Genomic DNA, 57,671 nt, shown 5'->3' with positions numbered 1-57,671 from the left:
GTCATGCCAGGGCGAGCGCCGCAGACGTCTTTCAGTGCGACCGCCCGTGCGCGCTCGCAAAACGGTATACCAGAGGCATATGCCGACTGGGCGAAGCAGGTGTTTTCCAGAGCGTCCCAAGAGCCGGGTGAAGTTACCAGTGCAAATGACGTGGCCGAGGCAATTTGGCGAGCAGTGACCGATGGGTCTTCACCGTTCCGCATAGCGGCGGGTTCGGACGCTGTATCGCTCTTCGCGAAGACCGCTGCTCACCGCGGCTAAGGCATCGGACCAGGCTTGCTTCTCTTGTGACGGAGCAGGTCAAGCGCACGCTAGCATAGTGGGGCAACAAGCAGGCTGACGTCGCGATCGCAGGCGAAAGGCTCGCTTGCCCCATTTTTCCAAAGCCCACTGAGCTTGCGGATAACTGGGAATACCAAGCAGGCACAACTCGGTGCGTCGTGTCAACTGCTTGACAGTGCCGGGCGAGGACACGTTCAGTCGCACTGCAAATGATTGACCATGGCGGATGATCACGCGTGAGGCAGACATCGAAAACCAGTTTCTGTAAGGCTCACTTTTGGCTGGAGGTCGAGTTAACTGTTCTGGCGACGAACCGCCGCGGCGTCTTTCCTAAAGTCCGCTTAAACGCTGCTATGAAGGCACTCTCTGATGAGTATCCGACCTCCGCTGCAGCTTCAGCAACAGTGGCGCCATCCCGATCTAGGCGCTTGGCTGCCCACAGCATCCTCCAAAGTGTCATGTAACTCATCGGCGATTGCCCGACGAGCCGCGCGAACCGTACTGCAAAAGCGGTGCGCGACAATCCTGCGCGCTTTGCCAGCGTCGCCACAGTCCATGGGCTAGAGAGGTCGCGATGCATGGCGGCAAGTGCACGTCGAAGAAATGGATCCGAAAGTGCTGCGGTCCATCCAATCTCTCCCTCATGACCCTCGTCCAGATGACTGCGCATTAGCTCGATTAGAAGGACATGCGAGAGATGCTCGATGGAACTGGCACTACCAGGGCGCCGATGATGAAGCTCCGTGGCAATCCGAGTGATAGCCCACCGCACGACCTCACCGCTCGCAGAATGGTCATTGTTCCGACTGCGGATAACAATGACATCCGACAGCGTGGCAAGCAGCATTTCGGACGCGAGGCCTGAAAGCAGGAACCGCGCACCGATCATGAAGAAGTCACCACCACCGCCCAACACCGCCGTATCCCCATGCGCCGGAGCCGAATGGACAGTTTCGGCCGCGTCCCCAAGCCGGGCGCCGCGCGCGGACAGAACGAACGCCTTGCCATGCGGCAGCATGAAACAGTCCCCTTCGCCCAGCCAAATTGGCTCGCGCAGGCCATCAAGAACCAGCCAACAGCCACCTTTTAGAATGCCGATACATTTCATGCCGGCATGCGGGGCATATCGGATGGACCAGTTTCCACCGGCGTCAAGGCCTGCTGCCACGCAATCATGCGGCTGGAGCAAGTCCAGAACATCAGAGAGGAGATCGGGAGCGAGGTCAGCCATCGGACAATCCTGAACGAATGCGATATAAGCGCGTACTATCACACATAGAACGTTCTGCCGACAGACACTAGGTTCCGTGTGCAAACAAAAAAGGAATTGCCTCGTGACTAGATCTCGAACCTGCTTGCACCGAACCATATTCGCGTTCGCCATCCTCGCCGCATCTATCTTCGCCACAGCTCCACTGTATGCACTCGAATCCACCCCGGACTTACCCTTTAAGGTGATTGTGTCCGACGCCACAGAAGATCGTGCCGCTGCTTTGGAGGTCGCCGCCGCTCGCGCCGCGTGGCTTAAGGCGTTTGCATCTCAAGACCTGGAACAGATGATGTCGTTTTATGTCGATGACATTTACTCCTACGATCTAATGGCTGCGCCGACCGAGGCGGGGCTCGCCATGGCCTTCGACGGCGAGCAGATTTGGCGGCAGAACTGGGTCAGCTTTTTCGGCATGTTTGCCGAAGATCTGGTCATCACGATCGAGGACTTGACTGTTTACCAGCAGGGCGATCTGGCAACAGTATACGGCCTCACACGCCTCGAAGGCACAATCGTGGACGGGCCCTCCGTCGATATGTGGGTGCGCGAAACCAACTTGCTGCGCCGGATAAACGGTCGCTGGCTCGTGGTACACGATCATGTCTCGGTTCCATTCGATTTCGCGACAGGTAAGGCACTGACCGATCTCAAGCCCCTTCCCAACTGAAAGCTCCTTTCACCAACTGTATCAATATGGAAGCCGTCATGATCCTTGTTACAACCCCAACCGGCGACATCGGTCGCCGTGTCCTCTCAAACCTGCGCACTGCCGGCATGGCCGTGCGTGTAATCACACGTGATGCCTCGAAGTTGTCGCCTGATTTGCAACTTGACGTAATCGAGGGCTCAATGGCGGACGCCGAAACCATCGCGCGAGCGCTGCCAAACGTTACCAGCGTTTTCTGGCTGCCGCCGGGCGACCCAACACTCCCCTCAGCAGAGGCCGCCTATGTGGATGTCTCACGAGCATTTTGCGATGCCCTTCCGGCTTCTCAAGTCACGCACGTGGTTGGCATTTCGGCCTTGGGTCGTGGTTGGCCGAAGCCCGCTGGTCACGTAACTGCAACGCTGGCGGTGGATGACATGATCGCCCAGACGGGTGTCAACTATCGCGCCCTCGCCTGCGCCTCACTGATGGACAACATTGCGCGTCAGGCCGAACCGATCCGGACTATCGGTCGCTTCTTCCAGCCGACGCCAACGGACCTGAAATTACCGCATGTGGCCAAGGCGGATGTGGCGCGGGTCGCCGTTGAATTGCTGCTCCACCCAGGGTGGTCAGGCGTCGAGGCAATCCCGCTCTATGGGCCTGAAGACCTGTCTTTTGACCAGATGGCCGCAATTATGTCTGAGGTTTTCGGTCGCGAGATCATGGCAAGCGAAATGCCTATGGAGCACTTCGGCCAGATGATGCGCGATTTCGGTGCTAGCGACGGTATGGCGCAAGCCTATGTCGAAATGCTGACGGCCAAGAACGAAGGGATGGATCACCTCGTCACTACCGCCTCACGCCACAATGCACCGACCACCTTCCGCATGTGGTGCGAAGACGAGCTACGTCCCTTGGTTACAGGATGAACGTTTTCGATCATCCCGACGCAGGTAGACTGGCCCTGAAGCCATCGATTCCACTGTAGTAACAATGCAGGAGAGAAGCTATTGGGACAGTGCCGCGTCCGGCCTGTCCCAATAGGTATCACCATGGGATCTTAGGTTGAGTTAGTCACCAACGCCTGCGCTGACCCATCGAAGCGATCTGCTCACTCCGTCCCCCATCGAAGATCTCCTGCATCCATTGTGGATAGATCGCGGCGAGTTTGCTCACCGCGTCCAGTCGATCAAGATCAGACTGCTGCAGTTCGATTTTCGTTGCACCGAGATTGTCTTGCAGTTGCTCGACCCGTTTCGCGCCGAGAAGCACCGATGAAACGGTCTTCCGGTGGAGCAGCCAAGCCAATGCAATCTGCGCCGGCGATGCGCAGTACGCAGCCGCAATGCTGCGCAACTCGTCGATAAGGTCATAGGTGCGGTCAATATCGAGAGGCGGGAAAGGCGTCGTGGCTCGACGAGCCTGCTTGTCACCTTCGGAGTTACGATCGAACTTACCACTCAACATCCCCCCTGCCAATGGGCTCCAACAGACGAGTCCCAGTCCGGTGGCCGAAACGAGAGGGGAAATTTCATGCTCAATTTCTCTCCCCGCAAGCGAATAGTAGGCCTGCAAGCTTGAGAGTGGAGAGAGCCCGAGACGCTCAGTCACTCCCATAGCCTGTGCGATCTGCCACGCAGCCCAATTCGAAACGCCAATGTAGCGTACGGCACCCTGGCGCACGAGGTGATCGAGCGCACGCAAGCTTTCTTCCATCGGTGTCAGGGAATCGAAGCCATGCAACTGGTAGAGATCGACATAGTCGATCTGCATCCTTTTCAGGCTGGCGTGAAGGCTATCCAAGATATGCGCTCGTGACGCTCCACGTTCGTTCTGCCCTGCACCCGCTTGCCCAAAAATCTTGGTAGAGATCAGGACGTCGTGCCTTCGAACGCCGAGGTTGCGGAGTGCCGCACCGGTAATTTCCTCTGACTGGCCGCCCGAATAAATGTCCGCTGTGTCGAGCAGGTTTACACCTGCATCAAGGCTGCACTGAATAATCTGGTCAGCGCCATTCTGGTCAACCCCGCCGATCCCGCCCCATTGGCTCACCCCGAAAGTCATCGTGCCGAGGCTCAATTCAGACACGAGCAAGCCCGTTCGTCCCAACATGTTGTAGTGCATCTCATCGTTCCTTCTGGGCGGCAGGATTTGCGCGCCGTTCAGGAAACTATTCGGATGCGACATGGAAGCAGTAGCACGTTTCACTCTGATGATTGCACAATCCTCTCTCGTCGGCGAGGATCGCGTTGCCATAGAAGGGCGACTGGCCTAGCCAAGAACCTCCATCTGAAATAGCCCTGCGCCGCAACTTTGGAATTGTTTGGGATGATCGAGAATTTGCAGCAGACCCTGGCAAACGGTTTCGACCGCTGGGCACCGAATGAGGGCGCGACCTTGACGCAGGTGCCCGGGCTTACCTTCCACCGTCATACGTCACCGACAGCCCCTCATGTCGGAATGATGGAAGCCAGTCTGTCTCTGGTGATTTCAGGCAGGAAGCGTGTTGTGCTTGGCAGCAACACCTATGACTATGGCAGCACGCATTTTCTACTTACGTCCGTGGATCTTCCCGTAACAGCATGGGTCACGCATGCCAGTGTGGGCGACCCCTATCTCGGAATCTTGTTGAGGATAGATCTCAGCCTTGTTCGCACCTTGATATCCGAGATCCCGCACGAAACGTGTGGTGAGGCTCCGCTTCTAGGGATAGCCAGCTCAGCTGTACCCCCTGACCTCCTCGAAGCGCTGTCCCGCTTGTGCCGGTTGAAAGAGCGACCGAACGAAATCGGCCTCTTTGCTCAGCCGATACAACGAGAGATCATCTATCGTTTAATCATGAGCCCCGTCGGTCGACGGCTCGTTACCCTGGCTTCGATGGAGGGAGCCTCAAGCCGGATCGTCCGGGCGCTCGACTGGCTCAAGCAACATTTCCGCGAACGTCAATCCATCAATGACCTCGCCGATATCGCTCATATGGGAGTGTCCACGTTTCACCGGCATTTCAAGCAGGTGACCGGCGTGAGCCCCGTCCAATATCGCAAGCGTCTGCAACTCAATGAAGCGCGCCGCTTGATGATCGTATCCGGACTTGACGCTGCATCGTCAGCCTATGATGTCGGCTACGAAAGTCCTGCCCAATTCAGCCGCGAATACCGCCGGGAATTCGGACAGTCGCCGATCTCCAGCGTGATCGGCCTCAGACAATCGATGTAGCAACCTCTTTCCCCGCGGCCGAAAGCGGGACAGATCAGCGGGTTCGGTTTCGATGGCTCCTCGTTTTGCCAGGATCGATTTCGAGGATGAAGGCACCCACCCAACAAGACGCCCCTGGCCGACCCTCGCAAACGAATCGCCATGTACCACGACAATAAAGCCACCTACAAAGCCTTGACGGGTTTTACGCGAGAAAATCAGCCGGCGTTCCAAGATCTTCAACCACGACCTATCTCCAACAGGGATAGATGTAACGATCTCGCCCATCTGCCCGTGTGGCGTTTCTCGAAAAATGGCACTCTTGAAGATTAAGCCATGAGTCACGTCTGTTGATACATCAGCTTTCACGCTGACCTGCCGTCCTGGGTTGACGCGAAACCAAACCGAACTAGTTGGTTTACGGCGAAAGACAACCGAGAGGCGCGACAATGCGATGGGAATACTGTACGATTGAAGGAGCTTTGACGGCTGAGGAAATGAACGAGCTTGGATCCAAGGGATGGGAGCTCGTTGCAGTCGTCTCCCCGGGACATTTCGTCCTGCATTATTTCTTCAAACGGGCAATTGACGTTTAAGCTATCTGCGACCGTCGTGACGTCGTGAGTGAGACCCTTCTGATCTGTGGGTCAGGCCAGTGGTGCCGCGAAGACGAGGGAAAGGAACCCGCCAGCATGCGGCTCCGAGAGTATTGGAACGCAAGAGCGTGGAGCGAATGTCGAAGCGGCTCAAGCACTCTCTTGACGTCCCACCCCGGCAAGACAGATCTCGAAACTCTCTCCTAGTAGTCCTCGCCCCGTCCGCGGCAAAGATGTGGCGGCCGTACTTCGGCAATAGAACCTGGAAAAGCCCTGACGCCAGCCGGGATTGCTTGCCTGTGAGATGATGTGATCTTGCCAGAGCCTCGCCTGTCGATCGACGAGATGAGCACTACCTCGCATGTGTCAGTCAAAAGGTCGCCAATTGCTTCAGTCAGCAGGTGAGGCAGTCGCACATGAGTGACGTAAAACTGCCAATGATCCAGTTTTCTCGTCACCGATGATTCAAATTCCGTTCCCGTATTGATAATCACATTATCGAGCTTGCTGGCCCCAAATTTTGTTTCGAGCGCTTCAACGATTTCGAGAGCAAAGGGTTGCAAATGCGGCTGTCTCGCATCCAGTTTCAGCATCACTGCACGGCCACCAAGCCACTTAACCTCTCGCACAACCTCTTCGGGAAACTCCGCCTGCGACCTGTAGGTGCCGATGATGTGAACACCTGACTTCGCAAGACTCATCACGCTGGAGTAGCCCAATCCGCTGCAAGCACCAATTACAAGTGCGATCCTCGTGGCCATAACAACGTTACCTCCTTCTCAATTTCTGCGTTGCGCGAAGAGCCAAATCGCGACGCCTGAACGCAGATACGCAGACATAAGTATGCAAAGCGGCTTGAGCTGGATCTTCACGCGCCACGCATCACACCGAGAAAATCAATCAGCCGCCTCTCAAACCGCAGTCTGCGAAAGCTATGCGATGCATTCAGGGAGCACTAGAGGGCCAACTCTCTACTGGTTGGTTAGCGAACGTTGACAAACGCCGTCGGAGGCGAGCAGATGCCGGTGTGTCTGCTTTGGGGATTTCGACGACCTGTGAACCGCTCCGAGGTTGCCGTTGGGAGCGCTGACCGACCATGGGTCAGTGATGAGAAGAGCGACTGGTTCAGGAGCATATCCCGCAATCGCCCATCGATGGGTAAGACGGCCCCGCTCCGAACCGGTTGGTCGTAAAGTGACGAGCCAACTCAGACATGAGCCGTTGCGCTGATATGATTGCCAGCACAATTGGCGTCGATCTGGCCAAGCATAACATTCAAGTCCACGTGGTGGACGCCGGGGGCTCAGTGGTTAAAACCGCGGCGCTCTGGCGAACCGAGATGATCAAGTTCTTTCGGAATGCCAAACCATGTCTTGTTGGTATGGAAGCTTGCTCCACAGCCCATCATTGGGGTCGCGAGTTGCTGAAGCTCGGCCAACCCATCACCGATGACGGTTAGTTTCTCAAGAGTATCCGCTGGAATCCATCACAGCCTCCGCCTTGATAGGAATCGAACCGGCGACTGGTTGGTCAGATAGCTTAAGTGCCTGAATGGAAAAGCTAACCCAAGTGCATCACACCTGTTTTGTAGAATAGGAGATCACCTATCTTCGTTCAAATGCGCCATAAACACCTCGCTCGGCGCCCTGTATCCGAGGCATTTGCGCGGTTGATCGTTTATACCGCGCGTGAGGTGGAGAAGGTCACGTTGTGAAACAACTGCCAGATCTGTGGTGCCAGGCAGGTAGCGTCGAATGCGCTTGTTGGTGTTCTCGACTGTCCCTTTCTGCCAAGGCGCACTTGGGCCGCAAAACCAACTGCATGCACCGATCCCATCTTCCAGAGCCCTGAACCCGGCAAACTCGGTACCTCGGTCGAATGTGAAGCTTTGACGCGCGAACGCCGGTAAAGGAGAAAACGCTCTGATGATCTTGTCCATGATCGGGCGCGAGTGCCGGCTCGGATTCTTGATGAGAACGGTATAGCGGCTCTTGCGCTCCACGAGAGTGGTGACATTGGCATGGCCGAGTGGGCGATCGAAGATGAGAAGGTCGCCCTCCCAATGACCAAACCGTGATCTATCTCCAACAAAATCAGGCCGTTGGGATGCGGTGCGTGGCTGAAAACGCACCGTCGCGCGGCTTCCTGGAGCGCATTGGACGACGTTTTCGGCGTGCCTCTGGTAGATACTGATAGAGACCAAGCCCATAATCTTCCTTGCTGTAGATGAAACGACAGATTGTCTCCTTGCAAACGCGAATACGACTGAGGCCGTCCGACAGCAGGCGTCCGGCAATCTGTTCCGGCGACCAGCGAGCTTCCAACTGGTTGATGATCTCTGTGCGCAAAGTCGGGTGGCGCCGCAGCTTTCTCAGCCGGCGACGTCGGTCTTTGGCAGTATCGTTCGCAACGGTGCTGTAATTACCGTCATAGTCCGGGAGTTCGCGATCGCGAAACGTGTTGCGTCGGATCTCGCGATAGATCGTGGAACGATGACGGCCAAGCTGACGTGCCATCTCGTTTACCGGAACTTTGCCGCCACCATGTGATGCAGGCGTCGGCGATCGGCGAGGGTGATCTGCGTATAGCATCGAGACATGCCAAATCTCCAAAGTGAAGCCATTGAAATTACTGGCATGTCGCACTTGGAAAGAGAATGTATCGAAAAGAGATACTTCGTGGGATAACGCCTATTTATGGAACATTCTTGACTGGTTGCACCGGCAATTGTTTCACCTATCGGTGAATACCACGGACGCGATGATTAGGTGGGACGTCCCAAATCCTATTGCCAGCCAGCCCGGTGTTTCGGACTTAATCATCCCTACCGTCTCTTTACCGTGGCGCATAAGACGAATGAGCAGTTGCGTCATTGACGTGACTCCAGTGCCTACAGCGAAGTTCCTTGCGCGTTAAAATGAGATTTGGCGCACCGGATTGCGGACTGCGCGGCGATACTCGGAGGGGCTCATCCGCTGATGCTTGAGGAATACCCTCGCGAGCACCTGATTCGACGAATAACCAACCTCAAGGGCGATCTCTGTTACAGGAAGGTCTGTCTTTTCTAGGAGCTCGCAGGCTCTCTCCAGTCTCAGCCGGGTCAGGTGGACCCGCGGCGGCACGCCGAGGCTCTGCTTGAACATGCGGGCGAAATGAAAGGGCGAGAGCTGCGCCTCTGCCGCCAGGTCGTCGAGGCAGATGTCCTCGGAAAGTCGTACCCGCATTAGTTCCAGGCAGCGCCGCTCTGCCCAGGGGGCGAGGCCACCCTTGACCGGCGCGAACGGCGCTCCGCCCAATCGCCAGAGTTCGGCGAGAATCTCGCATCCCGCCGCTCTAGCCAGCAGCCGCGACGGCGCCCCCTCTTCCTCACATAGCGCCCACAGGTTCCGAAGCGCCGACCGGATCGCCGACGAATCAAACACTCGGCCGTAGATGCAGGAAGTGTCGAATGAGAACTGCCCATCGGCGGCCTCGTCGAGCACGCCCTGCCACTGCGCCAACGGAAACGCCAGGCTGCGAAGCTGATGGGTTTCGTCATTGATCACCCTGGTCGCGAAGTTAGGCGCGGCGAGAGCAAGTGTGCCTTTTCCGGTCGTCAGATCGAAACGACCGCCTCCCAGGTCTCCCCTGACGCGACTGCAGCCAAGCATGTCCTCCATCAGCACGATGTCCGGCAGGGCCGGGCGGGACATGTCCCCCGCCGGTCGCTGGACCTCAAGAAGGTCGAGGACTCCGCCTGGCGATTTCATTGTGCGCACGTGGGACGCATGGGGCCCCTTGCTGTACCACTGGGCAAATGACGTATGAGATTGGACGTTCATCGACGTCCCTCAAGAGACGAAAATGCGCGATGCGAGATCGATGGGCGCACCGGATCGCGGACGGCCCGACGATAGTCGGTAGGGTTCATGCGCCGGTGCTTGAGGAAGACCCGGGCGAGCACCTGATTCGACGAATAGCCAACTTCGGAGGCGATCTCGGTAACCGGAAGGTCCGTGTGTTTGAGAAGGTCGCAGGCTTTCTCTAGTCTCAGCAGAGTCAGGTAGAGCCTTGGTGGAACGCCGACGCTCTGCTTGAACATGCGGGCGAAATGAAATGGCGAGAGCTGCACCTCAGCCGCCAAGTCGTCAAGACTGATGTCTTCGGAAAGTCGCGCCCGCATCAGTTCCAGGCAGCGCCGCTCTGCCCATGGGGCGAGGCCGCCCTTTGCAGGCGCGAACGGCGCCCCGCCCAATCGGCTCAATTCAGCAAGAATCTCGCAGCCTGCGGCTCGCGCGAGTAGTCGCGACGGCCCTCCCTCGTCATCACACAAGGACCATAGCTTTCCAACGGCCGATCGGAGGACTGGAGAATCAAACATACGACCGTAGAGACAGGATGTATCGAACGAGAAAGTACCGTCAGAGGCTTCCTCAAGAACGGCGTGCCACTGAGCCCTAGGGAAAGCCAAGCTGCGCAGCTGATGGCTCTCTTCCATAACCGCCGATGTCGCGAAGTCCGGCGCAGCAAGACAGAACGTGCCTTTTTTCCCAATGACATCGAAGTGTCCCCCTCCGAGGTCGCCGCTGACACGACTGCCTCCGAGCATGTCCTGATACAGGACGATGTCCGGCAGAGCCGGGCGGGACATGTCCCCGGCGGGTCGCGCAACCTCAAGCAGATCAAGGACCCCACCCGGCGACTTCCTCGCGCGCACGAAGGACGCCTGTCGACCCTCATGATACCAACTGGAGAACGACGGATATGCTGACAGTTTCATCGTTGTCCCTCCTGTCGGATGGCGGCACTTGCGTGCCGCAAGTCCGCAGACTGATCCATCGAAGCCCTCATCCTAGCCAGCTACGCGGCAGGCGGCGCCCTTTGCGCACATGGCCTCTTCCTAAGGGAAGTGGCTCGATGGTGACTCTGTTAAAGAGCCCGTTCAAACTGCATCGAACATCAGGGCAAGTGCCGTAGATGGATGACGGTTCGATAGTTGTATCGTTTCAAATATTATTTGTATCGTTGCAATCTAGTTGCGTCAAGAGCATGATCGGCCGACTTGGATTACCTGAGGCAGTGCTTTTCGCCTAAACACGGGCATGACAGTCACGCTTCGAGCCCCGTGGAAACCTTATAAGGCTTTGGATTTGAAGGTGGACCCGATTGGAATAGGCAGTAAGGTGAGCCGGGGCAACAAAAAGAAACAGATCAAAACACGAGCGCAGTGATTGGAAACACGTAGTAAGAAACCGACTCTGAAGACCATCGCAATCGCCTTGGGCCTTGGCGTCACAACCGTCTCGCGTGCCCTTCACGACGATGAGAAAATAGCCGCCGCGACGCGCAAGTCCGTTCATGAGATGGCGCGCAAGCTTTGCTACTATCCCAGCCGGGCAGGTCTGCGACTGCGGACCGGAAAGACGAACGTCGTCAGCCTCGTACTCGATACTGACGAGCAGATCGGAAGCTTTGTATCGCAGATGATCTGCGGGATCACAGAAGGGATCGAAGGCACACCGTATCATCTGATGGTCACGCCCTATTCGAAACACGGCGATCCGGTCGCGCCAATTAAGCATCTGGTGGAATCAGAGGCCGTGGACGGGATAATCATTTCACGAATCGAGCCCGAGGACGTGCGGGTGAAGTACATGATCGAGCATGACATGCCCTTCGTAACCCATGGCCGGACGCAAATGGGGGTCGACCATCCCTACTTCGACTTCGACAACAACGCCTTTGCACGGATATCGGTCGAATGTCTCGCCGGCCTGGGGCGCAAGCGTCTATCGCTGCTCGCCCCGCCCGCAGGCCTAAGCTTTCACGACCACACTCGGCAGGGCTTCGATGCAGCGATGGCCGAGCTTGGGTTGATGGAGGTGCCGATCCACGGCATCTCGAACGACAGCTCGATCGAACAGATCAGGCTTGCCGTTAGAAGCCTGATGCATCAACGTCCCGCGCCGGACGGGTTGGTCAACAGTTCCGGCGGGGTCAGCGGCACAGGGGGCGCAATTCTTGCGATCCAGGCCGGCCTGAAGGATGTCGGCTCCATCATCGGTCGCGACGTCGATATCGTCACCAAGCAGCTCTTCGCAAACCTTCCCATATTCGGCGACGAGTTCTATGTGGTTCACGAGGACATACGGGAAACGGGCAAAGGCCTGGCCAAGGCGTTGCTTGGTTCGATCAGGGGAAGGCCCGTCTCAGAACTGCAGACACTGATTGTGCCAACGAAAGTGTCGCGACAGTCGACGGTCGACTGACTGACCGAAACGCAGGATCGTCTGATTGCTCGCTGTTGCCGTCGATATGGCTCTGTAGCAGGAATTTCCTCCGCGATCGACATCGCGTTTCCGCGATCTGGCCCGACAGCGGGCGAATGTCCCTATCGTTAGTACGGAGACCTGAGATCCGGAAGTTAACCTCCATGGGATTGCTTGGTTGCGAGCCTTGGGCGGCTTCAGAATAAGGAACTTTGCCGGATGTCCGGCAAAAGGTTGGGTTACCGCAACATCGGCACCATGCCAGCAAACTTGGCGTCGCACAGTCATCAGATAAGCCATAGTTACAGAGGCGCCGGACTACTCCCAGCTCAAGAAGGCTGAAAAATCTTGTGCCAACAGATGGGTAGGAAATGTCTGGCTCAGCAATTCGATAGCGGGAAGGCTCGTAAACGTGTTCAGCGAAAGGGCACCGTTACGGTAGCCTGCGTTCAACGCGATGCAACTAGGTCACGTCGTTCGCTAGTGTCCGAAAGCACACAGAAGCTCGGACCCCGTGTTCAGAAGTTTTGCAAACAACCCAAGAGGATTTGATAATGTCTAAGCTCGAAGTCCTAACGCCGGCAAACAGCCAGCTCATTTTTATCGACCAGCAGCCCCAGATGGCGTTCGGCGTGCAGTCGATTGACCGCCAGACGCTGAAAAACAACGTCGTCGGCCTCGCCAAAGCAGCCAAGATCTTCGATATCCCGACCACCATTACTACCGTCGAAACCGCCAGCTTTTCCGGAAACACGTTCCCAGAACTGCTCGCCGTCTTTCCTCAAAACGATATTCTCGAGCGCACGTCGATGAATTCTTGGGACGACCAGAATGTCCGTGACGCGCTGGCGAAGAACGCGGCTAAGGGCCACAAGAAGGTCGTCGTATCGGGTCTCTGGACCGAAGTATGCAACACGACCTTCGCCTTGTCAGCCATGCATGACATTCCGGACTACGAGATCTACATGGTTGCCGACGCGTCGGGCGGCACCAGCTCCGATGCGCACAAGTACGCAATGGACCGTATGGTACAGGCAGGCGTGATCCCGGTCACCTGGCAGCAGGTGCTGCTCGAATGGCAGCGCGACTGGGCACATCGCGAGACCTATGACGCTGTCACGTCGCTAGCCAAGGAACATTCCGGCGCCTACGGCATGGGTATCGATTATGCCTACACTCACGTCCACAGTGCACCAGAGCGCGTCGCCCACGGCAAGCGCATCGGTCCGAATCCCGCGAAATAAGGACACGATCAGATCACTCCGATAATGTCATCGGAGTGGTCCTCTTTAACCCGTGGAGGATATCCCGTGAAAATTCACCTTTTGTCTCTTGGTGCAGGCCTGCTCGTGGGCATCGTCTACAGTTTATTGAATGTGCGCTCTCCCGCTCCGCCTATCATCGCGCTGGTCGGCCTTTTCGGCATCCTTGTCGGCGAGCAGATCATACCGCTTGCAAAATCGCTCTGGAGCAAGGAGCCTGCGGCGATTTCATGGCTGCATCAGATCAAGCCGCACATGTTCGGCCACATGCCGAAGGGTGGTGAACACTTCGACGTCGCTTATCGCGCGGAAGGACAACGTGGAAAGCGAGCGTGACATGAGTGCACAGCAACACTTTTTCACCCGCCGAGGCTAGTCTAGGAGCTCGTCCGCGACGGCTGCCAGTCCATTTTCGCCGATGTCGGCTTTGCGACCAAGGCTCCTCCTCCACTAGTTCGATCGAAGGATCCAAGACAATGGCATATGTAACCACCAAGGACGGCACCGACATCTTCTACAAGGACTGGGGTCCGAAGGACGCGCAGCCGATCGTGTTCCATCACGGCTGGCCGCTTTCGTCCGACGACTGGGATGCCCAGATGCTGTTCTTCCTTGCGAACGGGTACCGCGTCGTTGCCCATGATCGCCGCGGCCACGGGCGCTCCGCGCAGGTTTCCGGCGGTCACGACATGGACCATTATGCTGCCGACGCCTTCGTCGTCGTTGAGCATCTCGACCTAAATAATGCCGTTCATATCGGTCACTCCACGGGTGGCGGCGAAGTTGCCCGCTATGTCGCAAAGCACGGTCAGCCGGCTGGGCGTGTTGCCAAGGCCGTGCTCGTTTCCGCAGTGCCGCCACTGATGCTGAAGACAGAAGCCAATCCCGAAGGCCTTTCAATCGAAGTGTTCGACGGCTTCCGTGCTGCGCTAGCTGCCAACCGGGCACAGTTCTTCCGCGACGTCCCGACAGGTCCGTTCTACGGTTTCAACCGCGTCGGCGCCAAGGTTCAAGAAGGCGTGATCCAGAATTGGTGGCGCCAAGGAATGATGGGCAGTGCAAAGGCCCATTACGATGGAATCGAAGCGTTTTCCGAAACCAACCAGACCGAGGACCTGAAGGCCATCACGGTTGCGACCCTCGTCCTCCATGGTGAAGACGATCAGATCGTGCCGATCGCCGATTCTGCATTTATGTCTGCGAGACTTCTAAAGAACGGCACGCTTAAGACCTATCCAGGTTTGTCACACGGCATGCTAACCGTCAACGCCGATGTCCTGAACACCGATCTCCTGGCCTTCGTTCAATCCTGACCACATTCTCAAGCCACGTTGCCACTATCGCGGCTCAGATCCTTTGACAACAGCAAGATAGTGGGGCCGTTACAGGGCTATGGCCGTCTCTGTCGTCCTTTCGCTTCATCTAGGCGAAATTGTCGAGAGCCGACTCACTCATCGCGCGCAAAGCTGATCACAGGAGCGTAATCAATGACAACACGTCGAACCTTCCTTGGAGGGGCATCGAGCCTCGCGTTTTCGAACCTTTTCTCAACGGCAATTGCCGCCGATCCAAAACAGACCGGAGTAGACACTATGCATCCAGACCTGATCCTGCATAACGGGCGCTTCACAACTCTTGACCGCACCAATCCGAACGCGACGGCGGTCGCCATACAGGATGGTCTGTTCCTTGAGGTCGGCGCAGATGCCGAAATCATGGCACTTGCTGGACCAGAAACGAAGATTATAGATCTTAAGGGCAAACGCGTCCTCCCCGGCCTGATCGACAACCACACCCACGTTGTCCGTGGGGGGTTGAACTACAACATGGAACTGCGCTGGGACGGTGTCCGCTCCCTTTTAGATGCGATGGACATGCTCAAGCGGCAGGTGGCGATTACACCAGCGCCGCAATGGGTGCGCGTTGTCGGCGGTTTCACCGAACACCAGTTCGCAGAAAAGCGCCTGCCGACGCTGGAGGAGATCAATGCTATTTCTCCCGATACCCCGGTATTTTTGTTGCACCTTTACGACCGCGCGCTTTTGAACGGTGCGGCACTTCGCGCTGTGGGCTACACGCGCGATACGCCGAACCCACCGGGTGGTGAAATCACCCGCGATGCCCAGGGCAACCCGATAGGCCTGCTGCTGGCCACGCCGAATGCCGGCATTCTTTACTCAACGCTTGGCAAGGGGCCGAAGCTGCCGCTTGATTACCAAGTCAACTCGACCCGCCACTTCATGCGCGAACTGAACCGTCTGGGTATCACCGGCGTCATCGATGCGGGCGGCGGCTCCCAGAATTATCCCGACGACTACGAGGTGATCCAAAAGCTTTCTGACGAGAACCAGATGACGGTCCGTCTTGCCTACAATCTGTTCACGCAGAAGCCGAAGGAAGAGAAAGAAGACTTCATCAACTGGACGGCGTCGGTCAAATACAAGCAAGGCAACGACTATTTTCGCCACAACGGTGCAGGTGAAATGCTCGTTTTCTCCGCCGCCGACTTTGAGGACTTTCGCCAGCCGCGCCCTGAGATGGCTCCGGAGATGGAAGGCGAGCTCGAGGAAGTGGTGCGTGTGCTGGCGGAGAACCGTTGGCCATGGCGGATGCATGCGACCTATGATGAGACGATCACGCGCGCGCTGGACGTCTTCGAGAAGGTCAACAAGGACATTCCGCTCGAAGGTCTGAACTGGTTCTTCGACCATGCCGAAACCATCTCGGATCGCTCTATAGATCGCATCGCGGCTCTCGGCGGTGGTATCGCTACCCAGCACCGCATGGCCTATCAGGGCGAATATTTTGTCGAGCGTTATGGCCACGGCGTCGCTGAGGCGACCCCGCCGATCCGGAAGATGCTGGACAAGGGCGTGAACGTGTCCGCCGGTACTGATGCAACACGAGTTGCTTCCTACAATCCCTGGGTCTCACTCTCGTGGATGGTGACCGGCAAGACTGTTGGCGGCATGCAGCTTTATCCGCGCGCCAACTGCCTCGATCGCGAAACAGCACTTCGGATGTGGACGGAAAAGGTTACCTGGTTTTCGAACGAGGAGGGCAAAAAAGGCCGTATCGAAAAAGGTCAGTTCGCTGATCTGGTGGTGCCCGACAAGGATTTCTTTGCCTGCGCCGAGGACGAGATCTCGTTCCTGACCTCGGAACTCACCATGGTCGGCGGCAAGATCGTCTATGGAGCGGGCGACTTCAAAATGCTCGACGAAAACGACGTGCCTCCGGCGATGCCCGACTGGTCTCCAGTGCGCAAGTTCGGCGGGTATGCTGCATGGGGTGAGCCCGAAGGTGCTGGCGCGCGTTCTCTACGGCGCGCGGCAATCGCAAACTGCGGTTGCGCCAGCGATTGCGGCGTGCATGGTCATGACCATACAGGAGCCTGGACTTCTAAGCTGCCCATCGCCGATCTCAAGGGTTTCTTCGGCGCTCTTGGCTGCTCTTGCTGGGCAGTCTGATCCGGACAGGTTTGGGCGGCACTGTTCGCCCAAGCGATGCCGTCAAAATACCTGCAAATTTAAGCACGGCGGTGAACAGCCCGTATCGCTTCATCACACACGGCCGTCCAGCGACAATTAAGGAGCAGATATGATTTGCCAATCCGACACGTACTTCCCTGCCCGCACCACACTGGCCCGTATCATCGGTTCGCCTATCACAAGGACAGTCACGCTGCTCGCTCTCTGCGCGGCCTACATACAGGGTGCAGTCACCAAAATGCTAGATTTCAATGGCGCGCTTGCCGAGATGGAACACTTCAGTTTCCACCCCGCCGCTTTCTTTGCCGTCGCGGTGATCGTGTTCGAGCTGTCGGCGTCCGCATTGGTGATCTTAGGCTTCTTGCGATGGGCAGGCGCCCTTGCTCTGGCTGGCTTCACACTTCTCGCCACGTTCATCGCGCTTCGTTTCTGGGAAATGGGGCCCGGGATGGATCGTATGATGGCGACCAACGCTTTCTTCGAGCACCTCGGTCTCGCTGGTGCATTCCTCTTCGTTGCGGCAGTTGACCTCACGAAGGGAACAAGGAAGTGAGCGCCATGAAATCCTCAGGTGGCACCTTTGCCCCACTCGCACAGCCCGTCTTTGCGGTCATCTGGATTGCAACCGTCGTCGGCAATACGGGAAGCTTCATGCGCGACGTTGCCAGCTCTTGGTTGATGACGGATCTGTCCGCATCGCCAGCAGCTGTCGCCATGGTTCAAGCGGCCGGCACGCTCCCGATCTTCCTTCTTGCGATCCCTGCAGGTGTGCTGACCGACATCCTGGATCGCCGAAGGTTCCTGATTGCGGTTCAACTCCTGCTTGCGTCGGTGAGCATCTCGCTGATGGTTCTGTCCCAGATGGGCATGCTTTCCGTCAGTGCGCTGATCGGCCTGACCTTCCTCGGCGGCATTGGTGCCGCGCTGATGGGGCCGACCTGGCAGGCGATCGTGCCGGAACTGGTAAAGCGCGAGGACGTCAAAAGCGCCGTCGCACTCAACTCGCTCGGCATCAATATCGCCCGCTCGATTGGGCCTGCTGCTGGTGGCCTGCTTCTCGCGGCCTTCGGAGCTGGGATCACCTACGGTGTCGACGTTGCAAGCTATGTTTTAGTCATCGCTGCGCTGGTTTGGTGGCCGCGGGCCAAGGATAACAACGATGCACTCCAAGAAAACTTCTTCGGTGCGTTCCGCGCCGGGCTTCGCTACACCCGTTCAAGCAGGCAGCTGCATGTCGTTCTTCTGCGAGCCGCGATCTTCTTCGCTTTTGCCAGTGCAGTCTGGGCTCTCCTTCCGCTCGTTGCACGTCAACTGCTGGGTGGCGATGCCAGCTTCTACGGTATTCTGCTTGGTGCCGTCGGCGCCGGCGCGATCGGCGGAGCCTTGCTCATGCCGAAGCTTCGGGAACGCCTGAGTTCAGATGGCCTGCTTCTTAGCGCGGCGCTGACTACGGCAGTGGTGATGGGGATCCTGTCACTCGCACCACCGAAGATCGTCGCCATCATCGCTCTGCTATTCCTCGGTGGTGCCTGGATCACTGCGCTCACCACGCTCAATGGCGCAGCCCAGTCAGTGCTGCCCAACTGGGTTCGCGGTCGTGGTCTCGCCGTCTATTTGACGGTCTTCAACGGTGCGATGACGGCAGGCAGCCTTGGATGGGGTGCCGTGGGCGAAGCTGTTGGCATCCAGTCTACCTTGCTTATCGGAGGTACCGGGATGTTCTTTGCAGGTGTGATCATGCACCGCGTCAAGCTTCCAGAGGGCGACGCCGACATGGTGCCATCTAACCATTGGCCCGAGCCGCTTGTTGCCAAACCCGTTGTCAATGATCGTGGTCCGGTGCTCATCCTCATCGAGTATAGGGTCGAGAAGCAGCACCGCAACGCATTCCTGCATGCAATTGACGACCTGTCTCACGAACGCCGTCGCGATGGTGCCTATGGCTGGGGCGTAACCGAAGACTCGGCTAACCCCGAAAAGATCATCGAATGGTTCATGGTCGAATCTTGGGCCGAACATATGCGGCAGCACAAGCGAGTTTCGAATGCTGACGCAGACCTTCAAGGCAAGGTGCTCGCCTATCATGTCGGACCGGACAGGCCCGTCGTACGTCACCTTCTGACGCTTGAGCGGCGGGGCGCCGCAGAGCTTGTTTGACAGCGCCCGCGCAGCTCAGATCCTGAAATGCGGAATGACTTCAGTTCCGATCTCATCGAGAACATCAGCGACCGGTCTCCGACTGAACTTGAGGTTCAGCGCAACGTGGTTAACCCCATTTGATCGCAGGTCGTCCAATAGGTCGGCTAGCCCCCGTCGGCCCACCCGATATCCGAGATGGATGGGTCTGGGCGGCGTATCCGGATCTGCGGCCAGATCGACGTAGAGCGATTGGGCGATCGGCTTGAACCCTGCTCTGAGGCGGTCGAGAGTTTCGCGCCAATGCGAGGCGACCTGGGCCTGTTGAAGTACGTCGCGCGGGTAAGTGAGCCAGCCATCGCTGCGCTGCGCGATCCAGTCCAGCGATTGCTGGCTTTGCCCGGTAACGAGGGTGGGCAGCCGGGGCAAAAGAGGTTTCGGCACGAGATCGCCGCCGCCCGCGAGCCGCCCATAGTGCGCCGACGCGTGGACAGGAAAACGCTTTTTAAACAACGCCTCCACGTAGTCGAACGCTTCGCGGAAGAGTTCGCCACGCATGTTCGCATCGCGGCCATAGGCCGGGTACTCGACCGGTCGGTCGCCCGAAGCAACGCCGAACACGAAACGTCCGCCGGATAATCGATCGAGCGACGCGGCCGCCTTTGCAACATCAATCGGATGATGAAGCGGCAGGATGACGGCGCCTGTGGCGAGGGCGATGTTGGACGTGTGCGCCGCTATCGTGGCGAGCCAAACGAAAGGGTCGTAGATCTGGCCCAGATCGCCGAAGCTCGGGTCGTTCAGCGGCACGTCCCGCGCCCAGAGCGCGGCAAATCCGAGACGCTCGGCTTGCTGGGCAAGCTCGATCTGGTTGTGCATAGCCGGCTCGGGTCCATCGAAAGACTCGATCGGAAAATAGACGCCGACCGTCAACTGCTCGGGCGCGAACATTGACGCGTAGCCGCGGCCGAAAAGGTTTGGACCGGCATTCTCGGCCGGGGATGGGGCGATAATCATCGTTCTTTCCTTTTGAGGCGGCCGGCCGGGGCGGGCCCCGACCGTCCGCAAGACGTTCCAGATGGCAGTTAGGCGCCCGCCTCGCCCGACACGTCGATCACGACCTTGCCGCGCAATCCGCGCGCGGAGCCGTTTTCCAAAAGCTCGTGGGCCTCACCCATGCGGGCAAGCGGCAGCGTGGCGCCGATGACAGGCTTGACCAGTCCGCGCTCAACCAAGTCCGTGAGCGCATCGAGCTTGCCGCGGTTCTGGCGGGTGAAAACGAAATGATAGGCTGCGTTCTTTCCCCAGGCCTCTATGAGGTTCTGCGGCTGCGCGATATCGACGAGGCTGACCACACGTCCGGCATCGGCCAGCGCAAGCGGGCTTCGCGTGAGCGTATCACTGTCAATCGGCTCGGAATGTTGACCCCTTATCGGCGTCCAATCTTCACCCCCCTGTAGCCGATCAGCGCTTGGCCTGCCCGGCGCTGGCCGGGGTTGCAGAGGGTAGGCCAAGGGCGGGTGACGGGTATCTTCGGCTTTAGCTTTGAGAGCGGTTCTTGAAGCGCCAGGATTCGTTTCCGGTCTCGACGATCTCGCAATGATGGGTCAGGCGGTCGAGAAGTGCCGTCGTCATCTTGGCATCGCCGAATACCGACGGCCATTCACCGAATGCTAGGTTCGTCGTGACGATGATCGAGGTGCGCTCGTAAAGCCTGCTGATCAGGTGGAATAGGAGCTGACCTCCGGCTTGGGCGAAGGGCAGATAGCCGAGTTCATCGAGGATGATGAAGTCAAGGCGATTGAGATAGTCCGCTGTTCGTCCCTGCTTTCCGCTGCGCGTTTCCGTTTCCAGGCGGTTGACCAGATCGACGACATTGAAGAAACGACCACGCGTTCCGTTGCGGATCAAGGCACGGGCAATCGCAATGGCCAGGTGGCTCTTTCCTGTTCCCGTGCCCCCGACGAGAACGATGTTACGTTGGTCGGCGACGAAGGTGCCGGCGGCCAGCTCCCGCACCAAGGGTTCATTCACAGGGGTATCGGCGAAGTCGAAGTCGTCGATATCTTTGGCAAGTGGCAGCTTGGCTATGCTGAGCTGGTAGCGAATGGAGCGTGCTTGCTTCTCGGCGATCTCCGACTGCAGCAGGTCACCGACAATGCGCGGCGGCTCATATTGCCGTTTGATGCCATTGCCCATGACCTCATCATAAGCGCTGCGCATTCCGTAGAGCTTCAACGTGCTCATCAGTTCGAGAACCTGTGTGCGTTCCATCAGCTTGCCCTCCTGAGCCTGTCATAGCGGGCGCAGTCGGCGACCGGCTCATGGGTCAATCGAAGCGCATCGGGGGTTTGAAGAGTTGCCGTTGGAGCCGGATCACGACTGCGGGCCAGAATGTTGATGATCACCGAAGCAGAGCAGACGCCATGATCCAGCGCCTCTTGGCAGGCAGCATCGACAGCCACCAGACCATCGGTCGGAACGCATGCAAGGATGGTGACCATTTGCCGATCACCGTCATGGACGCCCTTCAATCGCTTGCGGACTTTCTCCATCGCCGCTGGCAACGCCCAGTCCCTGAACGGTGCACCGTTACGCAAAGCTCCGGGTTTGCGCGCCAGAACAGGCACATAATGCCAAGGATTGTAGGTTGTCTCGCCCCGGCCAAAGCAACGCTGATGGTCTCCGACATTGACCCCGTCTTGCCGGATAACGATCCGGTCGGCATAGGCATGAACCTCGACAGGCCGGCCGACGGCAGTCGAGAGAACTGAGTATTTGTTGTTGTCGAAACGGACCGTGCAGGTCTTCGACACCGAGGCCGGGACGCTGTGGAAGCCGTCGAACGGCCCGACGTAATGCACGAGGCTGCCGCGTTCCTCCTCGAACACCTGCCAGATCATTCGTTCGGTCTGCTCGGGATGGCGGTGCGCCTTGGCATAGGCGATGCATTTGTCGAGCAGCCAGACATTCAGCTCCTCCAGGCTTTTGACCCGCAGGCGTGGTGTGAAGAAGCGCTCTCGAACCAGGCCGACCTGGTTCTCGACTTGTCCCTTCTCCCATCCGGATGCAGGCGTGCAGGCGACCGGCTGGACGAGATAGTGGCTGCACATCTGCAGGAAACGGCGGTTATATTGCCGCTCCTTGCCGACAAACACAGTCTCGACCGCGGTCTTCATGTTGTCGTAGATGCCGCGCGTGCAGGTGCCTCGGAAAAAATCGAAGGCCTTGTCGTGCGCATCGAACACCATCTCCTGGCTCTCACGCATATAGGCTCGTGCAAACATCATCCGGCTGTGGCAGAGCCGGACATGCGCGACCTTCACAGTTGTCGTCACCCCGTTGATCAGAATGATCTCGTGACTCCAGTCGAACTGGTAGGCCTCGCCTGGCGCGTAATAGAGCGGAACATAGGCCTCGGCTGTGACAGCTCCCCGGCTCCTCGACCAGCCTTTTGCATAGCGCCGGATCGCATCGTAGCTGCCGTCATAACCAAGACCCCGAAGCTCCTCGTAAATCCGGATCAGCGTCAGTTGCTCCCGAGAAGGCTTGCCCTCGTTGGCGGCCAGAAAGCGTTCGATCTCAGCCTTCCACATGCCGGTTTTTGGTAATGGTTGCCGTTCTCGCTCATAAGAGAAATCGGTCTCATTGGACCGCAATATCTTGCGGACCGTGTTGCGCGACACATGCAGTTCCCGGACGATCTTCTTCACCGACCAGCCCTGCACATGGAAGGCTCGACGAACACGCGCAATCGTATCCACTCGCTTCAACTCCCCCTCCATCCGTCGTCAAAAAACGGATGGTCAGACGAAACATGAAGGGGGTCAAAATTGGACGCCGATCACCCCGCCAGAGGGGTCAATATTCCACGCCGAAACACAGGCGCTGTTCATGAAGCGGATCGGCGGCGACTGGATTGATGCTCACGATAACCTTGCGATCTGCGGGCCGTCCGGCGTCGGCAAAAGCTGGCTGGCCTGTGCACTCGGGCCCAAGGCCTGCCGCGATGACCGCTCTGTCCTCTATCAGCGCGTCCCACGCCTGTTCGCCAATCTTGCTCTTGCTCACGGCGACGGCCGCTATTCCAGGCTTCATCGCACCCTCGGTCACGTCCAGCTCTTGATCCTGGATGATTGGGGCCTGGAGCCGCTCAACGAGCAGGCCCGCCATGATCTGCTGGAAATTCTCGAAGATAGTTACGGACGCCGCTCGACCATCATCACAAGTCAACTTCCGGTATCGGCCTGAGGTCATCGACAATCCAACCTACGCTGATGCCATCCTCGATCGCCTCGTTCACAACGTACACCGTATCGACCTGTCCGGGGAAAGCTTGCGGCGAAATCAAGCCCGGAAATCTTGACTCCTGACGATCAACAACTGACAACAATCAAGACCAGCAGGACCCCAGCCTCAAGGGGGCGAGATCATCCCGGAATCCAGGGGCGCAATCATCTCGGAACAAAGGGGCGGCTTCATCGGCATCGGCATCGGCATCATCCACCCCACGAAAGATCGTCATTTCGAGCGACGGAAGAGGTTTTCTCGGGCAATCTTGAGTTGGCATGAGGTCCAAGGACGACCTCTATCAACTGCGCGAATGTTTCGATCGCTTCAACCCTGCTACAGCGGCGGCGGACTAAGAGAGCCGAGAGCGCTTCGCCCGCTCCGACCAGACCGACGCAGCATCTCTCAAACTCGGCATGCGATGCCGAGGTATGGGGACCGAGCACGGACACGAACATCCTGACACAATTATCCAGCAATTCCTGAAAGACGGCGGCCTTGTCGCCGCTTCCCGTCAGGGCCGCGCCGACTGCCTGAAACTCGCCATCTGTTTCGGCGGCGCAGTCGATATAGGTGGTGGCGAGGACGCGGACGGTTTCATCCAGACTACGCTTGTCGCGCGCCATGGCGTCCCGAAACGTATCGACACGTTCGACATCGATATGCCGGTATAGTTCGATCAGCAATTCAGAACGCGTTTCAAAATGGTCATAGACGACCGGCTTAGAGATGCTGGCGCGATCGGCGAGATGCCCCAGCGTCAGCCGATCAACGCCCTCCTCGCGCACGACGAGACGGGCGGTCTCCAGCAGCTGGCGCCGACGAGCTTCTTTGCGAAGTCTTCGCTGCGGCGGCTTTGCGAGAATGGCTTTCGATGCACTCATCTAAAAACTTTCATGGAACCTAATTTTAGTAGGTTAGTTATCTCGCTGTCATATCCAACATCGTCCGGTCATTGAATTTCGTCGGAGGCCGTTACGGTCAAAAGAAGCAGAATACCGGCCATATGGGCCGGAGAGGTCATGCCCGTGGATTGCAACGGGATCCAGGAGTAAATTAATGCAACACGTAGACGATACAAGTTTTCCAGTCCGCAATGCGCAGATCAATGTTGATGGGCAGTCCTTTCACGTCATCGAGCAGGGGCAGGGCCCAGCGGTTTTGTTCTGCCACGGCTTTCCCGACACGGCGCAGACGTGGAAGAGCCAGATGCGCGCGGTGGCGAAAGCAGGCTATCGCGCCGTGGCGCTCGACATGCGCGGGTTCGGCGAAAGCTATTCGCCTGCAGAAGCGGAGCGTTACACCTCGCTGCATGTCGTCGGCGATTTCATCGGCATTCTCGATGCCCTCGACATTCCATCGGCCGTCATCGTCGGTCATGACTGGGGAGCCGACTATGCCCAGCGCGCCGCAGTCATGCGGCCCGATCGCTTTCATGCGCTGGTAAGCCTCAGCATTCCCTTTGCTCCGCGCGGCGATGAAAGCCTTTGGGACCAATTGCGTGACCGCGGCCTGGGGGAGAGATATTATTCCATGAGTTTTCTGGCTCCGGAGGCTGCAAAACGCTTCGAGCCTGCTGACGAAACCATCCCGAGCATCCTCTACTGGCTGTCGGCGAGCCCGCCTGACGGGACAGGCTGGGACCCGATCGATCCCGCCCGCGATATGCTTCGCCCTTCCCCCGTCGCCACACCCGATTGGGCCGATCCCGACTATGTCGAGCATACGATCCGTTCGTTCGAGAAGACCGGCTTCCAGACCGGATTGAACTACTACCGCGTGGTACAGACGACGTTCGATCTCACAGCCGCTTTCAGGAATGTCGTGGTCCGGCAACCGTCGCTTTACATTTGGGGAGCCGAGGACGGGTTGTGCAATTTCTTTCATCCGGAACCACCGACCCGTGAATCGCTTCTGGGCACACAGCCGGGACTGGTCGATGTCATCCGGATCAAAAACGCCGGACATTGGCTGCAGCACGAGGCAGCCGATCGCGTCAATGCCGAACTGATCAGGTTTCTGGCTGTGATCGCGTCGCGCTTTGGCGAAGACATGATCGCGCACAACCCCTGACGGCCTCCCTCTCGCTTCATGTCTCCACCCCTTTTCTGCCTCTCCATGGAGGGAACACATGCACCTCGAAGCTTCGATCAGGTCGGGTGACTTGGCCACCGTTACTCATCTGCTACGATCGGGTGAGGACCCGAACCACAGCGGTCCCGATGGTATGACGCCGCTGATGATTGCGTCAGGGCTCGGCCAGTCCCAGATGGTCGATATCCTTCTGACCGCTGGAGCAGACGTTCTTGCGATCGAGCCCCGCATGGGCGCGACTGCTCTCCACAAGGCGGCCCAGTCCGGCAATACCGACGTCATCGGGCTGCTGCTCGATCACGGCGCCTTTATCGATCAGCAATCTCCCGTGCTTGGTCATACGCCATTGATGGACGCCGTCCTCCACAAGCACACAGAGGCGGTTCGCTACCTGCTGGATCGCGGCACAAGAACGACGATCCGCAATCACTGGCAGCAGACGGCTATCGAACTGGCGCAATCGGACGGGCTTGAGGCGATCGCCGAATTGATCGAGGCCCGGGACAGGAAAGATGCCGAACGTATCAAAAAGAAGACGCTGATGGCGGCGGTGAACGCGGGCGATATCGGAGAAGTTCGACGGCTCCTTTCATCCGGCGAGCCCGTTGATCAGCGTTTGCCAGTGACGGGAAGCCCGGACGACGACTATACCCCGCTCGGGCTCGCGGTCCGGGAAGGGCATATTGATATTGTCAGGGCGCTTCTTGATGCGGGTGCTGATATTCGCCGTGTGATTGGTCTGATGAGGGGAACGCCGGTTCATGAGGCAGGCTTTTTCGGGCGAGCCGACATTGTCCGACTTCTGGTTGAGGACAGATCGCACGCTGGTGCGCCCGCCTTCGAGATCGATGCACAGGGGCCTTACAATGGGCTGACGGCTCTGCACGACGCAGTCTGGCACGGACATCTGGGCGCCGCTAAAGCTCTGGTCGAAGCGGGCGCCCAGCTCGATCTCAGGACCCATGCTGGCCTGACGCCGCGCGAGCTTGCCGTGCTTTACGGTTACAACGAACTGGCGCATTTCCTTGAGGAAGCCGAACAGTAGAAATGCCGCCCCAACTCGCTCGGAGCCCGTCGCGCACTGACACCCGCATGGCATGCGGGTGCTCGGGATGCCGATCTTCGAAATCGTGCAAGACCGCGAATCCATCCGGAATTTAGTTCCACTATCACCGCACTGCTTAACTTGATCGGTCGTCACGGCGACGAGAGCTGCATGCCGCCGCCGATCATCGCGCAGGCGAGCACATACCATTGTGCGTCCGCAAACTCCGTTCAACACCGCCATTCTGAGGGGCAGTCACCAATCTGCTATAATCTCGGACGCGCCGGCCTACTACGGCATCTCGATCAGCGAAAGCGTGGCAGTTCTTCCTCAGCTTGATCTCACGAAGCGAGCGATGCTATCCACAACGCCTGGCGCCAATGGCAAATCGTCAGCGCCGTAGGTCGCTAAGTTTGGGTTCCGTCCACCGGAGCCGACCTGTTTCAGGACGTGGTTGGTATCCGGGAGAATGACGAGCGTGGCGCTTGGCGCGGCCCGTGCCAATCGCTCGGCGTCGGCAACCGACACCTGAAGGTCGCGCTCACCCTGCATTATAAGGATCGGCTTGGCGATCTTCCCCACCAACACGGCGGGATCGAGCGGGAAGGTGCTAATGAGAAATTCCTGAACGGAGGGACTGAAAAGACGGGCAAGCTCTGGCGGAAAGTTTGCCACATCCACAGCCCGCCCAGCCGACAGTTCGTCGATTGCCTGATTGGCCGCCCTCATCAGTGGTGCGTTGGCGGGATTGGCATGCAACTGTTCCTTGAGCACGTCTCCGAGCGGTCGTCCCGCCGTCGCGACAAGAATCAGTCCGCAGAGGTGTTCCACCTTTGCGGCAGACGTCAGTGCTACCAAGCCGCCTTCGCTGTGCCCCAATAACCAAACACATTTGGCTCCCGTCTGAGTACGGATCAAATCGACCCAGGCGCCGATGTCGCGGACATAATCATCGATCGTTACCGCATTTGCGTCGATCACGGCACCCTGGCTTCCGAACATCCCGCGCTTGTCGATTCGGAGGCTGCCGATTCCTTGTACAGCCAGTCCTTCGGCCAGCAGCCTATACGGCGCAGCACGCACGCCCAGGGGACTGTTGCCGTCCCTATCAGTAGGACCGGAACCGGGTATCATCAGGATGATTGGCGCATCCTTTGCCGGCAGATTCATTGTTCCTCGTAGCGGCCCGTTTGGACCCGGAGCTTCGATGTCGCCGTTCGCTTGCGTTGGGATGCCAAGGCCAAGCATTGTCGCTAGTACAGCAGAAATCATCTCATATCTCCATGCAGCTAGAGGTTTAGTCTGAGTGTTGGCAATAGGGGCTGGCATGGTGCTTCTAACAGGGAAAAGCGTCGCCAGCAATTTAGCCGGCTTGTCGTCAACCCGGCGAACTCGAGTGTCTTCCCGCGGATGGAATGCGTCGGCGCGTCGAATAGTTCATTCCTGCTTCCAAATTTGAGTTATGTCGTGGTTAGAGAAAATGTCACTGCCGGGCAAGAATGATACAGCTCGATACAGAAATGCGGCAATCGAACGCCCGGTAGGCCGCGACAGGCCTTTCGGTTTCGGCTTTGGTCACGCGATTGTTCCTCGGGCCGTGCCGTGAAAATTTAGGTCGTAAGCACATCGATCATGACCTTGCCCCGTTGAAATAATCCATTTGAAGTAAGCTCTGGCCCATTGAGAGGACCAGAGAATGAAGCGCAACCGTTTCACAGACGAACAGACATCGGCATTCTGAAGGAGCAGGAGACTTGCACGCCGGTCTCGGAGCTTTGCCGCAAGCATGGCGTAAGCGATGCTAGCATCTATAAACGGAAGCCCAAATTGGGCGGTATGGAGATATCCGAAGCCAAGCGGCTGAAGACGCTGGAGGACGAGAACACGAAGCTGAAGCGGCTTCTGGCAGATGCCATGCTCGACAATGCCGCTTTGAAAGACCTTTCGGGAAAGAATGTACGCATCGCTGCCGAAAGGTCGTTTGATTGGTCTTCAAGCACCTGTGGCAGGTCGAGCTTGAACAGACCTGCACCCTGAAGTAGCGCGATCCCGTATTCGAGGCAGAAGGCTCGCATCTGATTGATCAGGCGGGTTCTGGTTCCGATCATCTGGTCTCGCACCCTGTGCAAAGCCTGAAGATCGGCTTGTTCCTCGCTCTTGAGTGCTGCGAACCGCATCGTTGGCCGCGTGGCTGCCTCAGCGATCGCCTCCGTATCGATGATGTCGCTCTTGTTCGATTTTGCGTAGGGCTGTCAATGCCGCATGCAATTTCCCCAGAAGCCGAAGTAAAATTTCCCACTCATGCCGACGTAGATGCAAGGGAGAATTGAGGATTTTTCGGCGGCCGCCTGCGCGGCTTTTGAGGTGGAGCGAATGCCGGCGGAGCATTGAGGGCTTTGGAGCGAACATGCTCCGGCATCAGTTCGGCATGCTGGCGCAATCGGTAACTCGATCCCTCGATTTGCACGACGACGGCGTGATGAAGCCGTCTTTCGAGAAGAGCGGTGGCGACAACTGGATCGCCGAAGACATCGCCCCATTCAGCGAAGCTGCGGTTTGATGTCAGGATCATCGCACCTCGCTCATATCGGGCGTTCGCGAGTTGGAAGAACAGATTGCCGCCACGCTGGACGACGGGCAGGTAGCCGATCTCATCGACGATCAGCAGGGTTGGCCTGCAGAAGAAGCGAATGCGCTCCTGAAGCCGACCCTCCCGTTCGGAACGGGCCAGCGAACCGATGAGGCCTTAGCGAAGCTGGTATACACGCCATGCTAGCGGTCAGGAATAGATGATCAGTGAACGAAACCGACCCGGTGGCGGATATGACGCTTTCCAGGATCGGCGAACACTTTTGGCATAGGTGCAGTCTAGCGGTCAGACTATGGCCGCGCCGGCCATCGCCACCTCAGAATTCCTGCCAATCTGCGACTGCTGCGGAAGCCTGGACGCTGCGCACCAGCGTTGGGCGGCTGGTGGACCGTATTGGCGAAGACGATGAAGTGTTTTGTGACTGCGGCTTTGATGGAGCTTGGCGGCTTTTACCGACATTGAAGAATGCGACCAGCTCTTTCAAGGCTGCTGCCTGGTTGGCAAGATCTGTACTCGCGGCGGTGCTCTCCTCTGCGATCGCTGCATTCTGCTGCGTTGCCTGATCCATCGAGTTCACGGCTACGTTGATCTCCTTCAGCCCGACCGCCTGCTCGCGGGCGGCTTCGACGATGGCAACGACGTTAGTATCAATATCGATTACCTGCCCAACGATCTGTTCCAGCGATCTTCCCGTCTGGCCAACGAGATCGACACCGTTCTTCACGAGATCGGTGGAACTCTTGATAAGGGTTTTGATTTCCTTTGCGGCCTTTGCCGAGCGCTGCGCCAGTTCCCGGACTTCTTGAGCAACGACAGCAAACCCTTTTCCGGCATCACCCGCGCGAGCGGCTTCAACCCCTGCATTGAGAGCAAGGAGGTTGGTCTGGAACGCAATCTCGTCAATCACACCAATGATGCTGGTGATCTCACCCGAAGACCTTTGTATCTCATCCATAGCTGCGACGGCCTTGCGGACGACGTCGCCCGATTGTTCCGCACCTTCTTTGGTGCGTGCGACGAGAGATCCAGCCTCCTGTGCGCGGCCGCTTGAGTCGTTGACTGTCGTCGTAATCTCTTCCAGCGCCGCTGCGGTCTGTTCCAAAGACGCCGCCTGCTGTTCGGTGCGCTTGGAAAAGCTGTCCGAGTTGTTGCTGATCTCACGCGTGCCATCAGCCATGGCTGTAATGTTGCCGTTGATCTGCTCCATAGTGACACGCAAATGGGAAACGGTTGTGTTGAAGTTTTCGCGGAGATCTTCCATCGACGGTACGAAAGGGCGGTCTAGCGATTGCGTCAGGTCGCCCTGTGACAGCGCCCTCATTCCCAAGTTGACGTCGTTGATCGCACCCATGCGCTCGGTGACATCCGTGGCGAATTTGACGACTTTGACGACGTTTCCAGCCGAGTCGACGATCGGGTTATATGCGGCCTGGATCCAAACCTCGCGGCCACCCTTGGCTATGCGCACGAACTCGTTGGCAACAAACCGTCCAGCCGCCAGATCTTTCCAGAACGAGCCGTATTCAGGGGTCGAAACGTAGTCCCTGCGGCAGAAGATGCTGTGATGCTTTCCAATGATCTCGGAAAGGTCATACCCAAGCACGCTGCAGAAATTCGGATTAGCAGTGATGATCTCCCCTGATGGCGTGAACTCGATCATCGCCTGAGAGCGGGATACGGCATCCAACTTGCCTGCATCCTCGACGGCACGTTCTTTGGCGGAGGTCACGTCCGCGGCAAACTTGACGACTTTGTAGGGCTTGCCGTTTTTACAAACTGCATTGTAAGACGCTTGGATCCAGACCTCCCGACCGTCCTTGGCGACACGCTTGTACATACCCGCGTCGAACGCGCCGCTTTTGAGCTTCCGCCAGAATTCCTTGTAGTCGCTGGAAGCAACCGTAGATGCTTCGCAAAAAATCGAGTGGTGTTTGCCGACAATCTCGGACAACTGGTACCCCAAGGCGGTGCAGAAGTTCTTGTTGGCTGTAAGAATTCGGCCATCCAGGTCGAATTCGATGATTGCTTGCGACTTCGACAAAGCGTCGAGCACATGCCTTGCGTCAGTCAATGCACCAAGTCCAAGCATAGCCATCTCCACGGTTGAAACTGTACGATAACGTACTATAGTAACGTTAATTATTGCTTTCTTATATTAGGAGGATGGCTCTTCCGTAGATCGCTGCTTGAGATAAGGGAGCATGAGGCGCTTGAACGTTCGCACGCTCCATCCTGTGCTGACTTTAGAGTATGGGTTAGGGCAAGTTTACTGGAGCCTCGCTGCGTGGCATCTCGCGGACACAGGAGTTTGTCATCTACCAGCTCGGCAACACCGGTCGAAGACAGGCGGCGTCGCGGGTCGCGGGGAGGTCGATGCGCCTAATTCCGACGCGGTAGGGGTACGACAGCTATCCTTCAATCACCGAAATCATCGCAGCAGCAGCCATCAGATCGCCGAGCCGAGCTGCAATTGCCCCTCCTGCATATTTTCTGGCACGTTTGTTGGTTCAAGGATTTCTGCAATCCGGTCACCTGCAAGGGGCTTGCTGACAATGTAGCCCTGACCACTATCGCATTTTATCGACCGTAGAAAATCAAGCTGGCCATCGGTCTCAATGCCTTCAGCGACCACGCGCATCCCTAGATTATGACCAAGTTCGACGATGGCGTTTACGATGGCTGTATTCTGCGGCTTCTTACCCAGCCCGGCGACAAATGACTGGTCAATCTTTAAGGTGTCGATTGGGAAGTCGCGAAGATGAGTTAAAGACGCATACCCGGTGCCAAAGTCATCCAAAGATACATGTACACCGGCATCCCGCAGTTCCGTCAGGAGGCGCCCCACAAGTTTGGGATCATCCCCCCAAAAGACAGTTTCGGTGACTTCCACTTCGAAGCTGGAGCGCGGAATTGCCATGGTGTCGATTTTCTGGATCAGCGATCTGGCAAAATCTGGATCCTGAAAACTGAATTCGCAGGCGTTGAAGCTGATGGTGCCTGGATCGAGACCTGCGGCACGCCACCGGGCGACATCAGAAACAATCGCATCGACGATGTGCTTGGTGATCGTTCTTGAACCGGTAGGGTCTGCAAAGGCCGGCCAGTCCGACGGACCGCTTATCGTTCCATCCTCATTCACGATGCGGGCCAAAGCTTCGAACCCATAGATCGACAGGTCAGCAAGCCGGAATTTAGGCTGATAGTAGGGCACGATACGGTTGGCAGCAGCGGCGTTGCGCACTTTCTCAAGTGCTGTCCGGCGCGTGTCGAATATCGTTGCGATCTCCGGGCTGAAGAAACCGACACTACCGCGTCCTGAGCGTTTGATCTTGTAGAGGGCCATATCAGCGCACCGAAGCAAGTCTTCCGGCGTAGATGCATCGTCGGGATAGCGGGCTACTCCGATTGAAGCTGTGACGTGGATCGCATCGTTGCGAAACCGAATGGGCGACTTTACTTCTGTCAGCATATCTTCCGCGAGATCACGAAGGCATTCTGAAGAAATCGGTTTGTCGAGAACCACGGCAAATTCATCGCCGCCGAGCCTGGCGACAAAAGCGCCCTCACCCGCCACGAGCCGAAGCCGTTTTGCGATCGCCCCGATGACCTCGTCGCCAGCCTGATGTCCAAGCGTGTCGTTGACCTCTTTGAAGCCGTCAAGATCAATCAGGAGTAGGTACACAGCTTTGGGATGGTCCGGCCACCCGGAAAGCCCATCGTTCAAATCCATTTGAAACCAGTGCCGATTGGCAAGCCCACTCAGATGATCGACATGGGCGCTGAGCCAAAGCGCTCGTTCTGGCTCATATCGCTCTGTAATGTCCTTAAAGATTGCGATGATATGTGCCGGGGCGCCATTTTCAATTTCGACATCGCCGCTGCAGCGAATACGTCGCTTGCGGCCACGAGCAGTTATGAAATCCGCTTCGACCTCGAAGGGTTTTCCCAAATCCATTGCGTCCTTCACCGCGTTCATGACGCGTGTACGGTCAGGCTCAGGATAGAACAGAAGACCATCTTCCAAGCTGACTGTTTCGCCTTCGCCAAGCTCATGAAGGATACGGATCTGATCGGACCAGATGATCTCTTTCGTCGCGAGATCGATACGCCAGGCGCCGATCGCAGCCATTCGTTCGACCTGCATCAATAAGGTTTCGCGGCGCCTTGTCTCGCGGGACTGGCGTTCGGCCTCTGCGGTCGCTGCAAGCGATGTTACAAGAGGGCGATGCGCCAGCAACAGACCTTCGACAGCCCGCCCCAGACGCACAAGCTGCTGCATCTATTCGCTGCTTGGGACTTTAGCCTTCGTGTCGATGACACACAGGGCTCCCAGACAGAGTTCACCGTCCAGGGACAAGGGCACACCGGCGTAAAACCGGATATGCGGATCACCCGTGACCAGCGGATTATCCTGAAACCTTCCATCCTGGGGTGCATCAGGAACAACAAGAGATGCACGGCTCTTGATCGTATGATCGCAGAACGCAATGCCGCGCGATGTTCCGTCGAAATCGATACCACATTTCGCCTTGAACCACTGCCGGTCCTCAGCCATCAGGGAAACCAGCGAGGTCGGGCAATCGAAAATCGTTGCTGCCGCTTCTACGATGGCGTCGAATGCCGCCGACGCTGGCGTGCCGAGGATCTTGAGATCGTGAAGTGGTCTGGCTCAAGCATTTTGTAAATGTGCAGTAGGTTCCCAACATGGCTCTCATTTTGAACATTTCCTGAAATAGGTTGAACGGGCGACTTCCCGGAGGCATTATCTCGTTCCAAGAACGTTAGCTTGCCGCCTTCTGAACAGCGTCCGACCCCTCAACCCCACGCGCTTTCGTCCAGCCCAATCTACCGGAATAACGCCAGGCCATCTGCCCCTGCTGGTCGAGCGCAAAGAGGCTGAGCCAGCCATTGTCGAAGAGGGCCTGCACTTGGGCATGACGCTTCAGGATATCGGTGATCGCCTCCTTGGGCGCTTCGACGGCGACCGTCAGACGGAGCGGCTCATGCATGAAGGTCTCGCCGTCATGCACCGACTGCGAGGGAAGCCCGGCGCGCAGGTTGCCGCCATTGCCCTCGACGACTCCGATACCGCCAACCACATTGTGCAAGAGCTTGTTGCCCGCACCGAACAGCGACGGGGCGACCGAAGAACCGAAATACTGCAGGCTGATCCAGCTCGCGACGACCACGGGAGCCGTCAAGATGAGTTCGAGGATCTTGAAGCCCTCATCCTTCTTCCAGACATAGTCGTGCAGGAACGCCTGACCTTCCAGCGAGCGGCCGGCGGTCCGAACGCGCGGTGCAGCGATGAAGGCGCGGCAGCCGGCAAGCCCGAGCTCGGGCCGGACTTCCGACCAGTCCCGGCTGCGCGCGATAACGCTCTCTGCCGTCGCCCGAGGCAACCGCCGCGCCCGCTCGGCCCGCGTCAGACTTCCAGCCTGCGCAAGCCACTGCCTGATACGGACAATGTCCTCGGGCGCGATGTCGTTTTCCAGATCGTCTTCGAACAGCGTCACGCGATCGGTCGTCGTATCATGCAGGCCACCGAGGAAGACGGTATCGGCCGGGATATTGATCGCATTTGCGACCAGCTTTTCCCGCACGGCACGATCGTTCAGCAAATCGGCCAGCAGACGCGCATTGACGTCACCCGCATAGCCACCGCAGGCGCCGCAATGCAGCGCGCTGGCATAGGGGTTGTTGACCACATTGGCGCCGTGGCCACAGACCAGCACGAAACGGCCGAAACCCTCGGTCAGCGACATGGCCTTGAGCACCGTTTCGGCCACCACGGCCCGCGTGGCGAGATCAAGGCTCGGCGCAAAGCGCGGCTTGGCTACATCCGGCCGCCTGCCCTTTCCGAAGCCCAGCCCGTCGCGCATGAGCTTGCCGGCATAGACGGGACCCATCGCCTCGACGAAGGCAAAGGAGGAGACGGCGGCCAGCTTGAAACGACCCCAGGCCCGGGTGGCACGGGCGCTGAACCGCGCCTTCTGATCAGCATCCTCATCGTGATCCACCGCACTGCAGCTGAAGACGGAGGGCTTTAAGAGAACCGGCAGACGATGTTCGGAGACGTCGGAGGCAAAGCCCTTGTGACTGGCACCGAGACCGAAAAAGCCGGCGAAACCGAGCGTCTGGACGCCCGTATCCACGCTCTCAAGCGATCGGCGGAAGACTTCCGAGCGCACGTCGATGCAGAACGCAGCCTGCAACACCGGCCGCAGCTCGGCAATCTTGATGGTTGACGGAGCCGCAAGCGTGGCCGTGAGCTTGCGTTGCGCTGCCCGCTCGGCAGCGACCTGCAGTAATCCGTCGATGACGGTATCCAAATCCGGGTTGACCGGCTCGACATGGGCCCGCCGCACCTGATGCCACTCGCGTTCGATCGCCGCCTTGTTACGCGCATAGAGCGCCTCTTCGAAGACGAGCCGGATCGCCAGCAGTTCGAGCGCCGTCGTATCCGAACGCCCTTCGATCTCCGCCTTGAACTGGATGTGGCGCGCATACTGCGCCCAGCCGCCAACGGTCAGCAGCAATTGATGGAAATAGGTGCCGGGTTCGGCGCCAAGGCTCAGCGAAACGGCGGCCCGCTCGATCGCCCCATGCGGGGTCTCCGGCGTTTCGTCGACATGGATGCTGAAGCCCTTCAGCCCTAAGATTTCCGGCGTCAGGTCATGGGTCGCAAAGGCTCGCCAGGCAGCATAGAGCCCGTTGCGTCGGGAGGCGGCCCACAGCGCCTGGCCCTGGTCGAAAAAGCCGCCCGCAAAGGTCCCGATCCGCTCTGAAACGAGGCCTGGCCAATCCTTGCCCGTAGCTTGGACGGCAAGCTCGGCAATCGTCGGGAGTGCGGCCACCGGCTGCGGCTCTTCGCCAACGGCGGCCTTGAGGGCCGCAAGGTCAATGTGATTGCTCAGGACGCTCGACTGAAGCGCTGCAAGCAGGTCTTCATCCGTGATCTCACCCTTGGCGAGCTTGTCCGCATAATGCTTGCGCGGCAATGCTAGCCTCACACCGCCGATCCGGGCGAGCCGGGCCGCCGTCTGCTCGAGCGTCTCGGTGATCTGGCCAAGGAAAGGGTTGACGGCAACGGTCGCCGTCAGCGGCCAGGCCGGCGGGATCGCCCGTACGGCTTGATCCGCTGCCCGGGCAAGCGCTTCACCATGCAGGGTGTCCACTGTGGTCATCTCGGTCATCGGTTCACTCCTTAATGGCGGCAGGCGTTGCAGAGGCGGGGCGCGGAAGCGTCAAGTCACCGAGCAGGCGATCGAAGAGGGCATTGACGTAGAGGCCGTTGGCGAGATGGACCCTGAGGCCCGCTGCCGCCGGATGATAGGCCCAGAGCGGGAAAAGCGACTGGGCAACTGCCACCATGCCAAAGGTCACGACGGCAATCAGCATGAGCGTCCATTCAAGCGGACCGGGCGCAGGTGTTGGCGGGAGCGTGCCGAGCATCAGTTTGTCGGCGATGCGTTGCAGGGCGAAATAGGCCGTGGCCGCCAAGATAGAACAGAGCGAGGTCCGCCAGGTGAGCGCCCGGGGAGCCGCATCTGCCAAGCCTTGCGCGATCAGATAGGCGACTCCGAAGATCAGGATCGCGCCGAGCGCCAGGACCTGCGGAGGCTTGTGGGCAAAGCCGAAGAGCACACCGATGACGGCATAGATGGCAAGTGCCAGAAGGAAGGCGCGCCCAACCGCCTTGGCGTTGGGGATCGCGACCGGACCGGGGCGCTGGATCGAGGCAACCGTTTCGATGGCCGAGCCAGAGGCGAGGAAGGCATGTGCCTTGTAGAGCGAGTGGGCGACGATGTGCAGGAGCGCGATCGGGAAGAGCGCAAGGCCACATTGCAGGATCATGAACCCCATCTGGGCGACCGTCGACCAGGCGAGCGAAGTCTTCACCGCCGACTGTGTGAGCATCACGAGACTGCCGAAGAGCGCGGTAAATCCGCCGACCATGACCAACACCGCAAGCACGATCGGCGCCTGCAGCATGACGTCGGCAAAGCGGATCAGCAGGAAGCCGCCGGCATTGACGACACCGGCATGCAGCAGAGCCGAAACCGGTGTGGGCGTTTCCATCACTTCCGTTAACCAGCCATGGCTCGGGAACTGCGCGGACTTGAGGAGTGCTGCTATCGCCAGCAGGGCCGCAGCGGTGATCGTCAGCGGCAGCCCCTCGCCCTCGCGTGCTGCAGCGAGGATCGTCGCGATATCGCCGCTTCCGAACGAGATGGCGAGCAGGATGACTGCGCCGATCAGGGCAGCATCTCCCGTGCGCGAGACGATGAACTTCTTGCGCGCGGCGCGCTGGGCAGCGATCCTGTCAGGATAGAAGAGCAGAAGTTGATGAAGCAGCAGGCTGGTCGCAACCCAGCCGATAACGAATTGCAGCAGCGTGCCGGACTGGACGAGGAGCAGGACGGCAGCGAGGGTTGCCGTCATCCGGCCGGTGAACGGCCCCTGCCGCTCTTCTCCGTCGAGGAAGGTGCCCGCATAGCGCAGCACCACCCAGCCGATGAAGGACACGAGCAGCAGCATCACCAGGCTAACCAAGTCAAGCCGCGAGGAAAGTGCAAAGTAGCCGTAGCCGATCGCCGGGCTTGTTCCCGGCCCCTGCAGCACAAGGACGACAGCGGAAAGGATCGCGACGAGGATCGAACCGAGAGCAGCGAGTTCGGAAACGCGGATCGCGTGACGCGGACGAAGCCCCGGCGCCTGGAAAGCATAGAGCGAGGCACCGGCAAGCAGCAGCGGTGCGAGAAGCGGCAGAGCATGGATCACAGTACATCTCCGGTTTGGCCGCTGCATGGGAGGAGGCAGCGGCGATTTCACAGGAGTGTTATCAGCGGCGCAATCTCAATAAAAATTCATTGTTTCTCTAATTTCGTTCTATAAAATAGATGAATGTCTGAGCTGAACTATCATCACCTTCGCTATTTCCGCGCCGTCGCCCATGACGGCAACCTGACCCGCACGGCAGAATGGCTGAACCTGTCGCAATCGGCGCTCTCCATCCAAATCAAGCAGCTTGAGGAGCGCCTTGGCCACCCGCTCTTCGAGCGCCGGGGCCGACAGCTCTACCTGACCGAAGCCGGCCGCATCGCGCTCGACCATGCCGACACGATCTTTTCGGCCGGCCAGGAACTAGTGGAAACGCTGAAGGAGACCGGAAGGACCCGCCGCGCCATCCGGATCGGCGCACTCGCCACCCTGTCCCGTAACTTCCAGATGGAGTTCCTGCGCCCGATCCTCGGACGCTCCGACGTCGATATGATCCTGCGTTCGGGCAGTACCAGTGAATTGCTGGGCGCGCTGGAGGCGTTGAACCTCGACATCGTCCTGCTCAACCAGGCGCCGATGACGGATTCCGTCACGCCCTTCATTGCCCAGCACGTTTATCAGCAGCGGGTCAGTCTCGTCGGCAGGCCGTCTTACGGGAAACCTGGCGCGAAACTCGCCGACTTGCTTGGCGAGCACCCCGTCATTCTGCCTACGCTCGAAAGCGGCGTGCGCTCGCAATTCGAGGCGCTTGTCGCTCGCCTCGGCATCACGCCCCAGATAGCCGCTGAAGTGGACGACATGGCGATGATGCGTCTTCTGGCACGCGAAGGTGCGGGCCTTGCCGTTTTGCCGCCAATTGTCGTTAAGGGCGAACTCGAGGCCGGCACGCTGGTCGAGTTCGATGCCCTGCCCGGCATGATCGAGAATTTTTATGCGGTGACCATAAAGCGGCGGTTTCCGAATCCTCTGGTGGTCCCACTTCTAGACCTGAGAACGGCCGGGTAGGACTGTAGAGCTTCACAATGCTTGAACGTCGATTCTGCGTCAGGTGTGAAAATGATGCCCGGACCTGATGGTGCGGGTGTTCCTCACTTTCAAAGGACTCGAACCGGCGACAGGTTGGTCAGATAGCTAAGCGCCAGAAAAAACATACATCGTGGGATAACGCCTACCTATGGAACTCACGGCCATTGTGCGCCGTGTATTTGTAGCTTCACCGCTTTCGGATTTCGGTCAGCAAGGCACCAACGGTTTCCTCACCCGCCGGAGTTCGCAAGTCGGAATCGATCCAGCCTAGGCTGCGGCAGTGGCTTTCTCCAGCCTTTATTCCCTCGTGTTGAGACTGGAACGGCCCAAGCATGGTGTCACGGCCTCTGAACGACACAAAGACGTGTTTGGACAGGACATCGAAAATAATGGTCATTTCCGGTTCGTAACGCATGAAATGCCTCAATGTTAAAAGCGCATACTCGACTTAATGGCACATTTACGGTGTCACCCAAGGAACAGATCAATCCAATTTCTCAACCTCAAGCGCCATTTTTGCCCTAGTCGGCCAATATTTAGTCGAACGGCGCTATGGGACGCGTAGACATGACCGCGGGCACGTGACCGAGAAAGATACGAAGCTGGCGACGCTGTTTCTGGGTGTGCGTGTCGGCGACTGCACAATTCAAAAATCCTCCCACGCATCAGCCTTCACGGCAGCGTTGCCCCTTGAAGCGTGGGCAGCACGGCTGATCATTCGGCGATCTACCGTTTGCGTGAGATTTGCAGAGGCGTTTTCGGACGGCGCGGATCTGTTTTGTATGCTGCTGACCTCAAAGCCGGCGATCAGCTGGAACAGTGCTTCCGCCTCCTTGGCAAGTGAGTGGCTGGCAGCCGTGGACTCTTCGACCATGGCAGCGTTCTGCTGCGTGCCCTGATCCATAGTGTTGACAGCCTTGTTGATTTCTTTCAGGCCCGTTGCCTGCTCCTTTGCCCCCTCAACAATCGCCGCGACATTCGCGCTGACGGCCTGGACCTGGGAGACAATCTGCTCCAGCGCCTTGCCAGTTTCAGTGACAAGGTGCACGCCATTCTCAACCTGCTCGCCAGACCTTGAGATCAATGACTTGATCTCCTTTGCTGCAGATGCAGAGCGCTGTGCAAGTTCCCGAACTTCCTGGGCGACCACCGCGAAGCCCTTGCCAGCTTCCCCGGCTCTCGCGGCTTCGACACCGGCGTTCAATGCCAGTAGGTTCGTCTGGAAGGCAATCTCATCGATAACGCCGATGATGCTGGAGATCCCCCGCGAAGAGGATTCAATTTCCTGCATCGCATGTACCGCCCGGTTGACGATGTCTCCGGAGCGCTCGGCTGAGCGACGTGTTTCCTGCACTTGTTTGCCGGCCTCTTCCGCGCGGCGGCTGGAGTCCGAGACTGTCGTCGTAATCTGTTCAAGCGCGGCTGCAGTTTCTTCTACAGAGGCTGCCTGCTGCTCCGTCCTCTTGGAAAGGTCATCTGCTGCGGCACGGATCTGGTTCGAACCCGCGGCAATGACCTGGGCATTTTCTCCAACGCGCCGCATGGCATCCTCAAGTTTAAGGACAGCCTCGTTGAAGTCGATGCGAACCGGATCCAGTCGTTCCGCAAAGACGCTCTCAATGCGGTAGTTCAGCTCGCCATTGGAAAGTCTGTTTAGGGCGTGCCCGATACTTTCGACCGCCAAGCGGACTTCTGCGGCCTCTTGGATCTGCTTACGTTCGCGCTCGATTCGCTCCTGCTCGCTCACCGATCGGTTAGCTTCAGCCTCCATTTCAAGACGGGCACGCTCGCGTGCATTGTCCCTGAAGACAACCACTGTAGAGGCCATTTTGCCAATTTCGTCGTTGCGCCCCTCGCCATAGACATCAATCTCGAGGTTTCCGGCAGCGAGGTCGGTCATGGCAGCGGTGATCGAATTCACCGGTCGGACTACGCCGCACAGTACCGTCCAGATCGAAAAGGCAGCCACAATGGCACCAAGCGTGGACAGTGCGATCATGAAGGTCGTCAGCATGGCGCTGAGCTCCTCCCCTTCCGCAAGGTTCTGCTTCGCTACCTCTATCTGCAGATCTATCAGCTTGGAAATGTCGACGCCGAGCGGATCGATGGTCGGGTAGAGTTTCTTGTCTGCGAAGACTGAAAGGGCATTGAGATCATTCGAGAAGAGAATTTGCCGAAGCTCCTCGACGCCATCATTGGCCTCTGCACGCACCTCGGCGAAATGGTCGACGATTTGCTCCTCTTCAGCCGTAAGCTTCGTTGAGATGTATTCTCTCCAACGAGCCTCAATGGAAGCCAGTGCCCTGTCGACATGGCCCAAGCCATCTTGAGGTGAGATGGACCCCGCGCGGACCTTGTGAGCCGTGTCGACAATATCCACGGCATAGCCATCGCCTATCCGTTTGAGCTGCTCCATGGGCAGTACGCGATCGACGACGATCGAGTTGGCAATTTTTCCTTCTTCACGCATGGCGTAGAAGCTGAAGCCAGAAATACTGATGAGCGCCGCAATCAATAGTGAGATGCATGCAAGTAACTTGTTCCTGATGGTCATGATGTCTCCTTCCCGTATATAACCCGGTGACCGCGAGTGGCCCGGAAGGCGAAGCTATTCCGGCATGTCGAGTGCCCATTGCGATGACATTAAAATTAGCCGATATTTGTTTACACTGAGCTAATTGTTTCTATTATTTGTACATTTTCCAGGCAAAGTGCCTTTAAAATAGACAGTATTGGGAGTTGCAGCCAGTTACATGAGGCCCTGGGGGATTCTCTGACCCAAGAGTACAGGTGAAATTGAAGTCCGAGTTACTGCGTTGGCTCCCCGCAGAATTGGGTCGGTTCCGGGCGAAGGCTCAGTGCAAATCAGCAACCGATCGTTTGCATATTCTATGAGGCATTACGAAATGCTGCGGAGGTGGAACATGATTTGGCTATTGCGCATTTACTGGGGATTTGAGGGCCTTTCCAACATCAGAATTTTGCTTTGATCAATGAGTTGCGTGGCTATCGAAATACAAAGTTCTGCCGACAAGGAAACGGCGAAGGTTTTCTTTTCACTGCCTTCCTGACGTGTAAGCTCTAAAATGCAAGACAGTCCTAAAATGTTCTTTATCCTGAAATCGAGCAGTGGCTTAACGCCCTGCAACTCCCCTGAAAGCTCCGGCATGGGTACTCCCTCTCCTTGTGTGTGAATGACATTTTGCAGCAGAATATCTGTCGATGGGGGCCAATAAGCACACTTCGTGCCCAGAAACTGCTCTGATAGTATTGAGCCCGGGAGTTGTGGATCGCCAATCGCCCAAGGCAAACCACGACAGTGTCAACACTTCCAATCGCTCCGATGTAACAAATTTTTTTGCCAAAAATCGGCGACTTCATTCGACCTGGATCATACGGTGCCACCCAGGCTACTCTCAAGCGCAACCAACTCTTGGCCCCCTGCCATCAAGTCCTGCAACTCTTCGGGAGTAATTTCACCGCGCCGTGCCGTTCCCACCGTCTTGCCGCGATTGAGCACGGTGAAGCGATCCCCGACGGCCATTGCATGGCGCACGTTGTGCGTTATGAAGACAACCCCGATGCCTTGCTTTCGCACCTTGTCGATCGTCGACAGGACATTGGCCGTCTGCCGCACGCCAAGCGCAGAAGTCGGTTCGTCGAGGATCAGAACCTTTGCGCCAAAATAGACCGCACGGGCAATCGCCACGGTCTGGCGCTCACCGCCCGAAAGCGTACCAACCGCCTGATCGGGACCGCGCAGATTAATCCCCATCCTGCGCATTTCCTCCATGGTCACCCGATTGGCAAATTCATGATCGAAGAATTTCATCGGCCCGATTTTGCGAAGCGGTTCATTGCCCATGAAGAAGTTGCGGCTGACCGACATCAGCGGGATCATGGCAAGATGCTGATGCACAGTGGCAATGCCCGCGGAAATGGCATCGCGCGGATCGGCGAAATTCATCGGCCGCCCCTCGAACATGATCTCGCCGCTGGTGGGCTTGTAGACACCGGACATCGTCTTAATGAATGTCGATTTTCCCGCGCCATTGTCACCCAACAGGCAATGGCACTCACCGGCAAAGACATCGACGGAAACACCGGCCAGCGCGATCACCGAGCCGAAATGCTTCTCGATATCCTTCATCTGAATAAGGGGCGTGAGGTGGCTCTCCATCCTATTTCTCCCCGGTGATGATGCGACGGATATAGGTGTTCAGGACCACAGCGAAGAGCAGAATGATGCCGAGAAACACCCGAAACAGCGAACTCTCAACGCCAGCAAAGAAGAGACCTTGCTGCACAACGCCGAATATCAATGCGCCCAGTGCCGCCCCCAGGACCGATCCATAGCCGCCGGTCAGCAGGGCACCACCAATGACTACGGCGATGATCGCCTCGAATTCCTTGAGCAAGCCCCGATCCGCCCCGGCGGAGCCGAACTCGATGACCTGACAGGTCGCAAAGACGGTGGCGCAGAAGGCGGTGAACATGAACATCATGATCTTCACCCGGTCGACCGGAACACCGGAATTCCTGGCTGATTCCGCGTCGCCGCCGGAGGCGAAAATCCAGTTGCCGAACCGGGTCTTTGTCAACAACACGTGGCCGAACACAATGAGCGCCAGCGCCCAGACAATCAGCATCGGTATACCGTCAACGACAGGCATGCCCTTGTTCACCCCCCGCTCGAATGTCGCGATCAGACCGATTTCGCCAAACCACTGGAACAGCCCCGTCAAAACCTTGCCGCCGAACACCGGTGCCAGCCAGTCACCCTCGGCCGCTTCCCGGATCCCTCCGATAATCGTCTTGTTCTCCAGGGTCTGAGGCAGAAAGATCGTCAATCCGCGCAGGATGAACAGCGATGCCAGTGTCACGATGAAGCTCGGCAGGCCGGTTCTGACGCAGATCCAGCCGTTCAGCGCACCGGTCGCCAGACATAGTACAAAGGCAACCAGAATGGCGATCCACATCGGCCAACCCATGTTGACGCTGAAGATGGCAATCATCATGCCGGCAAAGCCGATCATCGAACCAACCGAAAGGTCGAACTCCCCCGCAATCATCAGAAGGCAGGCCCCGACAGCGATGATCATGAACTGCGCCGATACGACCGACCAGTTCAGTACACCCGCAGCATTGAACATTCCGGATTCATGCGCGGTCAGCAGGAAGAATGTGAAGACCAGGATCGTACCGCAGATACCTCCAAGTTCTGGTACAATCAGGGCTTCTCGGAACCTGGATCTTGACTTGATGCGCTCGTCGTTTTGGTGAAGTGCTGGTGTCTCGGTCATCGAACCCCCTCAAAGTACAGGCGATAAATGAGGAGACATGGCGGCCAACATCCATCGGCCACCACGTTCCTTAAAAAATCAGCGGTATTCACCCGCAAATTTCTCGACCTTTTCCAATCCGTCTTTGGTGACGAAACCCGGACCCGAGTTGATGTTGTTACCTGGCAGCACGCCATAGCGGTCGTAATTGGTCAGGATGACAACCGGCAAATAGGCCTGCAGGAAGGGTTGCTGGTCGATGCCCCACTGGATGACCCCCTCCTTGATGGCCTTGACGATCTCCTCGCCGAGATCGAACGTCCCGAAGTAGATCTGGCCGGCCATACCGTTTTCTTTCAGCGCTGCGATGGTCGGATCTGCCGAAACCGGGCCGAGCGTCAGGATGCCGTTTGTGTTCGGATTGGCAGAGAGATAGGCCAAAACCTTGTTCTTGATCTCGGCCGGGTCGGTACCGCTATCAAGCATCGATCCGCCCAATTCAACACCGAGTCCAACGGCGAAGCCACGGCAACGCTCGGCGATGGTCGGCTGCTGGATCGCGTGATTGACGCAAAGGAACGATGTCACGCCATCTCCCTTGGCACGCATGCCGGCAGCAAGGCCTGCGTCATATTCCGGCTGACCGACATACATCAGGGCACCCACTTCGCGCGCCTGCTCTGGCGTTCCTGTGTTCATGATGATGACGTCAATGCCTTGATCGACGGCCTTCTTGATAGGCTCCTTCAGCACGTCGAAATCGGCAAGCGTCGTGATGATACCATCGGGGTTCGATGCCGCCGCCTGATCGATGATGCGCGCCATGTCCGCGATATCGCCTGTCGGCGGGTTTCGATACTCGACAGTCACGCCCATCTGCTCTCCGCCCAGCTTTATGCCGTTCTTGACGGTGTTCCACCAGCTGTCGCTATCGGGTGCATGGCTGACCAAAACATAGCGCTCGCCTTCGGCCAATGCCTGCGTTGCCGTCAGCAGGGGCACCGCAACAAGTGCCGTAGTCAAAGCCAGCTTCTTCAAAAGTGACGTCATTTCTCTCTCCCGTGAGACTAAATTTCGCTCTGAGCGCCGATCTCCTCCGACTCCCGGAATCAGTTAATACACATCGCAATAGTTATTGCAACCGATTGCAAATTGGCTGAGCTCGCGGACCTATACTGCGTGCTCGCAGTCGCGCTATAAGGCAGGACTGAAAAGGCAGGAGCCCGCAGACGATGGTGCCAACTTTGAAAGACGTAGCCGAACGTGCCGGGGTGTCCCGCTCGGCCGTGTCGCGTGCCTTTACCGACGGCGCCTCGGTCTCGGCAAAGATGCGCAAGCGGGTCGAAAAGGCCGCTTCAGAGCTCGGGTTCAGCCCGAATGTTCTGGCCTCCAGCCTGACGACCGGCCGGACAAAACTGATCGGACTGGTGTCGAACAACTTCCACAATCCGATTTTTCTTGAAGTCTTTGACCTGTTTACCCGCGCGCTTCAGGATCAGGGCTTGCGTCCACTTCTGGTCAATCTGACCGACGAAACAGACCCCGCAAATTCGGTGCGCATGCTTCGCCAATATTCGGTGGATGGCGTCGTCGTTGCGTCGTCGACGCTGCCGCCGGCCTTTGGCAAGGCGTTCCGCGATGCGGGCGTACCAGTCGTGCATGCCTTTGGGCGCGTGACGAGCGCGCCGGAGGTGCATGTGGTGGGGATAGACAATATAGATGCCGGGCGCCTGGCCGCGCAAAGTCTGATAGCGCGCGGCTATCAGCGGGTCGGGTTTATGGGTGGGCCTGAGGTAGCGACTTCCACCCAGGACCGATTGAAGGGATTTTTACAGGAACTCGCTCTCCATCCTCAAATCCGCGCCAGCCAGTCTTTCGCCAGAACCTATTCTTTCGAGGCAGGGCGAGAGGAGATGCAGGATCTCTTGAGCCGCGCCCATGCCGAGGCGTATTTTTGCGGCGACGACGTTCTGTCGATCGGCGCACTATCGGCCATACAGGACCGGCGACTTTCCGTGCCAGACGATATCGGAATCATCGGATTGAACGATATGGAGATTGCCGGCTGGCACAACATCAATCTCACCACCATACGACAGCCTATTAAGGAGATCGTTACCTCCTCGATCGAACTGATAACGGCAATGCTGCGCGAACCTGCACGTTTACCGGAAGCCCGAATTTTTGCCTGCCAGATTGTCGAGCGGGGAACGCTGCGCCCGTTGCCCACAACGGCCGCACCCTAGCGCTCGCCAGGCAAACCGATGCCAGCAATGTTAGCGAAACAGCGGAGGGCGCGCGTCCGTCCAAAGACCGCCTGCCTTCGCCGATACCACGGCCGCATGGACCGCTGCCATTGATCGCAAGCCATCCTCTGCCCTCGGCAAACCGTCGCGGCCCTCGCCCCTGATGGCATCGGCCAGATCGCAATAGATGTTTGCGACAGCAAGGGGGAAGCCTTCCGGATGTGCAATGGACACCCGGGAAAGGCGCTGTGCATCGGCATGCAGCCCGCTTTCGCCCTTTTCGATGATCTGGGTACGGCCGTTGACAGGCGTATACATCAGCTGGTTCGGCTGTTCCGAGGCCCATCGGAGCCCACCGGTTTCGCCAAAAATCTGAATGTCAAAACCGTGCTGCCGGCCAATCGCAACCGAAGATGTCCAGAGACGCCCGACAGTGCCGCCCGCCATGCGGAAGTTGACCATGGCGTCGTCTTCCAGCGCACGGCTGGCAATGGTCGAGGCAAAGTCGGCTGACAGTGTCTCGACCTGATCGTTGCAGATGAAGCTTGCCATGTGCAGCGCATGGATGCCGCAGTCGGCAAACTGTCCGGAGACACCTGCGACAGCAGGATCATAGCGCCAGCGGACGCGCGGATTGTCCGCGTTTGCAGCATCGCCGTGGTGACCATGGCTGAAATTTGTCACGACTAGGCGGATCTTGCCCATCTCCCCTGCACGCACCATTGCACGAGCCTGGCGGACCATCGGATAGGCGGAATAGCAATAGTTGACCGCACAGATCTTGCCTGTGGCCTTGACGACGCGGACGATTTCCTCGCCCTCCTCGACGGTCATGGTCATCGGCTTTTCGCACAGCACGTTAAAGCCGGCTTCAAGGAAGGCTTTGGTGATCTCGAAATGCGTCGCATTTGGCGTTGCCACGGTGACCAGATCAACCCGGTCCGCCCGCCCGCGTTCGCCGGCGAGCATTTCCGTCCAGTCGCCATAGGCCCGGTCCGCCGCGATCCCGAGCCGCTTGGCATAGTCCCGCCCCGCGTCTGGCCGATGATCAAGCGCGCCAGCGGCAAACTCGAAATGCCCGTCAGCCAATGCGCCCAGACGATGCGCCGGCCCGATCTGGCTACCTTCGCCGCCACCGATCATACCCCATTTCAGTTTTGTCATTGTATCCGTTCCTCAAAAACCAATGGATTGCAGGTATTCGCGGTTGGCCCGCGCATCTTCCAGCGGGGTGCCAGGCATCGACGGGTCGCAGTCCTGCTCGACAGTGCACCAGCCCTCAAATCCTGCAGCCAGAAGCCGTTTGCGGACAGCTGGAAAATCGACATCGCCCTTGCCAAGATTGCAGAAGATGCCCTCCCCGCAGGCTTTGTAGAAGTCCGTGCGGTTGGCGACGGTACGGGCCTTGACCACTGGATCTATATCCTTGAAATGTATATAGGAAATCCGTTCCATATGGCGATCCATGAAGGCGACCGGATCAAAGCCGGCATAGGAATGATGCCCCGTGTCGAAGCAAATCTTGAGAATGCTCTCGTCCACTTCCTCCAGCAACCGCTCCAGTTCTGGCTCGAAATCAATAAAGCCCGCAGCGTGGGCATGGATGCCGACGGTCAGACCATATTCTTCGGTTCCCAGTCTGGCGACGGTGGCGATCCGGTCCCGGAAGGCAGCCCATTCGCCCTCCTCCATCTGTTCGGCCTCCTTGGCACGCCCCGCTGTCGGCGCGCGGCGCGGCGATATGCTGTCGATCAACACCAGATGCTGCGCGCCATGGGCGGCCAGTGCTTTGCAAGTGCGAACGGAGGCATCCATGACGTCATCCCATTTCGACGGATCATGAAACGGACGAAACACCACGCCGCCAATGATTGCGAGATCGCGCGCTGCAAGTTCAGGCGCTAGCACGGCCGGATCTTCGGGCATGTAACCGATGGGGCCAAGCTCAATTCCCTTGTAACCAGCAGCCGCGCATTGATCCAGAACGGTTTGCCAGCTTGGATAAGATGGGTCGCTTGGGAATTCTATGCCCCAGGAGCAGGGTGCATTGCCGATGCGAATATTCATTTCTGCAGCCTTTCAATTGCTTAGAACGCAGCGACGTCCTGCCAGGTCTTTTTTGTGGAAGAGGCCAGCGCAGCAGCGATAATCTGGTTGACGATCATTCCCTCACGAAAGGTCGGCCAGGCCGCCACCCTGTTATGGATGGCCTCGAGAAAATCCTTAGCCTCAATGATGATCTGATCTTGATATCCGGTGCCATGTCCCGGTCCCTGGCAGAATGGCAGATAATCCGGATGCGCCGGCCCGGTCAAAATCTTGGTAAAGCCACGGCTGGCCTCCGGGCCTTCGGCACGATACAGCCAGAGCGCATTCTGGTCCTCCTGATCGAAGCGGATCGCGCCCCTTGTGCCAGTGACCTCATAGGCGTAGCCCATTTTGCGGCCTGTCGAGATCCGGCTGAAATACATCTGCCCCATGGCGCCGCTGTCGAAACGGCACATCATCTGCGCGTGGTCGTCATTGCTGACAGGACCGCCGGGCCTGTTCCGGTGCACGGTTTCCACTTCGGCGATGACGCTTCGGATAGGGCCGAGGAGCGCAAGAGCTGCGTTGATCATGTGGGGCGCCAGATCGCCCATGGTGCCATTTGCCATGCCCGTCGTGCGCCAACTCGCAGGTGACTGCGGATCGGCGAGAAAATCCTCTGTGTGCTCGCCGCGAAACCATGTCACATCGCCAATAGCGTCGGACGCGATCAACTGGCGCGCATATTGGCTGGCCGGTGTGCGAATATAGTTGAAACCCACCATGTTGACGCATCCAGACGCCTCAGCTGCTGCGACCATGGCCCGGCTGTCTTCCAGCGATGCGCCCATCGGCTTTTCACAGAAAACCGGCTTTCCAAGGGCAAAGGCTGCCTCGGCAATGGCGCGGTGCGTGTCCTGAGGCGACGCAATGACAATGGCCTCGACCTTGGGGTCGCTGACCAGCACCTGCCAATCGGCAGTCCCCCGCGCAAAGCCATAGGCCTTCCGATAGTGTTCGGCTTTGTCTTCACTCGTGGCACAGACCATTTCGAGACGCGGGCGAAGGGCCGTGTTGAAAACCGCTCCCACGGCAAGCAGAGCGACGGCATGGGCCTTGCCCATGTAGCCGCCACCGATGATCCCGATCCCAATCTCCGACATCCCACCCCCTGTGTAATCTTTTTGTTTGCAACCGATTGCAAAATTCGTATCCTAAGGCTCAATATTTGACAAGCCGGAATCGGACCGCAGTGTGACTGCGCGCTTTGGCAAACGGGGACATTCGGACATGAGCGAAGAGACCATTCGGCTGACCACGGCGCAGGCCATTATCCGTTATCTGGCCAACCAGTTCATTGTGATCGATGGAGCGGAAATGCGCCTGTGCGGTGGCGGGCTCGGCATATTCGGTCATGGCAATGTCGCATGCCTCGGCGAAGCGCTTTTCGAGGCAAGAGAAGAACTGCCGCTGTACCGGGGGCAAAACGAACAAGGCATGGGTTTTGCTGCGGCGGGTTATGCCAAACAATGGTTGCGGCTGCGTTTTCTGTTTTGCACGGCCAGCGCCGGTCCCGGTACGACCAATCTTTTGACCAGCGCCGCACTTGCCCATGCCAATCGGCTGCCGATGCTTCTCCTGTGCGGCGATACCTATGTCACCCGGCTGCCCGATCCCGTCTTGCAGCAAATGGAAAACTTCGGCGACCCGACCTTTGGTGTGAATGATGCCTTCAAGCCGGTCGTGCGCTATTGGGACAGGATCACCCATCCGGCGCAAATCCTGCAGTCGCTTCCCAACGCCATCGACACCATGCTGGACCCTGCCGACTGTGGACCGGCCTTCATCGGCCTGCCTCAGGACGTGCAGGGATGGGTTTACGATTACCCGACGGTCTGGTTCGAAAAGAAGGTACACCGCATCCGTCGCCAGACCCCGGATGCGGCAGAAATCGCCGACGCCGTGGCGCTGCTGCGGACAGCGAAAAGGCCGATGATCATTGCAGGCGGTGGCGTGCAATATTCCCGGGCGATTGCCGAACTGACTGCCTTTGCCGAAGCGCGCCGGATCCCCGTGGTGGAAACCATTGCTGGGCGCGCCAATATGGTCGCAACACATCCGTTGAACATCGGCCCGATCGGCGTCACCGGATCGAATTCGGCCAATGCGATCGCTGCCGAGGCCGATGTTATCCTCGCCGTCGGGACGAGACTTCAGGATTTCACAACGGGGTCTTGGACTGCGTTCTCAAAAGAAGCGCGCTTTATCTCGGTCAATACGGCGCGCCATGATGCCGGCAAGCATCGGTCGCTTCCGGTTGTCGGGGACGCAAAGCTCTCGCTGCTCGCTCTTACAGATGCGCTCAAGGATTATGCTGCTCCGGCAGCCTGGGTCGCTGCCGCTCAGGCGCATCGCGCAGCCTGGGACAGCTACGTCGCCCAGAACGTGGCCCCGGGCAACAGGGCCAACTCCTATGCGATGGCCATCGGTGTCGTCAACGACCTCTGCCACAAGCGCGACCGCGTGGTGGCCGCCGCTGGCGGGCTACCCGCCGAAGTAACGGCAAACTGGCGCACGCTCGAAACCGGCACAATCGATGTCGAGTTTGGCTTTTCCTGCATGGGCTATGAAATTTCCGGCGCATGGGGTGCCCGGATCGCACAGGCCGAGCGCGAGCCCGATCAGGATACAATCGTCTTCATAGGCGACGGGTCGTTCATGATGATGAACTCCGATATCTATTCCTCGGTTCTCAGTCGCAAGAAGCTGATCATTCTTGTCCTCGACAATGGCGGTTTCGCAGTGATCAACAAGCTGCAGAACAACACCGGAAACCAGAGCTACAACAATTTGCTGACGGATTGCCCGACAATTCCCGAGGCTTTTGCCGTTGATTTCGAGGCCCATGCGCGTGCGCAAGGGGCCATTGCCGAAACGGTGGCCAATCCCGCAGAATTGGCTGACGCGTTCAAACGCGCAAAGGCCGCCCGGAAAACCAGCGTCATCTGCATGAAAGTCGATCCCTATGACGGCTGGACGAGCGAGGGGCACACCTGGTGGGAATGCGGTACGCCGCAGATTTCCGACGATCCAGCGGTGACCGAGGCCCATCGGGCCTGGGAAGCATCCCGGCATCTGCAGCGCAAGGGCGTGTGATGGGGCTCGAACGGATCGCAAGCAAAGCATTTCTGGTCATCGGGCGGGTCGGAATGGACCTGACCCCTTCACCAGCCGGCGCCCGAACGCGGGATGCGACGGCGATGATGGTTGCCATGGGAGGATCCTCCGCCAATATCGCCGCCGGGCTCTGCAAGCTGGGCTGCAAGGCTGCGTTGCTAACCACGGTTTCGGACGATTCCATCGGTTGGTACTGCCTGGACCAACTCGATCACTACGGCATCGACCGTCGCCATGTGACAGCGATCAAGGGGGAAGTACGCACCTCGCTTGCTGTCTATGAAACACGGATGGACGAGCATCAGTCGGTCATTTACCGGAACAATGCCGCCGATTTCCAGATGACGGTCGCCGATGTCGAAGCCGTGGACTATACGGCCTACGGCGGGCTGATCACCACGGGCACCGTATTTTCAGCCGAACCCTCGCGTCGTGCAGCGTTCCGCGCATTTGAACTGGCCAGCGCCGCTGGCGTCCCCATCATCCTTGACGTCGACTACCGCCCCTACAGTTGGCCGTCTTCGACAATTGCTCAAGACGTGCTGTCGCGCGCGGCAGAGTTGTCGGATGTCATCGTCGGCAATGACGAGGAGTTCGGCTTCATGGCCGGAGACATCAACAAAGGCCTGGAGAAAGCCCGCGCACTGCGGGACGCCGGTGCCACCATTGTCGTCTATAAACGAGGGCCGGACGGCTCGATCACCTTTGCTGAAGGAGGGGAAATCCGCACCGGCATATTCCCCGTGACCGCCTTGAAACCAACGGGCGCCGGCGACAGCTTTCTGGCCGGATTTCTGGCGTCGCTCGGTGAAGGACGCCCGATGCGAGAGGCCATCCTGCGCGGATCGGCATGCGCTTCGATCGTTGTTGCAAAGCCCGGATGCGCACCCGCCATGCCCTTCGTCGCCGAGCTGGAAGCCTTCCTGTCCGCACATCCCGGCGTTACATCCGCCTGAAAGGACCATCCCATGCACATCGCGCCCTATGACAATGCCAACAGACCGATTGTCGACATCGGCGATGCTCTGGTTCCACTCAACTATTTCAACATCGTCAAGCTGAAGAGGGGCGATGCTTTCGAGTATCAGGTGCCGGGATACGAGACCTGCATCGTGCCGGCGACGGGTACGGTGGAGGTTACTGTCGAGGGCGTTCACTTTGCCGACGTCGGCAACCGGGGCGTCGATGTTTGGGACGGCGAGCCCCAGGGCGTCTATGTGCCCGTTGGCGCCAGGGTGACGATCGTCTGCACATCCGAGGCCACGGAAACCTTCGTCGCGGGCGCGCTATACGACAAGGTTCTGGAACCTTTCGATGTCCGCAGCGCTGACATCGACATGGTCCAGTATGGCAGTGACGAAACCAAGACCCACCGCAAGATCAAGCATATCCTGGGCACGAAATATCACGGCAAGGTGGGACGTTTGCTTGTCAGCGAATTGTTCACCGTCGGTCAGGGTGGCTGGTCGGGTTTTCCCAGTCACAAGCACGACACCGATCGCCTGCCGCTGGAAGCCAGACACGACGAGACCTACAACTTTCGCTTCATGCCCAATCATGGTTCGGGCGTTCAGATGTTGCAGCGAGAAGATGGCAAGCCGGGGGACGCCTATCACATTGTCGATGGATCGACGATCTGCATCGACAAGGGATATCATCCCTGCGCAGTGCTTCCAGGGTACGAAATGTACTATTTTACCATTCTGGCGGGCCTTAGCCAAAGATCGCTGGTCCAGTATTTCCAGCCTTCCCACTCGGCGCAGCTGGAAACGATCCCCGGAATCAAGGATATGATCGCGAAGTTCAAATGACCCTCGCCACGCTCTCGGATGTGCTGCAGCCTGCGCTCAGAGACGGATATGCCGTCGCCGGCCTGGTCACCCTGGGCTGGGAGGACATGCGTGCCTATGTGGCCGCAGCCGAAGTCGAAGGCGTGCCGGTGATCCTGCAGGCAGGCCCCTCCTGCCGCGCTCACACGCCCATTGCGATTCTGGGCAAAATGTTCCGCTACCTCGCCGAAAGCGCCTCTGTTCCTGTCGTGGCACATCTTGACCACGGCTATAGCTACGAGGAATGCAGAGAAGCTTTGGATGCGGGGTTCACGTCGCTGATGTTCGACGGGTCGCGAAAACCTCTGCGCCAGAACATCGATGAGACGGCAGCGATCGCCGAAATGGCGCATGCGGCCGGGATTTCGTGCGAGGGTGAAATCGGCTTTGTCGGTTATGCCGGCGGCGAAGTTTCCTCTGGAACGGATCCCGTGGAGGCCGCCCAATTTGCCAGGGATACCGGTGTGGATGCAATGGCAATCTCTGTCGGCAATTTGCATCTGCAACAGTCCACCGGCGGCGTACTGGACGAAGCACGGATCAGGGCCATTGAGGCGGCGACAAGAGTTCCGCTGGTCGTTCATGGCGGCTCCGGCGTATCTCTGGCACAGCGCCGGACGCTCGCCCTGGAATCGAACATCTGCAAGTTCAACATCGGCACGGAATTGCGCATGGCATTTGGTGAGGCTTTGCGTTCGGCCGTAAATCGTGATCTTTCTCGTTTTGACAGGGTCTCGATTCTGAAGGAAACTCACGATCCCGTCGTTGAAGCTACGAGACGCGTCCTCTCCATATTTAAACGAGAATGAGGTGCCCAGCCTGAGGTCGAAGGGTAGATAAACAACTGGCGACACGGCCGTACGCACCTGCGCGCCATAACGTCGGAACATTTGTATTCAAGACTGGACAGAGCTGTTGATTTGCCCTGAGAGCTGATCATAAACTAACGGCGCTGGCCACCTAGGCAGCTGCCATTTCTATCACTGTGACCTGTTCGAACATACGCTCCAGATTGAGGAAGCAGATCATGCCTTCAGGTTGCGTGATAATCCCTTCTGCGTAACGCATACCGTGGGACATGCTGATCTCTGGAACAGGCTGCAGCAGGTTTCCGGGGATCGTCAAAATGTCGGAAACCCGGTCAACGACCAGCCCCATAGCCATTCCGTGGACTTCTGCCACTACAATCGCGCTGCGTTCGATGGGCTCCGTACTTTTCATGCCGAGCTTGTTGGCAAGATCGATGATTGGGATCACTGTTCCACGCAGGTTCATCACCCCGATAACATCGGAAGGAGCATGTGGGACCGGCGTTGCAGGCCCCCATCCGCGAATCTCGCGGATGGTTCGGGTGCGTACACAGAATTCCTGATCGTGCAGCCTGAAGGCAATGATTTCAAACGTGTCGCCTGTGGCGATTGCCGGGTTACCTGGAAAGGCCATCAGAATTCCTCCCAGCTTTCCTTGACCGCTGCATTGCCCGAGAAGGCGCTTGCGACCTTGCCCACCAACCGCTTTGCAGGAGATGCAACCGGACGGTGATGGGTATTGGCCACCTTCATGGCAAAAGCAGTTTGTCGAAGTGCGCCGCCGAGTTGAAACTGTGAGATCAATTCCCGCAGGCGACCGCTTTCGTTGGCAAGTGTTGCGCCAGCGGCACTCGTCTCTTCAACCATGGCGGCGTTCTGCTGGGTCACCTGGTCCATCTGGTTGACGGCCGTGTTGACCTCTCCCAGCCCGACAGATTGCTCTTTCGCAGATGTCGCAATCGAGTCCATGTGCTGGTTGATGGTGATGACATATTGCTCGATCGTCTTCAGGGCATCGCCGGTATCGCTGACCAGCTTGACGCCGCTCTGCACTTGAACAGACGAATTGCGGATCAGGTCCTTGATCTCCTTGGCGGCCTTGGCAGAGCGCTGGGCAAGTTCACGGACTTCCTGTGCTACGACCGCGAAGCCCTTGCCTGCATCGCCGGCACGAGCGGCTTCAACACCAGCGTTCAGGGCCAGAAGGTTGGTCTGGAAGGCGATCTCGTCGATTACGCCGATGATGTTGGAGATCTCATTCGAGGACTGCTCGATTTTCTGCATGGCATCCACCGCGTTGGCGACAACCATGCCCGACTGGGCGGCACTTTCATTGGCGAGGACTGCGACCTTGCGAGCCTCGTCAGCACGTTTGGACGAGTTGGCGACATTGACGGTGATCTGATCAAGAGCAGCCGCAGTTTCTTCCAGAGAAGCGGCTTGCTGCTCCGTACGCTTGGAAAGGTCGTCGGCACTGCTGCTGATTTCGCGGCTGCCATTGTCGATAGCCCCGGTCGCGTCAGCGACAGCGCGCAGGGTTTCGGACAGTTGACCGACGGTGGAGTTGAAGTCGGCGCGCAGAGTTTCAAAGTCTGTGGCAAAACGTTCGACAAGCTGGAACGTCAGATCGCCTTTTGACAGAGCGTGGACGGGCGGAACATGGAAAGGATAATGCCGGAATAAATCACCGCCGTCATCTGCCCAACACGATTAGATTGGAACCGTTGGTCCGCTCCATCAAACCTAGGCCGACTTGAAAGGAATCGAACAATCGACACTGTTTCGGCGTCGACGCATAACCGCGCTTATCTGAGCAACAGCAATCCGCGACGAGTTTGCCAGAGCCTATTTATGGAACTCAAAATCCTATCCTTTTTTATGCCAGTGTCCGGTTTCATCTAGCCCCATATTTCGGGCGACACCCACTGCCGGCCAACGCGGCAATCGGGTGATTGGGGCCTGGTGGCGACAATTACATTCCCCCAAGAGCCACGTATTTCAGTTCAAGGAACCCCTCGATCCCGTACTTCGAGCCCTCCCGGCCGATGCCAGATTGCTTGATGCCCCCGAAGGGTGCCATTTCGTTGGCGATCATGCCGGTATTGACCCCGACCATGCCCGCTTCGAGCGCTTCCGCAACGCGCCAGATCCGAGCCATGTCCTTGGCATAGAAATAGGAGGCAAGACCGAATTCGCTATCATTAGCCATGGCAATGACGTCTGCCTCGTCCTTGAAGGAAACAATCGGCGCCAGCGGCGCAAAGGTTTCCTCCCTCGCCACCTGAGACCGAATTCGCTATCATTAGCCATGGCAATGACGTCTGCCTCGTCCTTGAAGGAAACAATCGGCGCCAGCGGCGCAAAGGTTTCCTCCCTCGCCACCTTCATCGACTGTGTCACGCCGGTCACGACCGTCGGCTCGAAGAATGTGCCGCCGAGGGCGCTGCGCTTGCCGCCGGCCAGCACGGTCCCGCCCTTTGCGAGCACATCGGCGACATGCTCTTCCATCTTCGCCACGGCCTTCTCGTCAATCAGCGGCCCCTGGCTGACGCCAGCTTCAGTGCCGCGACCGAGCGCAAGGGCTGATACCCGCACGAGTAGTTTCTCGGTGAAGGCTGCAGCAACGGCCTCCTGCACGTAGATACGGTTTGCACAGACGCAGGTCTGGCCGGCATTGCGGAATTTGGAGATCATCGCTCCTTCGACGGCAGCGTCGAGATCCGCGTCGTCGAAAACGATGAAGGGCGCATTGCCGCCCAATTCCAACGACAGGCGCTTGATGCCATCAGCCGCTTCCTTCATCAGCCAACGGCCAACGCCAGTGGAGCCGGTGAAGGTGATCTTGGCGATCTTCGGATTATGGCAGAACTCAAGCCCGATTGGCTTGGCCTCACCGGTCACAACAGAAAACACGCCCTTCGGCACGCCGGCTCGCTCAGCAAGAACGGCGAGCGCTAGGGCAGACAGCGGCGTCTGCGAAGCGGGCTTAAGGATCATGCTGCAGCCAGCGGCAAGACCCGGGCCTGCCTTGCGGGTGATCATGCCGTTCGGGAAATTCCACGGCGTGATCGCCGCGCAGACGCCGACCGGTTGCTTCAGCACCATTATACGCTGGCCGGCATTGGGACCGGGAATGATATCGCCGTCGATGCGCTTTGCCTCCTCCGCAAACCATTCGAGATAGGCCGCATTGGAGACGACCTCGCCCCTCGCCTCCGCCAGCGGCTTGCCCTGCTCGGTCGTCAGGATCAGCGCCAGATCGTCGGCGTTTTCGATGATGAGCTCGTACCAGCGCTTGAGTACCTGCGCCCGCTCCTTGGCGGTGCGCTTTGCCCAGAGCTT

General features: G+C 58.2%; 43 protein-coding genes and 9 pseudogenes (1 of these 52 running past the window's edge). 21 read left to right on the top strand and 31 right to left on the bottom strand.

The features are described 5' to 3' along the window. Positions 1-261: the 3' end of an SDR family oxidoreductase gene (locus ASD36_RS10525; RefSeq protein WP_060510085.1), read on the top strand. Its footprint begins 501 nt before the window's first position; only the last 261 of its 762 coding nucleotides appear in the window; its start codon lies beyond the left edge, outside the window; it ends in the stop codon at positions 259-261. Positions 262-553: 292 nt separating this feature from the next. Here the strand turns inward: ASD36_RS10525 and ASD36_RS10520 are convergent, their stop codons facing one another. Further along, positions 554-1,513, bottom strand: coding sequence for an AraC family transcriptional regulator (locus ASD36_RS10520; protein ID WP_060510160.1), 960 nt, complete (start codon positions 1,511-1,513; stop codon positions 554-556). Between the two features lie 229 nt (positions 1,514-1,742). On the opposite strand from ASD36_RS10520, the gene ASD36_RS29880 reads away from it, so the two are divergent. Then, positions 1,743-2,219 (top strand): nuclear transport factor 2 family protein, encoded by a 477-nt coding sequence (locus tag ASD36_RS29880; protein WP_162252447.1) that lies wholly within the window; start codon positions 1,743-1,745, stop codon positions 2,217-2,219. A gap of 38 nt (positions 2,220-2,257) precedes the next feature. After that, positions 2,258-3,130, top strand: a complete 873-nt coding sequence (locus ASD36_RS10510; RefSeq protein WP_060510158.1) for an NAD(P)H-binding protein — start codon at positions 2,258-2,260, stop codon at positions 3,128-3,130. Between the two features lie 145 nt (positions 3,131-3,275). Here the strand turns inward: ASD36_RS10510 and ASD36_RS10505 are convergent, their stop codons facing one another. Next, complete coding sequence (locus tag ASD36_RS10505) at positions 3,276-4,325, bottom strand: aldo/keto reductase (RefSeq protein WP_060510156.1); 1,050 nt, start codon at positions 4,323-4,325, stop codon at positions 3,276-3,278. 204 nt (positions 4,326-4,529) lie between these two features. On the opposite strand from ASD36_RS10505, the gene ASD36_RS10500 reads away from it, so the two are divergent. Then, positions 4,530-5,417 (top strand): AraC family transcriptional regulator, encoded by an 888-nt coding sequence (locus ASD36_RS10500; RefSeq protein WP_060510081.1) that lies wholly within the window; start codon positions 4,530-4,532, stop codon positions 5,415-5,417. A 778-nt stretch (positions 5,418-6,195) separates the two neighbouring features. Here ASD36_RS10500 and ASD36_RS10495 read toward each other — a convergent pair. From ASD36_RS10495 to ASD36_RS10470, 4 genes and pseudogenes are all read right to left on the bottom strand, one after another. Then, positions 6,196-6,753 (bottom strand): SDR family NAD(P)-dependent oxidoreductase, encoded by a 558-nt coding sequence (locus ASD36_RS10495; protein WP_060510079.1) that lies wholly within the window; start codon positions 6,751-6,753, stop codon positions 6,196-6,198. Between the two features lie 839 nt (positions 6,754-7,592). Further along, positions 7,593-8,591 (bottom strand): annotated as a pseudogene (locus ASD36_RS29875) (IS30 family transposase). A gap of 313 nt (positions 8,592-8,904) precedes the next feature. Further along, positions 8,905-9,684, bottom strand: a complete 780-nt coding sequence (locus ASD36_RS10475; RefSeq protein WP_244489779.1) for an AraC family transcriptional regulator — start codon at positions 9,682-9,684, stop codon at positions 8,905-8,907. A gap of 125 nt (positions 9,685-9,809) precedes the next feature. Continuing rightward, positions 9,810-10,751: an AraC family transcriptional regulator gene (locus tag ASD36_RS10470; RefSeq protein ID WP_060510071.1), complete on the bottom strand. Its 942-nt coding sequence runs from the start codon at positions 10,749-10,751 to the stop codon at positions 9,810-9,812. 451 nt (positions 10,752-11,202) lie between these two features. On the opposite strand from ASD36_RS10470, the gene ASD36_RS10465 reads away from it, so the two are divergent. The 7 genes from ASD36_RS10465 (at position 11,203) to ASD36_RS10435 (ending at position 19,150) form a co-directional block, all read left to right on the top strand. Continuing rightward, positions 11,203-12,240: a LacI family transcriptional regulator gene (locus ASD36_RS10465; protein WP_060510069.1), complete on the top strand. Its 1,038-nt coding sequence runs from the start codon at positions 11,203-11,205 to the stop codon at positions 12,238-12,240. 554 nt (positions 12,241-12,794) lie between these two features. After that, positions 12,795-13,484, top strand: coding sequence for a hydrolase (locus tag ASD36_RS10460; protein ID WP_060510067.1), 690 nt, complete (start codon positions 12,795-12,797; stop codon positions 13,482-13,484). A gap of 66 nt (positions 13,485-13,550) precedes the next feature. After that, on the top strand, positions 13,551-13,838 hold the full coding sequence (locus tag ASD36_RS10455) for a XapX domain-containing protein (protein WP_060510065.1): 288 nt from the start codon (positions 13,551-13,553) through the stop codon (positions 13,836-13,838). Between the two features lie 140 nt (positions 13,839-13,978). Next, on the top strand, positions 13,979-14,815 hold the full coding sequence (locus ASD36_RS10450) for an alpha/beta hydrolase (protein ID WP_060510063.1): 837 nt from the start codon (positions 13,979-13,981) through the stop codon (positions 14,813-14,815). Between the two features lie 174 nt (positions 14,816-14,989). Beyond that, positions 14,990-16,972: an amidohydrolase gene (locus ASD36_RS10445; protein WP_060510061.1), complete on the top strand. Its 1,983-nt coding sequence runs from the start codon at positions 14,990-14,992 to the stop codon at positions 16,970-16,972. A gap of 130 nt (positions 16,973-17,102) precedes the next feature. After that, entirely contained in the window at positions 17,103-17,546 is a 444-nt protein-coding gene (locus ASD36_RS10440; protein ID WP_060510058.1) for a DoxX family protein, read from the top strand. Next, positions 17,543-19,150 (top strand): MFS transporter, encoded by a 1,608-nt coding sequence (locus ASD36_RS10435; protein WP_060510056.1) that lies wholly within the window; start codon positions 17,543-17,545, stop codon positions 19,148-19,150. The genes ASD36_RS10440 and ASD36_RS10435 overlap by 4 nt, the downstream gene beginning before the upstream one ends. Before the next feature lie 15 nt (positions 19,151-19,165). Here ASD36_RS10435 and ASD36_RS10430 read toward each other — a convergent pair whose 3' ends face one another. The 4 genes and pseudogenes from ASD36_RS10430 to istA form a co-directional block, all read right to left on the bottom strand. Continuing rightward, a complete protein-coding gene (locus ASD36_RS10430) occupies positions 19,166-20,146 on the bottom strand; it encodes an LLM class oxidoreductase (protein WP_060510054.1) in 981 nt (326 codons plus the stop codon). A 68-nt stretch (positions 20,147-20,214) separates the two neighbouring features. After that, positions 20,215-20,529 (bottom strand): annotated as a pseudogene (locus tag ASD36_RS10425) (zinc-binding dehydrogenase); the annotation flags it as partial. A 139-nt stretch (positions 20,530-20,668) separates the two neighbouring features. Continuing rightward, entirely contained in the window at positions 20,669-21,403 is a 735-nt protein-coding gene (gene istB / locus ASD36_RS10420; RefSeq protein ID WP_060510052.1) for an IS21-like element helper ATPase IstB, read from the bottom strand. Further along, positions 21,336-22,902: pseudogene (istA, locus tag ASD36_RS10415) on the bottom strand (IS21 family transposase). The gene istB and the pseudogene istA overlap by 68 nt, the downstream one beginning before the upstream one ends. A 109-nt stretch (positions 22,903-23,011) precedes the next feature. Between istA and ASD36_RS10410 the strand changes: the two are divergent. Further along, a pseudogene (locus ASD36_RS10410) lies at positions 23,012-23,495 on the top strand (ATP-binding protein); the annotation flags it as partial. Between the two features lie 133 nt (positions 23,496-23,628). Here the strand turns inward: ASD36_RS10410 and ASD36_RS10405 are convergent. Further along, entirely contained in the window at positions 23,629-24,303 is a 675-nt protein-coding gene (locus ASD36_RS10405) for a TetR/AcrR family transcriptional regulator (protein WP_200954891.1), read from the bottom strand. A 175-nt stretch (positions 24,304-24,478) separates the two neighbouring features. On the opposite strand from ASD36_RS10405, the gene ASD36_RS10400 reads away from it, so the two are divergent. Both ASD36_RS10400 and ASD36_RS10395 read left to right on the top strand, forming a co-directional pair. Next, the gene (locus ASD36_RS10400; RefSeq protein WP_060510048.1) at positions 24,479-25,492 is read left to right on the top strand and encodes an alpha/beta hydrolase; all 1,014 of its coding nucleotides are present in this window, start codon (positions 24,479-24,481) and stop codon (positions 25,490-25,492) included. A gap of 58 nt (positions 25,493-25,550) precedes the next feature. Then, positions 25,551-26,558: an ankyrin repeat domain-containing protein gene (locus tag ASD36_RS10395; protein WP_060510046.1), complete on the top strand. Its 1,008-nt coding sequence runs from the start codon at positions 25,551-25,553 to the stop codon at positions 26,556-26,558. Between the two features lie 330 nt (positions 26,559-26,888). On the opposite strand, the gene ASD36_RS10390 is transcribed toward ASD36_RS10395, so the two are convergent. Further along, positions 26,889-27,830, bottom strand: coding sequence for an alpha/beta fold hydrolase (locus tag ASD36_RS10390; protein ID WP_112834727.1), 942 nt, complete (start codon positions 27,828-27,830; stop codon positions 26,889-26,891). A 424-nt stretch (positions 27,831-28,254) separates the two neighbouring features. Here ASD36_RS10390 and ASD36_RS29870 point away from each other — a divergent pair. Continuing rightward, positions 28,255-28,517: pseudogene (locus tag ASD36_RS29870) on the top strand (transposase); the annotation flags it as partial. 164 nt (positions 28,518-28,681) lie between these two features. Here ASD36_RS29870 and ASD36_RS31760 read toward each other — a convergent pair. The 7 genes and pseudogenes from ASD36_RS31760 to ASD36_RS10360 form a co-directional block, all read right to left on the bottom strand. After that, positions 28,682-28,762 (bottom strand): annotated as a pseudogene (locus ASD36_RS31760) (hypothetical protein); the annotation flags it as partial. A gap of 95 nt (positions 28,763-28,857) precedes the next feature. Beyond that, a pseudogene (locus tag ASD36_RS29860) lies at positions 28,858-29,301 on the bottom strand (ATP-binding protein); the annotation flags it as partial. A 163-nt stretch (positions 29,302-29,464) separates the two neighbouring features. Then, positions 29,465-31,237 carry a PAS domain-containing methyl-accepting chemotaxis protein gene (locus tag ASD36_RS10380; protein ID WP_060510042.1) on the bottom strand — a complete coding sequence of 591 codons (1,773 nt, stop codon included), beginning with the start codon at positions 31,235-31,237 and terminating at the stop codon, positions 29,465-29,467. Between the two features lie 357 nt (positions 31,238-31,594). Further along, entirely contained in the window at positions 31,595-33,427 is a 1,833-nt protein-coding gene (locus tag ASD36_RS10375) for an EAL domain-containing protein (RefSeq protein ID WP_060510040.1), read from the bottom strand. Next, on the bottom strand, positions 33,428-33,793 hold the full coding sequence (locus ASD36_RS29855; protein ID WP_082562727.1) for a GAF domain-containing protein: 366 nt from the start codon (positions 33,791-33,793) through the stop codon (positions 33,428-33,430). A 136-nt stretch (positions 33,794-33,929) separates the two neighbouring features. Further along, positions 33,930-36,344 carry a DUF2309 domain-containing protein gene (locus tag ASD36_RS10365; protein ID WP_112834728.1) on the bottom strand — a complete coding sequence of 805 codons (2,415 nt, stop codon included), beginning with the start codon at positions 36,342-36,344 and terminating at the stop codon, positions 33,930-33,932. A 4-nt stretch (positions 36,345-36,348) separates the two neighbouring features. Continuing rightward, positions 36,349-37,959, bottom strand: coding sequence for a proton-conducting transporter membrane subunit (locus tag ASD36_RS10360; protein ID WP_200954890.1), 1,611 nt, complete (start codon positions 37,957-37,959; stop codon positions 36,349-36,351). A gap of 96 nt (positions 37,960-38,055) precedes the next feature. On the opposite strand from ASD36_RS10360, the gene ASD36_RS10355 reads away from it, so the two are divergent. After that, on the top strand, positions 38,056-38,937 hold the full coding sequence (locus ASD36_RS10355; RefSeq protein WP_060510035.1) for a LysR family transcriptional regulator: 882 nt from the start codon (positions 38,056-38,058) through the stop codon (positions 38,935-38,937). A gap of 208 nt (positions 38,938-39,145) precedes the next feature. Here ASD36_RS10355 and ASD36_RS10350 read toward each other — a convergent pair whose 3' ends face one another. The 6 genes from ASD36_RS10350 to ASD36_RS10325 all read right to left on the bottom strand — a co-directional run bounded on the left by ASD36_RS10350 (position 39,146) and on the right by ASD36_RS10325 (position 45,290). After that, positions 39,146-39,373 (bottom strand): hypothetical protein, encoded by a 228-nt coding sequence (locus ASD36_RS10350; protein WP_060510033.1) that lies wholly within the window; start codon positions 39,371-39,373, stop codon positions 39,146-39,148. Between the two features lie 231 nt (positions 39,374-39,604). Continuing rightward, positions 39,605-41,512 (bottom strand): HAMP domain-containing methyl-accepting chemotaxis protein, encoded by a 1,908-nt coding sequence (locus ASD36_RS10345; RefSeq protein WP_060510031.1) that lies wholly within the window; start codon positions 41,510-41,512, stop codon positions 39,605-39,607. 390 nt (positions 41,513-41,902) lie between these two features. Continuing rightward, positions 41,903-42,127 (bottom strand): hypothetical protein, encoded by a 225-nt coding sequence (locus ASD36_RS10340; RefSeq protein WP_060510029.1) that lies wholly within the window; start codon positions 42,125-42,127, stop codon positions 41,903-41,905. 222 nt (positions 42,128-42,349) lie between these two features. Further along, positions 42,350-43,108 carry an ATP-binding cassette domain-containing protein gene (locus ASD36_RS10335; RefSeq protein ID WP_244489782.1) on the bottom strand — a complete coding sequence of 253 codons (759 nt, stop codon included), beginning with the start codon at positions 43,106-43,108 and terminating at the stop codon, positions 42,350-42,352. A gap of 31 nt (positions 43,109-43,139) precedes the next feature. Continuing rightward, a complete protein-coding gene (locus ASD36_RS10330) occupies positions 43,140-44,261 on the bottom strand; it encodes an ABC transporter permease (RefSeq protein WP_060510024.1) in 1,122 nt (373 codons plus the stop codon). A 78-nt stretch (positions 44,262-44,339) separates the two neighbouring features. Beyond that, on the bottom strand, positions 44,340-45,290 hold the full coding sequence (locus ASD36_RS10325) for a sugar ABC transporter substrate-binding protein (protein WP_060510022.1): 951 nt from the start codon (positions 45,288-45,290) through the stop codon (positions 44,340-44,342). A 182-nt stretch (positions 45,291-45,472) separates the two neighbouring features. Here ASD36_RS10325 and ASD36_RS10320 point away from each other — a divergent pair, with 182 nt between their 5' ends. Then, positions 45,473-46,486 (top strand): LacI family DNA-binding transcriptional regulator, encoded by a 1,014-nt coding sequence (locus ASD36_RS10320; RefSeq protein WP_060510020.1) that lies wholly within the window; start codon positions 45,473-45,475, stop codon positions 46,484-46,486. A 30-nt stretch (positions 46,487-46,516) separates the two neighbouring features. Here the strand turns inward: ASD36_RS10320 and ASD36_RS10315 are convergent, their stop codons facing one another. The 3 genes from ASD36_RS10315 to ASD36_RS10305 are packed head-to-tail and all read right to left on the bottom strand — an operon-like array spanning position 46,517 to position 49,677. Then, the gene (locus ASD36_RS10315) at positions 46,517-47,650 is read right to left on the bottom strand and encodes a Gfo/Idh/MocA family oxidoreductase (RefSeq protein ID WP_060510019.1); all 1,134 of its coding nucleotides are present in this window, start codon (positions 47,648-47,650) and stop codon (positions 46,517-46,519) included. A 12-nt stretch (positions 47,651-47,662) separates the two neighbouring features. After that, on the bottom strand, positions 47,663-48,553 hold the full coding sequence (locus ASD36_RS10310; RefSeq protein ID WP_060510017.1) for a TIM barrel protein: 891 nt from the start codon (positions 48,551-48,553) through the stop codon (positions 47,663-47,665). Positions 48,554-48,573: 20 nt separating this feature from the next. After that, entirely contained in the window at positions 48,574-49,677 is a 1,104-nt protein-coding gene (locus ASD36_RS10305) for a Gfo/Idh/MocA family oxidoreductase (protein WP_060510014.1), read from the bottom strand. Positions 49,678-49,804: 127 nt separating this feature from the next. On the opposite strand from ASD36_RS10305, the gene iolD reads away from it, so the two are divergent. From iolD to ASD36_RS10285, 4 genes are read left to right on the top strand one after another with little or no spacing between them, the layout of a single operon-like run. Further along, positions 49,805-51,670, top strand: coding sequence for a 3D-(3,5/4)-trihydroxycyclohexane-1,2-dione acylhydrolase (decyclizing) (gene iolD, locus ASD36_RS10300; protein WP_060510013.1), 1,866 nt, complete (start codon positions 49,805-49,807; stop codon positions 51,668-51,670). Continuing rightward, complete coding sequence (gene iolC / locus ASD36_RS10295; protein ID WP_060510011.1) at positions 51,670-52,647, top strand: 5-dehydro-2-deoxygluconokinase; 978 nt, start codon at positions 51,670-51,672, stop codon at positions 52,645-52,647. Before iolD ends, iolC begins: the two co-directional genes overlap by 1 nt. A gap of 12 nt (positions 52,648-52,659) precedes the next feature. Beyond that, on the top strand, positions 52,660-53,502 hold the full coding sequence (locus ASD36_RS10290; protein WP_060510009.1) for a 5-deoxy-glucuronate isomerase: 843 nt from the start codon (positions 52,660-52,662) through the stop codon (positions 53,500-53,502). After that, positions 53,499-54,329, top strand: a complete 831-nt coding sequence (locus ASD36_RS10285) for a class II fructose-bisphosphate aldolase (RefSeq protein WP_060510007.1) — start codon at positions 53,499-53,501, stop codon at positions 54,327-54,329. The genes ASD36_RS10290 and ASD36_RS10285 overlap by 4 nt, the downstream gene beginning before the upstream one ends. Positions 54,330-54,480: 151 nt before the next feature. Here ASD36_RS10285 and ASD36_RS10280 read toward each other — a convergent pair whose 3' ends face one another. The 3 genes and pseudogenes from ASD36_RS10280 to ASD36_RS10270 form a co-directional block, all read right to left on the bottom strand. Beyond that, entirely contained in the window at positions 54,481-54,963 is a 483-nt protein-coding gene (locus tag ASD36_RS10280) for a chemotaxis protein CheW (protein ID WP_060510005.1), read from the bottom strand. Further along, positions 54,963-55,970 (bottom strand): annotated as a pseudogene (locus tag ASD36_RS10275) (methyl-accepting chemotaxis protein); the annotation flags it as partial. The pseudogene ASD36_RS10275 and the gene ASD36_RS10280, both read right to left, overlap by 1 nt. A gap of 331 nt (positions 55,971-56,301) precedes the next feature. Beyond that, positions 56,302-57,671, bottom strand: a pseudogene (locus tag ASD36_RS10270) (NAD-dependent succinate-semialdehyde dehydrogenase); the annotation flags it as partial.

Source organism: Rhizobium sp. Root1334 (assembly GCF_001426665.1).
Lineage (GTDB): Bacteria > Pseudomonadota > Alphaproteobacteria > Rhizobiales > Rhizobiaceae > Pararhizobium.
Note: the sequence above shows the minus strand (reverse complement) of the source record. Positions and strands in the feature narration are given on the sequence as shown.

Bases quoted from the DNA above. Each gene is read 5' to 3' on its own strand.
- ASD36_RS10520 (WP_060510160.1), bottom strand. From the start codon at position 1,513: ATGGCTGACCTCGCTCCCGATCTCCTCTCTGATGTTCTGGACTTGCTC.
- ASD36_RS10510 (WP_060510158.1), top strand. From the start codon at position 2,258: ATGATCCTTGTTACAACCCCAACCGGCGACATCGGTCGCCGTGTCCTC.
- ASD36_RS10505 (WP_060510156.1), bottom strand. From the start codon at position 4,325: ATGCACTACAACATGTTGGGACGAACGGGCTTGCTCGTGTCTGAATTG.
- ASD36_RS10500 (WP_060510081.1), top strand. From the start codon at position 4,530: ATGATCGAGAATTTGCAGCAGACCCTGGCAAACGGTTTCGACCGCTGG.
- ASD36_RS10495 (WP_060510079.1), bottom strand. From the start codon at position 6,753: ATGGCCACGAGGATCGCACTTGTAATTGGTGCTTGCAGCGGATTGGGC.
- ASD36_RS10475 (WP_244489779.1), bottom strand. From the start codon at position 9,684: ATGTCCCGCCCGGCCCTGCCGGACATCGTGCTGATGGAGGACATGCTT.
- ASD36_RS10470 (WP_060510071.1), bottom strand. From the start codon at position 10,751: ATGAAACTGTCAGCATATCCGTCGTTCTCCAGTTGGTATCATGAGGGT.
- ASD36_RS10460 (WP_060510067.1), top strand. From the start codon at position 12,795: ATGTCTAAGCTCGAAGTCCTAACGCCGGCAAACAGCCAGCTCATTTTT.
- ASD36_RS10450 (WP_060510063.1), top strand. From the start codon at position 13,979: ATGGCATATGTAACCACCAAGGACGGCACCGACATCTTCTACAAGGAC.
- ASD36_RS10445 (WP_060510061.1), top strand. From the start codon at position 14,990: ATGACAACACGTCGAACCTTCCTTGGAGGGGCATCGAGCCTCGCGTTT.
- ASD36_RS10440 (WP_060510058.1), top strand. From the start codon at position 17,103: ATGATTTGCCAATCCGACACGTACTTCCCTGCCCGCACCACACTGGCC.
- ASD36_RS10430 (WP_060510054.1), bottom strand. From the start codon at position 20,146: ATGATTATCGCCCCATCCCCGGCCGAGAATGCCGGTCCAAACCTTTTC.
- istB (WP_060510052.1), bottom strand. From the start codon at position 21,403: ATGGAACGCACACAGGTTCTCGAACTGATGAGCACGTTGAAGCTCTAC.
- ASD36_RS10405 (WP_200954891.1), bottom strand. From the start codon at position 24,303: ATGAGTGCATCGAAAGCCATTCTCGCAAAGCCGCCGCAGCGAAGACTT.
- ASD36_RS10400 (WP_060510048.1), top strand. From the start codon at position 24,479: ATGCAACACGTAGACGATACAAGTTTTCCAGTCCGCAATGCGCAGATC.
- ASD36_RS10395 (WP_060510046.1), top strand. From the start codon at position 25,551: ATGCACCTCGAAGCTTCGATCAGGTCGGGTGACTTGGCCACCGTTACT.
- ASD36_RS10390 (WP_112834727.1), bottom strand. From the start codon at position 27,830: ATGATTTCTGCTGTACTAGCGACAATGCTTGGCCTTGGCATCCCAACG.
- ASD36_RS10380 (WP_060510042.1), bottom strand. From the start codon at position 31,237: ATGCTTGGACTTGGTGCATTGACTGACGCAAGGCATGTGCTCGACGCT.
- ASD36_RS10375 (WP_060510040.1), bottom strand. From the start codon at position 33,427: ATGCAGCAGCTTGTGCGTCTGGGGCGGGCTGTCGAAGGTCTGTTGCTG.
- ASD36_RS10365 (WP_112834728.1), bottom strand. From the start codon at position 36,344: ATGACCGAGATGACCACAGTGGACACCCTGCATGGTGAAGCGCTTGCC.
- ASD36_RS10360 (WP_200954890.1), bottom strand. From the start codon at position 37,959: ATGCAGCGGCCAAACCGGAGATGTACTGTGATCCATGCTCTGCCGCTT.
- ASD36_RS10355 (WP_060510035.1), top strand. From the start codon at position 38,056: ATGTCTGAGCTGAACTATCATCACCTTCGCTATTTCCGCGCCGTCGCC.
- ASD36_RS10350 (WP_060510033.1), bottom strand. From the start codon at position 39,373: ATGCGTTACGAACCGGAAATGACCATTATTTTCGATGTCCTGTCCAAA.
- ASD36_RS10345 (WP_060510031.1), bottom strand. From the start codon at position 41,512: ATGACCATCAGGAACAAGTTACTTGCATGCATCTCACTATTGATTGCG.
- ASD36_RS10340 (WP_060510029.1), bottom strand. From the start codon at position 42,127: ATGCCGGAGCTTTCAGGGGAGTTGCAGGGCGTTAAGCCACTGCTCGAT.
- ASD36_RS10335 (WP_244489782.1), bottom strand. From the start codon at position 43,108: ATGAAGGATATCGAGAAGCATTTCGGCTCGGTGATCGCGCTGGCCGGT.
- ASD36_RS10330 (WP_060510024.1), bottom strand. From the start codon at position 44,261: ATGACCGAGACACCAGCACTTCACCAAAACGACGAGCGCATCAAGTCA.
- ASD36_RS10325 (WP_060510022.1), bottom strand. From the start codon at position 45,290: ATGACGTCACTTTTGAAGAAGCTGGCTTTGACTACGGCACTTGTTGCG.
- ASD36_RS10320 (WP_060510020.1), top strand. From the start codon at position 45,473: ATGGTGCCAACTTTGAAAGACGTAGCCGAACGTGCCGGGGTGTCCCGC.
- ASD36_RS10315 (WP_060510019.1), bottom strand. From the start codon at position 47,650: ATGACAAAACTGAAATGGGGTATGATCGGTGGCGGCGAAGGTAGCCAG.
- ASD36_RS10310 (WP_060510017.1), bottom strand. From the start codon at position 48,553: ATGAATATTCGCATCGGCAATGCACCCTGCTCCTGGGGCATAGAATTC.
- ASD36_RS10305 (WP_060510014.1), bottom strand. From the start codon at position 49,677: ATGTCGGAGATTGGGATCGGGATCATCGGTGGCGGCTACATGGGCAAG.
- iolD (WP_060510013.1), top strand. From the start codon at position 49,805: ATGAGCGAAGAGACCATTCGGCTGACCACGGCGCAGGCCATTATCCGT.
- iolC (WP_060510011.1), top strand. From the start codon at position 51,670: ATGGGGCTCGAACGGATCGCAAGCAAAGCATTTCTGGTCATCGGGCGG.
- ASD36_RS10290 (WP_060510009.1), top strand. From the start codon at position 52,660: ATGCACATCGCGCCCTATGACAATGCCAACAGACCGATTGTCGACATC.
- ASD36_RS10285 (WP_060510007.1), top strand. From the start codon at position 53,499: ATGACCCTCGCCACGCTCTCGGATGTGCTGCAGCCTGCGCTCAGAGAC.
- ASD36_RS10280 (WP_060510005.1), bottom strand. From the start codon at position 54,963: ATGGCCTTTCCAGGTAACCCGGCAATCGCCACAGGCGACACGTTTGAA.